General features: G+C 38.8%; 49 protein-coding genes (2 of these 49 only partly in view). 10 read left to right on the top strand and 39 right to left on the bottom strand.

The genetic code is table 11. The features are described 5' to 3' along the window. The 4 genes from ald to gltB form a co-directional block, all read right to left on the bottom strand. A protein-coding gene (gene ald, locus ACY3XC_RS10155) for an alanine dehydrogenase (RefSeq protein WP_464868408.1) crosses the window boundary here: on the bottom strand, positions 1-747 show its 5' portion. 390 nt of this gene lie to the left of the window's left edge; the window shows 747 of its 1,137 coding nt (coding positions 1-747); its start codon is at positions 745-747; its stop codon lies beyond the left edge, outside the window. A 210-nt stretch (positions 748-957) separates the two neighbouring features. Next, complete coding sequence (locus tag ACY3XC_RS10150) at positions 958-1,680, bottom strand: GntR family transcriptional regulator (protein WP_179157534.1); 723 nt, start codon at positions 1,678-1,680, stop codon at positions 958-960. 331 nt (positions 1,681-2,011) lie between these two features. Then, a complete protein-coding gene (gene gltD / locus ACY3XC_RS10145; protein WP_464868407.1) occupies positions 2,012-3,478 on the bottom strand; it encodes a glutamate synthase small subunit in 1,467 nt (488 codons plus the stop codon). A gap of 17 nt (positions 3,479-3,495) precedes the next feature. Beyond that, entirely contained in the window at positions 3,496-8,043 is a 4,548-nt protein-coding gene (gene gltB / locus ACY3XC_RS10140; RefSeq protein WP_464868406.1) for a glutamate synthase large subunit, read from the bottom strand. A gap of 133 nt (positions 8,044-8,176) precedes the next feature. On the opposite strand from gltB, the gene ACY3XC_RS10135 reads away from it, so the two are divergent. Next, complete coding sequence (locus tag ACY3XC_RS10135) at positions 8,177-9,082, top strand: LysR family transcriptional regulator (RefSeq protein ID WP_179157531.1); 906 nt, start codon at positions 8,177-8,179, stop codon at positions 9,080-9,082. A gap of 67 nt (positions 9,083-9,149) precedes the next feature. Here the strand turns inward: ACY3XC_RS10135 and ACY3XC_RS10130 are convergent, their stop codons facing one another. From ACY3XC_RS10130 to ACY3XC_RS10100, 7 genes are all read right to left on the bottom strand, one after another. Next, positions 9,150-10,682 carry an acyl-CoA carboxylase subunit beta gene (locus ACY3XC_RS10130; protein ID WP_464868451.1) on the bottom strand — a complete coding sequence of 511 codons (1,533 nt, stop codon included), beginning with the start codon at positions 10,680-10,682 and terminating at the stop codon, positions 9,150-9,152. Between the two features lie 38 nt (positions 10,683-10,720). Then, the gene (locus tag ACY3XC_RS10125) at positions 10,721-11,503 is read right to left on the bottom strand and encodes an enoyl-CoA hydratase (protein ID WP_464868405.1); all 783 of its coding nucleotides are present in this window, start codon (positions 11,501-11,503) and stop codon (positions 10,721-10,723) included. A gap of 13 nt (positions 11,504-11,516) precedes the next feature. Further along, entirely contained in the window at positions 11,517-12,443 is a 927-nt protein-coding gene (locus ACY3XC_RS10120; protein WP_464868403.1) for a hydroxymethylglutaryl-CoA lyase, read from the bottom strand. A 33-nt stretch (positions 12,444-12,476) separates the two neighbouring features. Next, positions 12,477-12,689 (bottom strand): acetyl-CoA carboxylase biotin carboxyl carrier protein subunit, encoded by a 213-nt coding sequence (locus ACY3XC_RS10115; RefSeq protein WP_179157528.1) that lies wholly within the window; start codon positions 12,687-12,689, stop codon positions 12,477-12,479. Positions 12,690-12,700: 11 nt separating this feature from the next. Beyond that, on the bottom strand, positions 12,701-14,062 hold the full coding sequence (gene accC / locus ACY3XC_RS10110; RefSeq protein WP_464868402.1) for an acetyl-CoA carboxylase biotin carboxylase subunit: 1,362 nt from the start codon (positions 14,060-14,062) through the stop codon (positions 12,701-12,703). Between the two features lie 210 nt (positions 14,063-14,272). Further along, positions 14,273-16,240, bottom strand: coding sequence for an acetate--CoA ligase (locus ACY3XC_RS10105; RefSeq protein ID WP_464868401.1), 1,968 nt, complete (start codon positions 16,238-16,240; stop codon positions 14,273-14,275). A gap of 41 nt (positions 16,241-16,281) precedes the next feature. Further along, on the bottom strand, positions 16,282-17,421 hold the full coding sequence (locus tag ACY3XC_RS10100; protein ID WP_464868400.1) for an acyl-CoA dehydrogenase: 1,140 nt from the start codon (positions 17,419-17,421) through the stop codon (positions 16,282-16,284). Positions 17,422-17,708: 287 nt separating this feature from the next. Between ACY3XC_RS10100 and ACY3XC_RS10095 the strand changes: the two genes are divergently transcribed. Next, on the top strand, positions 17,709-19,535 hold the full coding sequence (locus ACY3XC_RS10095) for a helix-turn-helix domain-containing protein (RefSeq protein ID WP_464868398.1): 1,827 nt from the start codon (positions 17,709-17,711) through the stop codon (positions 19,533-19,535). A gap of 154 nt (positions 19,536-19,689) precedes the next feature. Here ACY3XC_RS10095 and ACY3XC_RS10090 read toward each other — a convergent pair whose 3' ends face one another. The 5 genes from ACY3XC_RS10090 to ACY3XC_RS10070 form a co-directional block, all read right to left on the bottom strand. Beyond that, the gene (locus tag ACY3XC_RS10090; protein WP_464868397.1) at positions 19,690-21,135 is read right to left on the bottom strand and encodes a glycoside hydrolase family 1 protein; all 1,446 of its coding nucleotides are present in this window, start codon (positions 21,133-21,135) and stop codon (positions 19,690-19,692) included. 207 nt (positions 21,136-21,342) lie between these two features. Next, positions 21,343-23,334 (bottom strand): oxidoreductase, encoded by a 1,992-nt coding sequence (locus tag ACY3XC_RS10085; RefSeq protein ID WP_464868396.1) that lies wholly within the window; start codon positions 23,332-23,334, stop codon positions 21,343-21,345. A gap of 508 nt (positions 23,335-23,842) precedes the next feature. After that, complete coding sequence (katG, locus tag ACY3XC_RS10080; protein ID WP_464868395.1) at positions 23,843-26,053, bottom strand: catalase/peroxidase HPI; 2,211 nt, start codon at positions 26,051-26,053, stop codon at positions 23,843-23,845. A 350-nt stretch (positions 26,054-26,403) separates the two neighbouring features. Beyond that, a complete protein-coding gene (locus ACY3XC_RS10075) occupies positions 26,404-26,586 on the bottom strand; it encodes a Fur-regulated basic protein FbpA (protein WP_095251056.1) in 183 nt (60 codons plus the stop codon). 201 nt (positions 26,587-26,787) lie between these two features. Continuing rightward, positions 26,788-26,994, bottom strand: coding sequence for a hypothetical protein (locus ACY3XC_RS10070; protein WP_464868394.1), 207 nt, complete (start codon positions 26,992-26,994; stop codon positions 26,788-26,790). A 365-nt stretch (positions 26,995-27,359) separates the two neighbouring features. On the opposite strand from ACY3XC_RS10070, the gene ACY3XC_RS10065 reads away from it, so the two are divergent. Next, a complete protein-coding gene (locus ACY3XC_RS10065) occupies positions 27,360-27,563 on the top strand; it encodes a hypothetical protein (protein ID WP_464868393.1) in 204 nt (67 codons plus the stop codon). Between the two features lie 191 nt (positions 27,564-27,754). Here ACY3XC_RS10065 and ACY3XC_RS10060 read toward each other — a convergent pair whose 3' ends face one another. After that, entirely contained in the window at positions 27,755-27,955 is a 201-nt protein-coding gene (locus ACY3XC_RS10060; protein ID WP_179157517.1) for a hypothetical protein, read from the bottom strand. A 247-nt stretch (positions 27,956-28,202) separates the two neighbouring features. On the opposite strand from ACY3XC_RS10060, the gene ACY3XC_RS10055 reads away from it, so the two are divergent. Continuing rightward, the gene (locus tag ACY3XC_RS10055; protein WP_464868392.1) at positions 28,203-29,342 is read left to right on the top strand and encodes an MGDG synthase family glycosyltransferase; all 1,140 of its coding nucleotides are present in this window, start codon (positions 28,203-28,205) and stop codon (positions 29,340-29,342) included. Between the two features lie 105 nt (positions 29,343-29,447). Here ACY3XC_RS10055 and ACY3XC_RS10050 read toward each other — a convergent pair whose 3' ends face one another. Then, positions 29,448-30,275 carry an alpha/beta fold hydrolase gene (locus ACY3XC_RS10050; RefSeq protein ID WP_464868391.1) on the bottom strand — a complete coding sequence of 276 codons (828 nt, stop codon included), beginning with the start codon at positions 30,273-30,275 and terminating at the stop codon, positions 29,448-29,450. 316 nt (positions 30,276-30,591) lie between these two features. On the opposite strand from ACY3XC_RS10050, the gene ACY3XC_RS10045 reads away from it, so the two are divergent. Genes ACY3XC_RS10045 through ACY3XC_RS10030 form a run of 4 tightly spaced genes read left to right on the top strand, consistent with a single transcriptional unit; the run spans position 30,592 to position 33,035 of the window. Next, positions 30,592-31,461: a hypothetical protein gene (locus ACY3XC_RS10045; RefSeq protein WP_464868390.1), complete on the top strand. Its 870-nt coding sequence runs from the start codon at positions 30,592-30,594 to the stop codon at positions 31,459-31,461. Then, entirely contained in the window at positions 31,458-31,790 is a 333-nt protein-coding gene (locus ACY3XC_RS10040; protein WP_464868389.1) for a hypothetical protein, read from the top strand. The genes ACY3XC_RS10045 and ACY3XC_RS10040 overlap by 4 nt, the downstream gene beginning before the upstream one ends. After that, positions 31,759-32,289: a DnaB-like helicase N-terminal domain-containing protein gene (locus tag ACY3XC_RS10035; RefSeq protein ID WP_464868388.1), complete on the top strand. Its 531-nt coding sequence runs from the start codon at positions 31,759-31,761 to the stop codon at positions 32,287-32,289. Before ACY3XC_RS10040 ends, ACY3XC_RS10035 begins: the two co-directional genes overlap by 32 nt. Beyond that, complete coding sequence (locus tag ACY3XC_RS10030; protein WP_464868387.1) at positions 32,283-33,035, top strand: DnaB helicase C-terminal domain-containing protein; 753 nt, start codon at positions 32,283-32,285, stop codon at positions 33,033-33,035. Before ACY3XC_RS10035 ends, ACY3XC_RS10030 begins: the two co-directional genes overlap by 7 nt. 169 nt (positions 33,036-33,204) lie before the next feature. Here ACY3XC_RS10030 and ACY3XC_RS10025 read toward each other — a convergent pair whose 3' ends face one another. The 10 genes from ACY3XC_RS10025 to ACY3XC_RS09980 form a co-directional block, all read right to left on the bottom strand. Continuing rightward, on the bottom strand, positions 33,205-33,393 hold the full coding sequence (locus tag ACY3XC_RS10025) for a hypothetical protein (protein ID WP_464868386.1): 189 nt from the start codon (positions 33,391-33,393) through the stop codon (positions 33,205-33,207). Between the two features lie 291 nt (positions 33,394-33,684). Continuing rightward, the gene (locus ACY3XC_RS10020) at positions 33,685-35,337 is read right to left on the bottom strand and encodes a M20/M25/M40 family metallo-hydrolase (protein WP_464868385.1); all 1,653 of its coding nucleotides are present in this window, start codon (positions 35,335-35,337) and stop codon (positions 33,685-33,687) included. Positions 35,338-35,417: 80 nt separating this feature from the next. Then, the gene (locus tag ACY3XC_RS10015; protein WP_464868384.1) at positions 35,418-36,119 is read right to left on the bottom strand and encodes an amino acid ABC transporter permease; all 702 of its coding nucleotides are present in this window, start codon (positions 36,117-36,119) and stop codon (positions 35,418-35,420) included. A gap of 51 nt (positions 36,120-36,170) precedes the next feature. Further along, complete coding sequence (locus tag ACY3XC_RS10010; protein ID WP_464868383.1) at positions 36,171-37,007, bottom strand: transporter substrate-binding domain-containing protein; 837 nt, start codon at positions 37,005-37,007, stop codon at positions 36,171-36,173. Between the two features lie 60 nt (positions 37,008-37,067). Then, on the bottom strand, positions 37,068-37,790 hold the full coding sequence (locus tag ACY3XC_RS10005) for an amino acid ABC transporter ATP-binding protein (protein ID WP_464868382.1): 723 nt from the start codon (positions 37,788-37,790) through the stop codon (positions 37,068-37,070). Then, positions 37,787-38,443, bottom strand: coding sequence for an amino acid ABC transporter permease (locus ACY3XC_RS10000; RefSeq protein WP_464868381.1), 657 nt, complete (start codon positions 38,441-38,443; stop codon positions 37,787-37,789). Before ACY3XC_RS10000 ends, ACY3XC_RS10005 begins: the two co-directional genes overlap by 4 nt. Before the next feature lie 80 nt (positions 38,444-38,523). Continuing rightward, positions 38,524-39,351: a basic amino acid ABC transporter substrate-binding protein gene (locus tag ACY3XC_RS09995; protein ID WP_464868380.1), complete on the bottom strand. Its 828-nt coding sequence runs from the start codon at positions 39,349-39,351 to the stop codon at positions 38,524-38,526. Positions 39,352-39,422: 71 nt separating this feature from the next. Next, entirely contained in the window at positions 39,423-41,000 is a 1,578-nt protein-coding gene (gene gcvPB / locus ACY3XC_RS09990) for an aminomethyl-transferring glycine dehydrogenase subunit GcvPB (RefSeq protein WP_464868379.1), read from the bottom strand. Next, positions 40,987-42,423, bottom strand: a complete 1,437-nt coding sequence (gcvPA, locus tag ACY3XC_RS09985) for an aminomethyl-transferring glycine dehydrogenase subunit GcvPA (protein WP_464868378.1) — start codon at positions 42,421-42,423, stop codon at positions 40,987-40,989. Before gcvPA ends, gcvPB begins: the two co-directional genes overlap by 14 nt. A gap of 24 nt (positions 42,424-42,447) precedes the next feature. After that, on the bottom strand, positions 42,448-43,272 hold the full coding sequence (locus ACY3XC_RS09980; RefSeq protein ID WP_464868377.1) for an SDR family NAD(P)-dependent oxidoreductase: 825 nt from the start codon (positions 43,270-43,272) through the stop codon (positions 42,448-42,450). Positions 43,273-43,532: 260 nt separating this feature from the next. Between ACY3XC_RS09980 and ACY3XC_RS09975 the strand changes: the two genes are divergently transcribed. After that, positions 43,533-44,921 carry a sigma-54 interaction domain-containing protein gene (locus tag ACY3XC_RS09975; protein WP_464868376.1) on the top strand — a complete coding sequence of 463 codons (1,389 nt, stop codon included), beginning with the start codon at positions 43,533-43,535 and terminating at the stop codon, positions 44,919-44,921. Between the two features lie 938 nt (positions 44,922-45,859). On the opposite strand, the gene ACY3XC_RS09970 is transcribed toward ACY3XC_RS09975, so the two are convergent. Both ACY3XC_RS09970 and ACY3XC_RS09965 read right to left on the bottom strand, forming a co-directional pair. Beyond that, entirely contained in the window at positions 45,860-47,092 is a 1,233-nt protein-coding gene (locus ACY3XC_RS09970) for an SIR2 family protein (protein WP_464868375.1), read from the bottom strand. Next, positions 47,049-48,359, bottom strand: a complete 1,311-nt coding sequence (locus ACY3XC_RS09965; protein WP_464868374.1) for a hypothetical protein — start codon at positions 48,357-48,359, stop codon at positions 47,049-47,051. Before ACY3XC_RS09965 ends, ACY3XC_RS09970 begins: the two co-directional genes overlap by 44 nt. 727 nt (positions 48,360-49,086) lie before the next feature. Between ACY3XC_RS09965 and ACY3XC_RS09960 the strand changes: the two genes are divergently transcribed. Next, positions 49,087-49,374 carry a hypothetical protein gene (locus tag ACY3XC_RS09960; protein WP_464868373.1) on the top strand — a complete coding sequence of 96 codons (288 nt, stop codon included), beginning with the start codon at positions 49,087-49,089 and terminating at the stop codon, positions 49,372-49,374. A 200-nt stretch (positions 49,375-49,574) separates the two neighbouring features. Here ACY3XC_RS09960 and ACY3XC_RS09955 read toward each other — a convergent pair whose 3' ends face one another. The 9 genes from ACY3XC_RS09955 to ACY3XC_RS09915 form a co-directional block, all read right to left on the bottom strand. Next, a complete protein-coding gene (locus ACY3XC_RS09955; RefSeq protein ID WP_464868450.1) occupies positions 49,575-49,715 on the bottom strand; it encodes a DNA/RNA non-specific endonuclease in 141 nt (46 codons plus the stop codon). Between the two features lie 297 nt (positions 49,716-50,012). Then, entirely contained in the window at positions 50,013-50,837 is an 825-nt protein-coding gene (dat, locus tag ACY3XC_RS09950; protein ID WP_464868372.1) for a D-amino-acid transaminase, read from the bottom strand. After that, on the bottom strand, positions 50,834-51,916 hold the full coding sequence (locus tag ACY3XC_RS09945; RefSeq protein WP_464868449.1) for a DmpA family aminopeptidase: 1,083 nt from the start codon (positions 51,914-51,916) through the stop codon (positions 50,834-50,836). The genes dat and ACY3XC_RS09945 overlap by 4 nt, the downstream gene beginning before the upstream one ends. 32 nt (positions 51,917-51,948) lie before the next feature. After that, on the bottom strand, positions 51,949-53,697 hold the full coding sequence (locus ACY3XC_RS09940; protein WP_464868371.1) for a sigma 54-interacting transcriptional regulator: 1,749 nt from the start codon (positions 53,695-53,697) through the stop codon (positions 51,949-51,951). 44 nt (positions 53,698-53,741) lie between these two features. Continuing rightward, entirely contained in the window at positions 53,742-54,710 is a 969-nt protein-coding gene (locus tag ACY3XC_RS09935; protein ID WP_464868370.1) for an ABC transporter ATP-binding protein, read from the bottom strand. Between the two features lie 3 nt (positions 54,711-54,713). After that, the gene (locus ACY3XC_RS09930) at positions 54,714-55,703 is read right to left on the bottom strand and encodes an ABC transporter ATP-binding protein (RefSeq protein ID WP_464868369.1); all 990 of its coding nucleotides are present in this window, start codon (positions 55,701-55,703) and stop codon (positions 54,714-54,716) included. A gap of 18 nt (positions 55,704-55,721) precedes the next feature. Continuing rightward, positions 55,722-56,588, bottom strand: coding sequence for an ABC transporter permease subunit (locus ACY3XC_RS09925; RefSeq protein ID WP_464868448.1), 867 nt, complete (start codon positions 56,586-56,588; stop codon positions 55,722-55,724). Between the two features lie 57 nt (positions 56,589-56,645). Beyond that, positions 56,646-57,566, bottom strand: coding sequence for a glutathione ABC transporter permease GsiC (gene gsiC / locus ACY3XC_RS09920; protein ID WP_464868368.1), 921 nt, complete (start codon positions 57,564-57,566; stop codon positions 56,646-56,648). 77 nt (positions 57,567-57,643) lie between these two features. Further along, positions 57,644-57,671 carry the final stretch of a glutathione ABC transporter substrate-binding protein gene (locus tag ACY3XC_RS09915; protein ID WP_464868367.1) on the bottom strand. The gene runs 1,592 nt beyond the window's last position, so 28 of the gene's 1,620 nt are visible here — the last part of the coding sequence; its start codon lies off the right edge, out of view; the stop codon is at positions 57,644-57,646.

Here is a 57,671-nt window from a genome sequence, read left to right as displayed (position 1 = left end):
CACAAGCTGTGGTGCCTTTGCACCTGGGATAAGAACAGCACCTATTAATAGGTCGGCAGATTTTACTTCTTGAGCAATATTATAGCTGTTGGACATAATCGTTTTTACTCTGCCAGAGAATAAATCATCTAATTGGCGAAGACGCTCAGGATTGACATCCAAAATTGAAACTTCTGCCCCAAGACCTATCGCCATTTTTGCTGCATTCGTTCCTACAACCCCGCCGCCAATAATGACCACTTTAGCTGGTTTGACGCCAGGAACTCCTCCTAGTAAAAGACCTTTACCGCCATTAATTCTTTCTAGGATTTGGGCTCCTAATTGAACAGACATTCTACCTGCAACTTCGCTCATTGGAGTTAGGAGAGGAAGTGAGCCATTTTCTAGCTGAATGGTTTCATAAGCAATTGAAACCACCTCTTTTTCTAGTAAAGCCTTTGTTAACTCAGGTTCAGCTGCTAGGTGGAGATACGTAAATAAGATTAGTCCTTTACGGAAATACTTAAATTCATCTGTTTGAGGTTCCTTTACTTTGACCACCATATCTGCAGCCCATGCCTCTTGGGCAGTTGGGACAATCGTTGCTCCCGCCTTTTCATATTCTTCATTTGTAATCCCGCTTCCAATACCTGCGTCTTTTTCAATAAAAACACTGTGGCCAGATGAAACATAAGCAGCCACGCTGGCAGGAACCATGGAAACACGATTTTCATTATTTTTTATTTCCTTTGGTACACCAATTTTCATACGTTCACATCCAATCTTTTAATTATAAAGGTTTTCATCCTTAGGATTAGATTTTCACTAATCACAATGTCGTGACGTCCGTACCAGTTAGAGGATAAAAATCTCTTAATCCGATTAAAACACACATATTTGTAATTTTCAATATATTCAATAAAATAATTTTATTAAAAATCATAATAGTTTTTATTTATATAATTCATAAGTATTACTCTAGCTATTCTTTCTACTCAATTTGATGCGAAAAGAATACATATCTGAACGAAAAAATGCTAGGTAGTATTCAACTAAATCTCCTTGTTCATCGGTTAATAGTCTTTCAGTCAGCAATACGTGCTGGGACTCCTCAACACCTAATAAATCAGCATCCTCCTTTGAAAGTTGACTGCTGGTTATAATCTGTTCAGCCTCCGAAAGTTTTATATTGAGATTTTGTTCCAGCAAATCAAATAAGGTCCCTTTTTGAATATCATGCTGAGCAAGCCGCTTGCCAATTTCAACAGGGTAATATTGAATTTCAATAGCGATAGGGATCTGATTTGCATAACGAACTCGTTTAATATAATAAGCCTCTTCAAAGCCGGTTAATTTTTGAACTTCACTTGGCGGATTGACAACCCCATGCGTAACTAACCTGGCATCAGGCTTCATACCCATTCTATTAATGATTTCTGTTGTGCTGCTTAAACTTCCTAACCAATCCTGTATTGGTTTAACGGAAATAAAAGTACCTTTTCCATGAATTTTCTCAAGAATTCCATCATTGACTAAATGAGAAACCGCTTCTCTTACCGTACTTCTGCTTACTTTATATGCATCCATTAGTTCTCTTTCACTAGGAATCTTTTCTTGATAATGTCCTTCCTTTATATGTTTTTCAAGTTCAATTTTCAATTGAATATGAAGTGGGATCGGGTTTTTAGGATCTAGTTCCATTTTCAATTTAACTCCTTCCATTCTTATATTCTTTATATGAGTTGTAAACAGACTATTAACTTAATGTTATGCTGGATTGGTCACAAAGTAAATTATTTTTTTTATATTCTCATATTTAACAAGTTCCCCCTTGGGCTTTAGTACAAAATTCCTCACTTTCGTTAGAGACTGCGAGGAATTTGCAAACTTTATCATTATTTATCAAACCTGAGCTGCTTCTGTTCCCTGATAAATTCAAAATGCTGGCACAATGGTGTCTGAAACTATTTCTTTTCTTTTTTGCGCAAAATTCTCCTGACCTTTTTTGGCCAGGAGAATCCGTCTTGTTTTGCTATCCCATCAAATAGTTATGAACTTCCCGTGCAACTTCCCTGCCTTCGTTGATCGCCCAAACGATGAGGCTCTGACCTCTTCTGGCATCGCCAGCAGCGAACACTCCTTCAACGTTGGTTTTGAACTCACCGTACTTGGCAGCAACCTTTTGGTTGACTGCTTTCACACCGAATTGTCCTAACAATGGCTGTTCAGTACCTTCAAAGCCGATTGCGATAAACACAAACTGAGCTGGCCATACTTTTTCAGTTCCTGGGATTTCTTTAAAATAATACCGACCTTCTTCATCTTTTAGCTTCTCCATTTGGATGGTGTGAAGCTCTTTAAGATTCCCCTTCGCATCGGCAACGATTTTCTTTGTTTGAATCGAGTATTGGCGAGGATCTTCCCCAAATTTGGTTTCTGCTTCCTTATAAGCATAATCCATGGTAAAAACGTTCGGATATGCTGGCCATAAATTATCTGAAGTACGTGCACTAGGTAATTGCGGATGCTTGCCGAACTGAACGACACTCTTGGCTTTTTGGCGAAGCGCTGTGGCCACACAGTCAGCACCTGTGTCTCCGCCACCGATAACGATGACTTCTTTATCTTCTACATTAATAAATTGACCATCCTCAAAGTTTGAATCTAATAAACTTTTTGTTGCTAGCGTTAAATAATCCATCGCAAAGTGAATTCCCTTTGCTTCACGGCCTTCAATCACTAAATCCCGCTGCCTTTGGGCTCCTGTACAAAGGATGACCACATCGTACTTTGCTTGAAGTTCAGCGGTAGTGATATCTTTACCCACTTCTGTATTGGTAACAAAGTCAATGCCTTCCTGTGTCAATAAACGAATCCGGCGTTCTACAACTTCTTTCTCAAGCTTCATGTTCGGAATACCGTACATCAGCAAACCACCAGGACGGTCAGCACGCTCAAAAACCGTTACGGAATGGCCTGCTTGATTAAGCTGATCGGCTGCTGCCAATCCAGCAGGGCCGGAACCGATAACCGCCACTTTTTTTCCAGTTCGTGACTTTGGAATCCTTGGAGTAATCCATCCGTTTTCAAAGCCTTTATCGATGATCGCTTGTTCAATATTCTTAATTGTAACCGCTGGGTCGGAAATAGCTAACGTACATGATCCTTCACATGGTGCCGGACAAACCCTGCCTGTAAACTCAGGGAAATTATTTGTTTTCATCAGCCGGTCGAGTGCTTCTTTCCAACGGCCGCGGTACACTAAATCATTCCACTCTGGGATTAGGTTGTGAATCGGACAGCCTGATGTTGCTCCTTGAATCTCCATTCCGGTATGGCAGAAGGGGATGGAGCAATCCATGCACCGCGCCCCCTGTATACGTAACTTTTCATCAGAAAAAGGAACCGTATATTCGCTCCAATCATTTTGTCGTGTCAGCGGATTTCTTTCTCCCACTTTTTCGCGGGAATATTCCATAAATCCTGTTGGTTTCCCCATTGTTCCTCTCCCCTTTCTTAGCGATTTGCAGCTTCCTGCTGTTTAGATGCTTTTGGTTTTGCAGAGGAGTTCGCTAAAAAGGCACTCATGACTGCTTCTTCTTCCGTTAGTCCTGCTAATTTTTGCTCTTCAATCAAATGAATCATCCGTTTATAATCTTTCGGAATGACTTTGACAAATTTTCTCACACACTTTTTCCAGTTTTCGAGAACACAGCTAGCCTTTACACTTTGAGTGTAATGGAAATGGTTTTGGATTAACTGTTTTAGCTCATCCTGATCGGCATCGGTTGATACCGATTCAAATTCAATCAGTTCTTGATTACATAAATGTTTAAATGTATCCTTGTCTTCAGCTAAGACGTAGGCAATTCCTCCGGACATACCAGCTGCAAAGTTTTTGCCAACATCACCTAAAATAACAACACGTCCGCCCGTCATATACTCACAGCCATGGTCGCCAACTCCTTCAACAACCACATTAACGCCACTATTCCGAACCGCAAAACGTTCGCCTGCACGTCCGTTAATATAAGCTTCACCGCTTGTTGCCCCGATAAAGGCCACATTACCAGCAATGACGTTTTCTCCAGAAGCTATCTTCGTTTGCTCATCTGCTCTGACGATAATTTTTCCGCCAGATAGGCCTTTACCAACATAATCGTTCGCATCCCCGGTAAGATCTAGCGTCATTCCTTTTGGTACAAAGGCACCAAAGCTTTGTCCGGCAGAACCCGTAAATCGTAAGGTAATGGTATCCTCCGGAAGGCCCTCTTCACCATAGCGTTTGGATATTTCACTTCCAACGATGGTTCCTGCCACACGATTGATGTTTGAAATCGGGAAACTTAGATTTACAGGTGTCCCCTGCTGTAATGCTGGTTGAACGGCCGGAAGAATGTGTTTAATATCCAGTGATTCGTTAATTTTATGATTTTGTGGAGTTTTGAAGGTACGGTGTCCTTCAGGCTTATAAAGTAACGACGTTAAATCTAAATGCTGTGCCTTCCAATGTGTTTTTGCCCGCTCACTTACCGTTAACACATCTACGCGGCCGACCATTTCCTCAACACTTCTAAATCCAAGCTCAGCCATAAGCTCACGCACTTCCTGTGCAATAAAACGCATAAAATTAACAATATAATCAGCTTCACCTGAGAATTTTCTGCGAAGCTCAGGGTTTTGGGTGGCAATTCCCACCGGACATGTATCCAAATGACAAACACGCATCATGACACAGCCAAGCACTACTAGCGGTGCAGTTGCAAAGCCATATTCCTCGGCTCCGAGCAAGGCTGCCATCACAACGTCCTTACCTGTCATTAATTTCCCGTCTGTTTCCAGCACAACCCGGTCACGTAATCCATTCAGCATAAGTGTTTGGTGTGCCTCTGCTAACCCAAGCTCCCATGGTAATCCTGCATGCTGAATGCTCGTTTTTGGCGATGCACCCGTTCCACCATCGTAACCACTGATCACAATCACATCGGCTACTGCTTTTGCTACACCAGCAGCAATGGTTCCGACCCCGCCTTTTGAAACAAGTTTTACGCTAATTCGGGCTTCACGATTGGCATTTTTCAAATCATGAATAAGCTGCGCCAAATCCTCGATCGAGTAAATATCATGGTGCGGCGGCGGTGAAATTAAGCTAACTCCCGGCGTTGCTCCTCGAACATCGGCAACCCACGGATATACCTTTGTACCCATCAACTGCCCGCCTTCACCTGGCTTTGCACCTTGTGCCATTTTAATTTGCAGCTCTTCGGCATTGACGAGATAATGACTCTTAACCCCAAAACGCCCGGAAGCAACCTGTTTAATCGCACTTCCTCTGTTGTCACCATTTTCATCGACAACAAAACGGCTTGAATCTTCCCCGCCTTCACCTGAGTTGCTTTTTCCGCCTAATCGGTTCATGGCAATCGCTAATGTTTCATGTGCTTCTTTACTGATGGATCCAAACGACATCGCACCCGTTTTAAAGCGGCGGACAATCGAATCAACCGATTCTACTTCTTCAATCGGTATAGCTGTACGTTTTCCATTAAAGGAGAATAAGTTGCGTAAAAACCCAAGTCTTTCCTCATTTGCTTGTGCCGAGTATTTCTTAAATAATTCATAATCACCGTTGCGACAAGCCCATTGTAGAGTATGGATGGTTCCTGGATTAAAGGCATGGTGTTCCCCGTCATGTCTCCATTGAAAGTTACTGCCTGATTCTAAAGTCTTGTCAGTTGTTTCAGTAAAAGCTTCACCATGACGCAGCTTCGCTTCCTGAGCAATCGTGTCTAAACCAATTCCGCCAAGCTGGGAAACTGTTCCAGTAAAGTAGTTGTCGATGACATCTGAACTGATTCCAACTGCTTCAAAAATCTGTGCACCTCGGTAGCTTTGCACGGTTGAAATCCCCATCTTGGACATGACCTTTACAACACCCTCCGTCATGGCATCGATATACTTCTTCACTGCTTCTTGATAAGTGAATGGGATCGTTCCTTCCCGGGCAGCTTGCTGATAGGTAGTGAACACTAGATAAGGATTAATAGCATCAACACCATATCCGAGCAGCACCGCAAAATGATGAACTTCTCTCACTTCTCCTGTTTCAACAATAATGCTTGCCTTCGTTCTTAATCCTTCACGAATCATATGTTGATGAAGGGTACTCGCTGCCAATAAAGATGGAATGGCTACCTCTTTTGCATTCATATTTCGGTCAGAAAGGATTATCAAGCTTGCTCCGCCTGCAATGGCTTTGTCTGCTTGACGGCAAATTTCGTTAAGGCTATTTTCCAAATCCTCTGTAAACAGGATGTCGATTACATGGCTTTTAAATAATCCGTTCGTCTTTAGTTCTTCAAGCTGGCTGTTGGTTAGGATTGGTGTCTCCAACTGAATCCGACGGCAATTTTCTGCTGATGGATGAAGTAAATTTCCTTCTGCTCCTAAATAGGAAATGGTGGAAGTAACAATGGCTTCACGAATCGAGTCAATCGGTGGATTGGTTACTTGGGCAAATAATTGCTTAAAGTAGTTGAACAAGTTTTGCGGCCAGTCAGATAATACAGCAAGAGGCATATCATTTCCCATCGCACCAAGCGGATCCTTGCCTTCAGTCACTGCTGGAAGGATGTATTTTTGAATATCCTCATACGTATATCCAAACGCTTTTTGAAGGACAAGTAAATCAGCAGGAATCTCTTCCTCTGCCTCTTCTCTTTCCACCAATCGAACAAGCTGATCATTTAGCCATTGCTGATACGGCTGTTGACTCGCCAGCTGTGATTTGATCTCATCATCTGAAATGATTCTTCCTTCTTCTAAATCAATCAATAGCATTTTTCCTGGGCGCAGGCGCTCTTTGTACAATACCTTTTCTGGCTCTACATCAATAACGCCAACCTCTGAGGAAAAAATAATATAATCATCCTCAGTAACATAATAACGAGCCGGGCGCAGGCCGTTCCGGTCCAAAATCGCACCGATTTGTTTCCCATCCGTGAAAGAAATCGCGGACGGTCCATCCCATGGCTCCATTAGTGAACTGTGATATTCATAAAAAGCTCGCTTTTCCTCTGTGATATGAGGATTATCAGACCATGGCTCTGGTACAAGCATCATTGCTGCATGTGCTGGCTTTCGGCCGGCAAGAACCAAGAATTCAAGCGCATTGTCTAGAATCGAGGAATCACTTCCATCTGTATCGAGGATTGGCAGTACTTTTTCCAAATCCGCTCCAAACACCTCTGACACAAATTCACTTTCCCGTGCCTTCATCCATTGAATATTTCCCTGAAGTGTATTAATCTCTCCATTATGAATTAAATATCGGTTAGGATGTGCTCTTTCCCAGCTCGGAAAGGTATTTGTACTAAAGCGTGAGTGCACCAATGCAAACGCAGAGACAAAATTCTCATCCTGTAAATCTAAATAAAACTGATCCACCTGATCAGGCGTTAACAGTCCTTTGTAAACAATAGTCCTGCTCGAAAGACTAGCAAAGTAAAAACGATATTCTGATTCCTTTGCCCATTTTTCTGCTTGTTTACGAATGACGTATAATTTTCGTTCAAACGCTAATGAATCCGTACTATTTTCGTTGTCACCAACAAACAACTGGCGAATGACCGGACAGCTTTCCTGTGCCGTTACCCCTATCGGTTCTGCATTGACTGGGACTGTTCTCCAGCCAAGCACCCTTTGTCCCTCTTTTTCGACCATTTTATTAATATATGTTTCTATTTTCTCCCGTTCAGTATCATCCTTTGAGAAAAACAGCATCCCCACACCGTATTTTCCTTTTTCAGGTAAATCTATGGTTGAACATTCTTGGCGGAAAAATTGATCTGGTATTTGAACCATAAGTCCCGCGCCATCGCCTGTAAGCGGGTCACTCCCTTGTCCGCCGCGATGATCCAATTTACAAAGCATATTTAGTCCTTTTGCCACAATATCATGTGTGGCATTCCCTTTTATGTGAGCATACAAGCCGATTCCGCAGGCATCATGTTCAAATTCTGGACGGTAGAGACCTTGTGCTTTTGGTAGTTGATGATACGTCATTTCAAATCTCTCCCTATTGGTTAAATTGGTCAAATATTTATATGAACTATTTTAGGTTTTCTAATTGATACAAACAATATATAATTTATATCAAACCAATCTAATTTTTATATCAATGAAAGGTGGAATAGCATTGGAGCTTCGTCAATTACGTTATTTAATCGAAGTTGCAGAACGGCAGCATGTTACAGAGGCAGCTGAAAATCTAAACGTGGCACAATCAGCAGTAAGCTATCAAATTACCAAACTGGAAGAGGAGCTGGGGGTTAAGTTATTAGAAAGAGTCGGCAGGAATATTAAGATTACACAGGTCGGAAATATTTTTTTAGAATTTGCAAAAGGTGCTTTAAAAACATTAGAAGAGGGAAAGGAAAAAGTAGAAGAATATCTCAATCCACTTGGAGGAACGCTTCATATTGGGTATCCTTCGAGTCTCTCCATCTATTGGCTCCCAAATCTTATTTCGGCTTATAAGAAAGTTGCACCAAATGTTAATTTCCATTTGCGGCATGGTTCCTATGCCTACTTAATCAATGCGGTTAAAAATGGTGAAATTGATTTAGCTTTTCTGGGCCCTGTTCCGTTGAAGGAACCAGATCTTGAGACTAAGATTTTATTTATGGAAAATATCGTTGTCTTGCTTCCTGAGCATCACCCCTTGGCCGATCGAAAAAGTCTCTATTTAAGTGACTTGCGAACAGATCGATTCGTCTTATTTCCAGATGGCTATGTCCTTCGAAAGATTGCTGTAGATGCTTGTCATGCCGCAGGATTCGAGCCGAACATTGCGTCCGAAGGAGAGGATATGGATGCTTTAAAAGGACTTGTTTCCGCAGGAATCGGCGTTAGCCTGTTACCAGAGAGTACTTTCTATGACTCTGTCCCCCGGTTCACAGTCAAGGTACCCATAGAAATGCCAAAAGCCATGCGGACAGTTGGGGTCATTACTCCGAAACACCGAGACATTGCACCATCCGAAAAGAATTTCTATCAATTCCTTATCGAATATTTCAGCAGGCTGGAGCAGTATAAACAATAAAACCAAGGGAACGTTTCTCCCGGCCATTTGTGGCCATGAGAAACGTCCCCTCGGTTTTTGTTACTATTTAGACTGGATATACTGCGTGTTTTCGTTCTGAGAAGATGAGATATTTTGAAGAATAGGCCTCAAAACGATTGACAAGTTCCTTACGTAATGAGTTTGCCGGGATAATTCCGTCAATCACCATTTCGGAAGCCAAATTATAAATATCAATATCCTCTTTATATTCCTCACGTTTTTGTTCGATGAAGGCGGCACGCTCCTCTTCAGGCAGTGCTGCAATTTTATTCGCATAAACGGCATTAACTGCTGCTTCTGGTCCCATAACCGCAATGGATGCTGAAGGCAAAGCAAGACAAGCATCCGGTTCAAACGCAGGGCCAGCCATTGCATAAAGACCTGCGCCATATGCTTTACGTACGATAACCGAGATTTTAGGCACACTTGCTTCAGCCATTGCTGAAATCATTTTCGCACCATGGCGAATGATTCCTGCCCTTTCTACCTTTGTACCGATCATAAAACCAGGCACATCAACTAGAAACAAAAGTGGTATATGGAAGGCATCACAAAGGTTAATAAATTTTGCAGCCTTATCTGCTGAATCGTGGAATAATACCCCGCCTTTCACACGCGGCTGATTGGCAATAATTCCGACAGGTTTTCCATCCATGCGTGCAAGTCCTGTAATAAGCTCGCCCGCAAATAGTTTCTTTATCTCAAAGAAGGAACCTTCATCAATAATCCCACCAATTAGATCATGCATATTAAAAGGTGAATTTTGATTAACCGGAATCAGCTCTTCTAATGGTTTCTTCAATTCTTTAGGATCCACTGCCTCACGAACTGGCGGTTTCTCTGAAAAATTGGCAGGAAAATAAGAAAGATAGTTTCTAGCCATTGAAATGGCTTCTTCCTCATTTTTCGCAAGAACATCACCGCAGCCTGAAACCGAACAATGCATGCGAGCGCCGCCCATTTCCTCCAGGGTTACATTTTCACCAATAACCATTTCAGCCATTCTTGGTGAACCCAGGTACATCGATGAATTTTTATCAACCATAATGACAATGTCACAAAAAGCTGGTATATAGGCTCCACCCGCAGCAGATGGTCCAAACAGAATACAGATCTGAGGAATTTTACCTGAAAGTTTTACTTGATTGTAAAAGATTCTTCCTGCACCGCGACGCCCAGGGAACATTTCCACCTGGTCCGTTATCCGCGCTCCAGCCGAATCAACCAAGTATAATAATGGCACTCGAAGTTTTTCTGCTGTTTCTTGGATTCGAATGATTTTCTCAACCGTACGAGCACCCCAAGAACCGGCTTTGATTGTTGAATCATTGGCCATCACACAGACCGTCTGGCCATTAATCTTGCCCATCCCAGTCACAACTCCGTCTGCAGGAAGATCCCCCGCCATGAAGTTTGCAAATTGACCATCCTCTAGTTCAAGCTCAGAATCGAATAATAATGATAAACGATCGCGGACGAACAGTTTTCCCTGCTCTTGGTTTTTCTCATGATATTTGGGAGGTCCTCCCTTTTTAATTTGTTCGACTCTATCATTTAAAGTTTCTTGGAGAGGTTTCATATCCACAGTCATTTTTCCTCCTCGATTCATGTATATTCTTATTCTCCAATATAAGTTGGAGTACGTTTCTCTTTAAAAGCCTGTAATCCTTCTAAACGATCTTTTGTCGGAATCGTCACTTCATAAGCATTTTGCTCGATTGCTAGACCGGTATTTAGGTCAACATCATAGCCTTTATCGATTGCGAACTTTGCTTGTGTAACGGCAATTGGACCATTCCGTACAATTTGTTCTGCAATATCTAATGCTTTATCTATTAAGCTTGCAAAAGGGACCGTATATTCTACTAATCCAATCTCAAGGGCTTCGTTTGCATCAATTCTTCTAGCAGTGAAAATGAGCTCTTTGGCACGTCCCTTTCCTACTAATCTTGGTAATCGCTGTGTTCCACCGGCACCAGGTATAATACCCAGTGATGTTTCCGTAAGACCAAGTTTCGCAGTTTCAGAGGCAATACGGATATCACAAGCGAGCGCTAGTTCAGTTCCTCCGCCAAAAGCAACGCCGTTCACCGCTGCTATGACAGGTTGCGGTAATGATTCTAAAGAGTTGATATTTTCGCGGATTAAAGCAACCGTCTTCCTTACCTGTACACTATCCATTCCAGCTCTTTCTTTTAAATCAGCTCCTGCACAAAAAGCTTTCTCCCCAGCACCTGTAATGACGATACAGCGGACTGCTCGATCATATTTACATGTAAGAAGTGCGTCGCGAAGACACTCTAACATCTCTATTGATAAAGCATTGGCAGCTTCTGGCCTATTTAACGAAATCAGCACGATTCCGTTATCCATCTTATTGACTAATATGGAGTTACTCATGATTTCACCTTCCTCACACGCTTTTTCCAAGCTCTCCACTCCGTTGAGCACTTGCGGCTTGGAAACTTTTACTAGGTAATGTTCTGCCAATCTTCTCCTGAATGAATTGGGATGCATGAAGTAACTTTTGCTGATCAACCCCAGTGTGGATGCCCATCCCGTGAAGCATATAGAGTAAATCATCTGTCGCTACATTTCCTGCTGCTCCAGGTGCATACGGACATCCCCCCAATCCGCCAAGGGAAGAATCAAACGTGGTAATCCCCATTTCTAACGAAACTAAGATATTAGCCAATGCTGTTCCCCTTGTATCATGAAAATGCATGGCTAACTTATCTGCTGGAAATCTTTTTAATAAGACATCCAAAACTTCTTGGACTTGCTTTGGATTTGCGACACCTATTGTATCCCCGAGAGACAGCTCCGCAATCCCCATTTCAAATAATGCTTCGGAAACTCTTATGACCGCTTCTATATCAACATGACCCTCATATGGACAGCCAAAAACAGTGGAAACATAACCTCTGCTGAATTTCCCTGCTGAAATTGTTTCTCTGGCCAAATCTCTTAATACAGGGAAAGTCTGGTCAATACTTTTATTGATATTTTTTAGATTATGAGTCTCACTTGCTGACATAAACAATGCAACTTCATCAATGTTCGCTTGTAACGCCCGTTCCAAACCTTGAAGGTTTGGAACAAGTGCTGTATAGGTGACACCAGGCACTTTGTTAATGCCAGTTGCAACAGAAACTGCGTCTGAAAGTGCCGGAATCCATTTTGGATTAACAAAAGAGGTAATTTCAATATGTTTTAGTCCACTTTCAGATAATTGATTAATCCAAGTGATTTTATCCTCAGTTGAAATAAACGTTTTTTCGTTTTGCAGCCCATCACGAGGGCCAACTTCTTTAATCGTTACACCTTCTGGCCACTTCATTGTCTCATCTCCTTACCACCTTTTTTAAGGGCTTTATTCCACCTCTACAATGACGTCGCCTTCATTTACAAAATCGCCTTCATTCACTTTTACTTCTTTCACCGTTCCAGAGAATTCAGCTTCAATCGGAATTTCCATTTTCATCGATTCTAAAATCACAACATCTTGACCCTCTTCTACCTGATCTCCCGCTTTAACTAATACCTTCCATACACTTCCTGCCATACTTGCAATAATTTCACTCATGTTTATTCCTCCTATTTTTGCGATTTTGTTTTTGGGGTTTTAATATACTTGCTAACAAAGTCTGTTGTCGTATCACCTAAATGGAACGCCGAATGAGCAATAACCTCTTTCAGCATTGGGATATTTGTTTTAATCCCTTCAATATGATAATCAGCTAATGCAGCTTGCAGTCGATTTATTGCCTCTTCTCGATTGCTGCCTTTAACAACTAGCTTAGCAATCATTGGATCGTAAAAAGGAGTGACTACAGATTGACCGTGAATAGCTAATTCATGTCGAACTCCAGGTCCGTTCGGCAGCTCTAAATTTGTTATTTTTCCAGGTGAAGGGAAAAATGTTTTGGGATCCTCCGCATAAATTCTAACCTCAATTGCATGCCCCTCACGTTTTATCTCTTCTTGAGAAAAGTTTAGGACTTTACCTGCAGCAATTTGCAATTGTTGTTCAACTAAGTCTAAACCTGTAATCTCTTCCGTAACCGGATGTTCCACTTGCAAACGAGTATTCATTTCAAGAAAGTAGAAATTTTGCTCTTCATCCACTAAGAACTCAATGGTTCCTGCATTTTTATACCCAATTGATTTGGCCGCTTTTACTGCAGCCTCACCCATCTTGGTACGCGTTTTTTCAGTAATAAACGATGATGGGGCTTCCTCTACGACTTTTTGGTGACGGCGCTGGATCGAACATTCACGTTCCCAAAGGTATACTGTATTACCAAAACCGTCCGCTAAGATTTGAATCTCAATATGTCTTGGATTTTCAACGAATTTTTCGATATACATCGCTCCATCGCCAAAGAAGTCAGTAGCCCGCTTTTGGTTCCCCGAAAAAGCTTTTCGGATTTCATCCCCGTTATGGACCACCTGCATCCCAATACCGCCACCCCCTGCGGAGGCCTTCAGCATAACGGGGTAACCTATACGATCCGCCACTTCTACCGCTTCCTCTGCATCTGCCAGTGGATAGGTAATCCCTGGAACGACAGGTACACCTGCTTCCTCCATCACCTTTCGTGATTCAATCTTACTTCCCATTTTAGAAATAACCTCTGGAGAAGGCCCGATAAATACAAAGCCAGCTTCCTCACAACGGCGGGCAAATTCGGCATTTTCAGAAAGCAGGCCATATCCCGGGTGGATTGCCTCCGCTTCTGTCCCCTTAGCGACCTCTAGAATTTTATCGATATTTAAATAGCTTTCTGCAACCCGAGAGCCTCCAATTAAATAGGCTTCATCTGCCATTTTTACATGTGGAGCATCACTATCGGCTTCTGAGTAAACTGCAATCGTTGTAATCCCTAAGGCTTTGCATGTACGGATTACACGAACAGCAATTTCACCGCGATTAGCAATTAAAACTTTTTTGAACATGCCTTTCACCCTTTCTATCTATTATCATAATAGGTTCAATGGTCATTAGCTTCATTGGAAAACTTTAACCTTTTACTGTTGAGGAGATATGTAAAATTCTATACATTTATTTTGCAACACTTCTTTAAGATTATCTTTAACTTCTAGTCTAGTAAATGGAACCAGTCATTTGCCAATCATTTTCTGACAAATAACTGGCTCTATTACCAACTATTTAACGGATGCTTTATCAGCAAGTAGTTTTTGTATTTGTGCTACGGTAGCTGGATCTTCTAGTCCTGTAATGTCCCCTTGAACCTTTCCTGATACAACAATTTCCTTTAATAGACGGCGCATGATTTTTCCGCTGACTGTTTTCGGCAGCATATCAGTGAAAACAATGGATTTTGGAGCTGCAATCTTACCAATTTGTTGAATAATCTGGTCATTTATTTGTTGTCTTAATTCTTCTGATTCTTGATAGCCATCGGCGAGACGGACGAATACGAGCGGAACTTCTCCTTTAATTTCGTCAGGGATTCCTATGATTGCCGTTTCAGCTACACCCTGAATTTCTAGTACAGCGCTTTCCATCTCCATGGTACTTAAACGATGTCCTGCTACATTAAAGGCATCATCAGAACGTCCAACTACCCATAAATATCCATCATCATCTATTAATGCCAGGTCGCTGGCATAGTAGCTTCCTTCTACTTGGCTAAAATAAGATGCGTAATAGCGCTCAGGTTCTTTCCAAAGGGTTCGGCATAGCATTGGAAATGGTTTTTGAATAACCAGATTTCCTAACCTGCCAGGTATAACTGGATTGCCTTCTTCGTCAACTACATCCATAACAGCACCTAAAAAGGCAGTACCCGCGGCACCCGGTTTCATTGGCGTCAGCCAAGCTGCTCCAGCTATTGGCGATCCCGCTGTTTCGGTTTGACCCCACGTATTATTGATATATACCTTCTTCTTTCCTAAAACCTCATAGGTCCAATGCCAGGTTTCTGGATCGAAAGGTTCACCCACAAGGGAAATGACATCGAGACAAGATAAATCAAATTTCTCTAATGCCTTTTCTCCCATACTTTTTAACATTCTTAATGCCGTTGGAGCAGTAAACAGTTTATTTACCCTGTATTTTTCAATGATTTGATAAAAACGATCTTTTGTTGGATAATCAACTGCCCCTTCAAAGACAACGGTGGTGACACCATTCGCTAAGGCACCTGTAATCCCCCAAATATGCATGGTTAACCAGCCAATGTCCGCAGTACACCAGAAGACATCATCATTACGGTGATCCATATGATACTTCGCATATATGTAATTCTGAATGACAAAAGCCATACCGGAATGCACGACACCTTTTGGTTTACCAGTCGTACCGCTTGTATAAAACACGATACCACTCTCATTAGCTTCTATTCTCTCAGGTTCACAGACGATGCTTTGTGCATTTGTCTGCTCATGCCACCAGTAATCCCGGCCTTCTTTCATTTGAACCTCTGAACCTAATCGATCTACAACAATAACCGCTTCGATAGAAGCTATAGAGGGTACAACATTATCGACTTTTTCCTTTAAACGAATGCATTTACCCCGGCGTTCAGTTGCATCCGCCGTAATCAATACTTTGGGCTCGAAATTAATGAGTCTGTCCGTCAATGATTTTTCAGAATAACCTGAGAAAATCGTATTATAAATGGCACCAATTCGAAAACAGGCTAATACGGATATAATGGATTCAGCTAGATTTGGAAGAAAAATAGCTACACAATCACCCTTTTTTACACCAAATGATTTTAGAACATTCGCAAATCGATTTACTTCAGCAAGAAGCATATTATACGTGTAAAATTTCGTGTCCCCGTTTTCCCCCTCCCAAATGAGAGCGGTCCGGTTTCCGGCACCGTTTTTTATATGCCGATCAAGTAAATTTACACTCGGGTTACTAATACCGCCTGAAAAAAAGCGGAAATCGGGAAGCTGCCCGCTAATGGTTTCATTCCATGGTTCATACCAATCAAGTTCACGTGCTGCACGATCCCAAAAGGCCGCAGGATCTTCTTGGGATAAGGTAAGAAGTTCTTGGAAAGCATCGTTACTCCCAATGGAGGTTGAACGCACTTTTTCTTCTGAAGGATAAATGAGTTTGCTATTTGAAACCACTTGTAAAATTCCACTGATATCCATATCATGACCCCTTTACAATTTTTAGTTAATACCTACATATATTAACAACCAATTTGTTTCGCAATGACCATTCGTTGAACTTCAGATGTTCCTTCACCAATTTCCAAAAGTTTTGCATCTCGGAAGAATCGCTCAACTTGATATTCCTTCATATATCCATATCCGCCGTGAATTTGAACAGCCTGATCACAGGCACGCATGCATATTTCTGAAGCAAATAATTTCGCAAATGCTGCTTCTTTTTTAAATGATCGTCCTTGATCCTTTAACCATGCTGCTTTGTAAACCATATTCCGTGCTAATTCGATATTCATTGCCATGTCTGCTAATTTAAATTGGATTGCCTGGAAGTTGGATAAACTTTTTCCAAACTGTTTTCTTTCTTTTGCATATTGAAGAGCTTTATCATAAGCTCCTTGTGCAATTCCTACACCCATGGCACCAATTCCAATCCTTCCGCCATCAAGTGTAGCTAAAAACTGCTTGTAACCGTTTCCAATTGTTCCTAAGAGATTTTCTTTAGGAACTCTTACATTTTCTAGGATAAGTTCTGTGGTATTTGAGGCATGCAGACCCAATTTTTCGTAGTTGTCGATTACAGTGAATCCTGGAGCATTAGTAGGAACTATAAATGCGCTGATACCGTTGATTCCTTTTGAGCGATCGGTTACCGCTGTCACTGCAAGATGATTGGCATAGCTTGCATTTGTAATAAAACATTTGGAGCCGTTAATGATCCACTCATCGCCATCAAGAACTGCTGTTGTTTGCGTTCCTCCCGCATCGGAGCCTGCATTCGGTTCAGTCAATCCAAATGCTCCGAAAGACTCTCCCGTACAAATTGGTGTTAAGTATTTCTCTTTTTGCTCGTGGGTACCAAATAAATTAAGTGGAGCCCCACCTAATGAAATATGTGCTGAATATGTAATTCCTGTTGATGCACACACACGACTAAGTTCTTCCACAACAATGGCAAAGCTGATGGTGTCTGCTTCTCCACCCCCATATTGTTCAGGGAAAGGAAGCCCCATGATTCCTAAATCCGCTAATTTTGAAAAAATTTCCTTAGGGAAATCCCCCGTTCGATCACGTTCATCTGCTCCCGGAGCAACTTCTGCATCAGCAAAATCTCGAATTAATTTGCGGATCATCTCTTGTTCTTTCGTTAAATCAAAATTCATTTATCTACAACCCCTTTCCAAATATTCTGTTTTTTTAGTAAAAAAATCTTTAAAATCAAAATTACTCTTAATGACCGTTTTTTGTAGTAAATCTCACTCTCTCCTAAAACTCTTTGGCTGACCCCCTATCAATACTTTCGAAATTTTCATATAATCAGAATATAACTAATAGGAGTATAATGCTATGTTCATTTCCATGAATATTTGTATGGAAAATTTGTGACTTTTACACAAAAAACTAAAAATGGAGCAAAATGTAAAAATTATTTGCGTAGGGAAGGATGATGATGATGCAAGATACATTAACTCATAGGCAGCTAAAGTCCTTAATCCATGTGTCCAACGTTATCAATTCCAAATTAGATATTGATACCATTTTTGAATCCATCATGAATGAAACAATATCTGTCGTTGAAGCCGCTGGAGGAGGCTCTATATGGATTTTTGACAAAAGCCAGGATCGACTCATCGCAAAATCAGCTCAAGGATTATTTTATCCACATATTTTTAGGCAAATTAAACTAGTTAGCGGTGAATCCATGACGGGGATGGCTTTTGCAGCAAAAAAGTGCCTGATTTTTTGGGATGAGGTAGAGGTTAAACAGGCACTTTCTACATTAACTTCATATAACCGAGATTTATTAGATCGGGCTATTCCGAGTAACTTTCATTTTACTTCTGTCATTTCTTCACCTATTTTACAAAATGGAAAGTGTATCGGGGTAATTACACTTGACTCTTTTGAACAATCTTTGCAGTTTAAGCAAGAGGACATTCATCTTTTAGAAGCGATTGGTCATCAGGCCGCGGTTGCCTTGGAAAAATCGAGTCTTTATAACGAAAAGGAACTAATGGTTCGAAAACTCTCCCATTCCATTGAAATACATAGAAACCTATCCAATCTTGTTGTAAATGGAGAAGGAATTCAATCGATTATGAACTTAATACATAAAACAATTGGACAGCATCTGCTGCTCTTTGACGAGATAGGAGAACTTAAGGCCTCTGCCTGTCATCCGTCATTTTCTGTTGAAATGACCGAATATATGAAAGCGTATGCAAAGCAAATTATTCTAACACTAGAAAACTCACATACCGTTTCCGAAATAACGATAAATGATGACACCTATCACCTAGTTGTATTATCGCTTGGGTCCAAACTAAAGTCTTTAGGCGGGCTGATTATCCTTTCTAAACAAAAAATGAATGAAGTGGATATCGCTGCTCTTGAACATGCGTGTACGGTCATTTCGCTTGAACTGGTAAAGGAGCAAGCTGTTTTTGAAACACAGCAGCGTTTAAGAGGGGAATTCGTGACGAAGCTTTTTACAGGACAGATGGATGAAGTACTCATTCAGAAAGCAAAGAATTTAAACTTTGACCCAAACTGGAACTATGTTGCCCTTATTATTAATTTTGAAGATAAGTTAAACGAGCAAAAGGTTTTTGGAGATTATGTAATAAGAAATTTACTCCATATGGTCAATATGTCCATACTTGGGGGGAACTCTCAAGTAACGGCAGTAAGGGATGAAAATCAAATAGTTGCTCTTCTATCCATGCATTCAAAAGTTTCTTCGAATATTGTTGCTGAAATAAAAGAACTTACAAAAAAATTACAGGTGCAGATTAAAAATAAATATAGGGAGATAGATGTATCAATTGGTATTGGAAGAATGAAGCAAGGGCTTACTCTAGTCCATGAGTCATTTGTTGAAGCGACCAAATGCATAAAGTTTCTCAAAAACTATCAATTTGATCATAGAATTCTTAGTTACACAGACCTTGGCGTTCAGAGGTTTATTTTACAAAATTCAAAGGAAGAATTGCTTGATTTTATCCAAGAAGTATTAGGCCCTCTTATTCAATATGAACAATCTAGAAAAGGAGAATTGTTAAGCACTCTGATAGTCTATTTAGACCAAAATCAAAACATCAAGAAAACAGCTGATACTTTACATATTCATACAAACACCTTAAGCTACCGTTTAAAGCGAATTGAAGAAATTCTATTAACGGACTTAAATGATAGTCAACCATTATTTAATATTCATTTAGCAACAAATATCTATCAATCTATAAAAGATAAAGACACCTTACAGAAAATCGATTAATAATTTTAAAAGGATTAAAGCCAATATATACAAGTAAAATCACGTATATATTGGCTAAATATTTTCCTGTGTACATTGAAAAAAACTAAACCAAACCACACATTTATGAATGTGTTTGATTTAGTTTTCTCAATGTATTTTTAGTGGCGGAATGTTATAGGATTCCTCCATTACTTTCAATCACTTTTTTATACCAATGGAATGAATTTTTCCTTCTGCGTTCTAGTGTTCCACTTCCGTCATCGTTCTTATCGACGTAGATGAATCCATAGCGCTTGGACATTTCACCGGTTGACATACTGACTAAATCTATACATCCCCAGCTTGTATAACCCATCAGTTCCACGCCATCCTCTATTGCCTCTCCCATCGCCATCACATGGTCGCGGAGGTACTCAATTCGGTAGTCATCGTTGATTGAACCATCTTCCTCCATTTGGTCGTACGCCCCTAAGCCATTTTCTACTACATATAGCGGAACCTGGTATCTTCCATAAAGCTTGTTTAAGCTGATTCGTAAACCAACCGGATCAATCTCCCAGCCCCAGTCACTAGCCTTTAGGAATGGGTTTTTCACTCCGCCAACAATATTTCCTTGTGCTTTTTCCCCTTCAGACTTTTCTTGTTTATCCGTACGGGACATGTAATAACTCAACCCAATATAATCAACGGTACCTTCTTTGATAATGTCCAAATCACCTTCTTGAATCGCTAATTCGATATTTTTCTCCTTAAAAAAGCGCTTAATGAAGGCTGGGTACTCACCGCGCACATGAACATCAGCACAGAAATAATTAAACAATTCCTCTTCTTTTAAGGCATAGATAATGTTATCCGGATTACAATCGTAAGAATACACAGGTGCAAAAAGAATCATGCAGCCGATTTTTGCATTAGGGATGATTTCCTTGCAGGACTTTACTGCTATAGCACTAGCAACAAACTGGTGATGAAATGCCTGGAAAGTCTCCTGGTAACGATTTTCTTCATTTTGAGGTGAAAAGCCCATGCTCATAATTGGCATCTTCAATGCACCGTTGATTTCGTTAAAGGTCATCCAATATTTCACCTTTTCCTTGTAACGCGTAAGAATAACCTTGGCATACTTTTCAAATAAAGTAACAACCTGTCGATTCCTCCAGCCCCCATATTCTTTTACAAGGTGCAGCGGCATTTCATAGTGAGAAATCGTTACTACCGGTTCAATTTCATACTTTAGTAACTCATCAAAAACTCCATCGTAAAAAGCCAAACCCTCTTCATTTGGCTGCGGCTCGTCACCATTTGGAAAAATCCTTGTCCAAGCTATCGACATTCGAAAGACTTTAAAGCCCATTTCGGCAAACAAAGCGATATCTTCTTTGTAACGATGATAAAAATCAATGGCTTCATGATTTGGGTACGTGTATTTTTCATGGTTGATTTCAAAGTTAAAACCAGCGGACATTAAAATATTAAGGCGCTCTTTCCCGCCTGGCAGAACATCGGCAATATTTAAGCCCTTGTTCCCTTCGTTATATCCACCCTCTATCTGGTTCGCTGCCGTTGCACCGCCCCATAAAAATCCTTCAGGAAATACTATCTTTTGCGAATCATTCATTCTTTTAATTCCTCCTGGCTGATTATATGGTGAAACCGTCCCCTTGGTCATTCAATAAAAGCATTCCCCATAATTACAAAAAAGAAGCAAGGGTCACCTTATCTGACCTTTGCTTCTTTTTTTATGCCCCTGCCAAGGTATATAATTATACCATGTCTAAAGCACTCCAATCATACTTGTTAAAAAAGATTGGTGCTTTTTTCTAATTCAAACTGTTTGCGATATCTCTTCTTGCCTGCTGTTTGTAATGATGGATTCAAGGAAATATGCTTTTTCAAAGCCGTCACGTGTAGCGTCACCAAGGGAACTATAACCTGCTGCATCTCCTAATACAAACACATTTTCCATCTGATTTCTTAATGTTTCCTCTAATGGATTATATGCCTCTACACCCATAGCTACAATGACATACTCTGATTCCAATTCTGAGCGTTCCCCTGAAATTAGGTCCTCCACGATAATACTATTTGGAAGTATTCTTTCTACCTTGTGGTCCGTAACAATGTTCACATTTACTTGTTTAAGCTTCTCAAGAAGTCTTAATCTCGTTTCAGGTCCAATTCTTTTGCTGGCTTTTGTAGGAATTTCAACATATGTGACATCATTACCAGCCTCTGCAAGGCGACGAGTCGTTCCATGACAGATCATACCACTTCCTACAACTGTAACTTTATTATTAGTAAACTCTATTCCCTGTAGTTTTACGTCTTCATAAGTATATACATGATCTAATTCATTGCCCTCGACCTGAGGGAGCTTTGGTCTTCCGCCTGTTGCCAATAAAACAGCATAAGGATTGAAAGATGTGATTTCTTCAACAGTGGCCTCTATATTCATACGGACATCAATATTTAAACGAGTCATTTCATTGCTAAGGTAGTTAATGTGCCATGTCATTTTCTCTCTATAATTTAAGTCAGTGACAAGGTGCAATTGACCGCCAAGCTTGTTATCCTTTTCAAAAAGAGTAACATCATATCCTTTTAATGATAGATTTCGTGCTGCTTCCATTCCACCTGGCCCGCCGCCAACGATTACAACGTGGCGGTTTTCATCAGAAGGAAGGTGCTGCAGTTCCTTAAACTCCAGCTCTCGGCCTGCTCTAGCATTGATGGAACAAAGAACGTGTGAGTTGCCCATAGCGGAATGGATACAATGGAGACAGTTAATACATTTTCTAATTTCTGCTTCACGTCCTTCCATTGTTTTGTTTACCCACTCGGGATCAGCGATTAATCCCCTTCCTATAGCCACAAAATCTACCCTTCCCTCAGATAAAATGTTTTCAACAAATTGTGGTTCACGAATGGATCCAACTGTGATTACTGGAATATTTACTACTTTTTTAATCTCTTCTGCTAGGTAGACTCTCCAGCCTTGTTCAAATAACGGAGATTCAATGATTTTGTCCATAGAGTCATAGGTTCCACAACTAATATGCAACCCATCTACTCCTAGTTTTTCTAAGTATCGAGAAATATCCTTACCTAACTCTAAATTGATTCCTCCTTGGATAAATTCATCGACACTGAGACGAACAGTAACAGGGTAATCTTTACCGCACTTTTCTTTAATACCAACTATGATTTCTTCGATAAATCTCATTCTATTTTCAAAGCTTCCCCCGTATTCATCCGTTCGTAAATTTGCCTCAGGGCTTAAGAATTGGTTAATTAAATAACCATGGGCTCCGTGAACTTCCACTCCATCAATGCCAGCCAGCTTACACCTTATGGCGGTCTGAACAAACTTATTTACTAGCTCTTTCACTTCTGCTGTTGTTAATTCCCGAGGGACTTCCCCTACAGCAGCGCTAGCAACACTGCTAGGTGCAACGATTTGTTTACCATTAATTAACGAAGAGTTAGACTGTCTGCCTGCATGATGAATTTGTACAAAAACCTTCGCCCCATAATTATGTACAGCATTGGCGAGCTCGTTTATTCCTGGAATGAAACGATCATCGTCCAGCCTTAATTGCCTAATAAATCCTTTCCCGTATTCATAATCGATACAGGTAAATTCAACAATTATTAACCCAGTGCCCCCCTTTGCCCTTTCTTCATAATACGCAATTAGTTGATCAGTAACTTCCCCTTCAGGACCAGCTAGATTCGTTCCCATGGGCGGCATGACAATTCTGTTTTTCAATGTTAGATTGCCTATTTTACCTTGTTTAAATATGTTTTGGTAATGCATTTTGAACCTCCCTTTTATGTTTTTTGTGAAACAATTCACAAACACCATTAAAATATTGAGCACACTTTTATTTTAATGGAAGTTGACTGAAGTTTTGGTCCCTTCATTTGATCGTTTAGTGACAATTGAATGTAAAAATTTTAAAAATATAGACTCTGTTAAAGACAGATGTTGATTTTCCTCATGGAAATCCTTATGAAGGACTAAACTCAATGAGTAATCTTCTGATTTGTCTTTCATTACGCTTATGAAGGACTAATCTCATTGGGAGCTCTTCTGATTTGTCTTTCATCATGCCTATGAAGGACTAATCTCATTGGGAACTCTCCTGATTTGTCTTTCATTACGCTTATGAAGGACTAATCTCTTTGGGAATTCACCTAGCTTGTCTTTCATCGACCTTTATACTGTTGTCAACAATGAAATTTAACAAAGCAAAAATATAAAAAAAGTACCTGTCACCACACAACGGGTAGCGACAGGCAAAGAATTTCCGAGTTTGCTAGCTTTAAATGCCTATTTTTTGAGCTTTCTTCAACTTAAGGTCGAAGCGATCTGCATTCATTACCTTGACCCAAGCAGCTATAAAGTCACGAACAAACTTCTCTTTGTTATCATCCTGGGCATAAACTTCTGCAAGAGCACGTAGAACGGAGTTAGAACCGAACACGAGGTCCACTCTAGTTGCGCTGCGCACTACTTTACCTGTTTTACGATCACGTCCTACATAAACGTTCTCCTCAACAGGCTTCCACTCTACTCCCATGTCAAGCAAGTTCACAAAGAAGTCATTAGTGAGTGTGCCGACACGATCCGTGAATACACCGTGTTCTGCGCCACGATGGTTTGTACCTAAAACACGCATACCGCCGACTAGTACTGTCATTTCTGGTGCAGTAAGGTTTAAAAGTTGTGCCTTGTCTACTAGGAGTTCCTCTGGGCTTACACTATACTGCTTTTTCTGATAGTTGCGGAAACCATCTGCGACAGGCTCTAGTACTGCAAAGCTCTCTGCATCAGTTTGCTCTTCTGTTGCATCTCCGCGTCCAGGAGCAAAAGGAACTGTTACCTCATAGCCTGCATCTTGTGCAGCTTTCTCTATTGCAGCACTACCACCTAATACAATCAAATCAGCTATGCTGACCTTCTTTTTTAATCCGTTTTGAATATCTTCTAGTACATTAAGCACTTTTGAAAGCAGCTCCGGTTGATTCACTTCCCAATCCTTCTGTGGAGCAAGACGAATGCGGGCACCATTAGCGCCGCCACGCATATCTGAGCCACGGAAGGTACTAGCGGAAGCCCAGGCAGTTGTTACTAACTCCCCGACTGTAAGTCCTGATTCTAAGATCTTTCCTTTCAGCTCTGCTACTTCTCCATCTGTTAATTCATAATCAACAGTTGGTACCGGATCTTGCCAGATAAGATCTTCTTTAGGAACCTCTGGGCCTAGATATCTTGCTTTAGGCCCCATGTCACGGTGAAGAAGTTTGAACCATGCACGGGCAAATACATCGGCAAATTCTTCTGGATTCTGATGGAAACGCCGAGATATCTTTTCGTATTCGGGATCATAACGTAGTGCCATATCCGCAGTGGTCATCATCGTTGGAACTTTAACGGATGGATTTTCTGCATCCGGGGCAAGATCCTTCTCAGCAGGATCTACAGCAAGCCACTGATAGGCACCTGCAGGACTCTTTGTAAGCCACCATTGATATCCAAACAAAAGATCAAAGTAACCATTGTCCCACTGTGTTGGATTAGCAGTCCAAGCACCTTCAATACCGCTGGTGATGGTATCATGACCTTTACCGCTGCCGTGAGTGCTTAACCAGCCTAAACCCATTGCTTCAATAGGAGCCGCTTCTGGTTCTGGACCAACATGCGCAGCATCTCCTGCACCGTGTGCCTTACCAAAAGTATGACCGCCGGCTATTAGTGCTACTGTATCTTCATCGTTCATTCCCATACGTGCAAAGGTTTCACGTATGTCCCGAGCACTTGCAATCGGATCTGGTTTACCGTTCGGACCTTCTGGGTTAACATAAATGAGACCCATCTGAACGGCAGCAAGTGGATTTTCTAAATCACGATCTCCTGAGTAACGATTATCATCCAGCCATTCTGTTTCAGTACCCCAGTAGATGTCTTCTTCTGGATGCCAGATGTCTTCGCGTCCTCCTCCAAAACCAAAGGTCTTACCCCCCATGGATTCAATTGCAACATTACCAGCTAGAAGGAGCAAGTCAGCCCATGAGATCTTGTTACCATACTTTTGCTTAACCGGCCATAATAGCCTGCGGGCTTTATCAAGGTTACCGTTATCAGGCCAGCTGTTAAGTGGAGCAAAACGCTGTGCACCAGCTCCCCCGCCGCCTCGGCCGTCAGTATTACGATAAGTACCAGCAGCGTGCCAAGACATACGGATAAATAATGGACCATAATGTCCATAGTCAGCAGGCCACCAATCTTGGCTAGTTGTCATTAGCTCCTGAAGATCCTGTTTAAGTTCATAGTAGTCTATTTTTTTAAATTCTTCAGCATAAACAAAGTCTTCTCCCATAGGATTAGATTTTCTGTCATGCTGATGGAGAATATTCAAGTTTAACTGGTTTGGCCACCAGTCTCGATTGGATGTACCGCTAGATTTGTTACTAGTAGCGCCTCCGTGATTAAACGGGCAGCCGCCTGTTTTAGGATTGTTATTAACGTCCATATTTCTTCCCCTCTCTTTGTAAAAAAAGTAACAAATAATTATTCTTCTAATGGTAGGAAAACAAACTGGATGACAATAATTATTCTATATTCTATTCTACTAATCTATTACTAAAAATTGAAAAAATAACTATCATCATCACAAATTTGTAACATTTGGGAATTCTTATGATGTCTTCAATATAAAAATTCTGCAGAATTATTATAAAGTAATAGAATGTAAGCAATATACTTATTATGACTGACCGCTGCTACTTCTTTTAGCAATCTCCGGGCTCGCAACGGTAAACAATAAAAAAGACCGCAGGTGTGCAAGCACCATACAGTCTTATATCTCGTAACATCTTTATATTATACCCACTGAATAGACCCAAACTCTCCATGCGGATGGTTTTGTAATTTAAATCTTTTGTACTCAGATTCTAATTTCGAAAGTGGCAAATTATTAAGTTGTTGATCTTCTTTGTTGTATACGTTTAAGAAAATTAATTTATTGATAAGTTTTTGTCGCTTCTTTTCATCATTTTTTCTCATCAGTAACACTCCTTTATTTTTCAAAAACTCCGATTGAATATAACAACTTAAAATTAGATTAACTTAATTATAAACCCATAATTCCTACCTGTAAAGTATGAATTAGAATTAAAAAACAGTGCTGCATAAAAGGGCAACCAAATAATTTCGTTTTGGCTGCCCTTCTAGTTAACTTTTTTATGTCTTGTCCTTGAAAACACTTTACCCATTTAAACTGCTAGAAAAATAAATATAAGAATCATCAGTAATTACTTCACCTTCATCTTCTACTTCTCCTTCCACTTCCACTTCTTGAAAAGGTTCAAATGACGTTAATTCACCACAATTCCAGCAATAGCTCCTCGGTCTTTCCCATTTAGAAAGTGATTTACCACAATAAATGCACACATCCTTTTCGTACAATTCCATAAAGAATACCTCCTTTTTTAGATGGTTATCAATCGATCAACTTTAGTATTGGCACTCAGTATTAGTGATGTCTTCTTAATTTAATTATAGAATATGGGATCGATGTTTTTATGTTTAAATATTGAAAATATTATGAATTTTTAAAAATAAACTTGTCTGCATGCCTATTGCATATTTCTGTCTGCTCCTCGCTGTTAGTGAAAATGAATTAGGGTGGACCCAAGGACAGGACCTTTCTGAATTATTATAAAATTCAAAATAAATTCACTTTTGCTTCCTTCCTAGTGAATTTTTAGCCTTATAATGAAGCTAAAGGGAATATGGATATTTCTATCCCTTAATTTTTTAGAAAGGAGGTCCTTAGAATGTCATTCGCTGATTTTAACGATATTTACCTAATTTGTTCTACTTATGAAGAAAATGATCAATCGGTGGATATGGTTAAATTAGGAAAAGGTATGACATCTAGTCCTTCGGTTACAGAAGTACCTTTAACCAGTTCAACTCGCTGGTGGGAGGTTGCAGAAAAAGAAATTCAACGTGAAAAAAGAGAAAAAGTCACTATCTAACTATTCCTTTGTGAATAGCAGGTATATAGACTAATTTCGAATTTAATCCAAGATTTGGCATCCCTTGTTTATTTATGGCTACAGTAGACAGGGGATGGATAAATTATCCTAGCTGTGTTAATAAAAAATAAATCCTCCTAGTAATCTCAACTAGGAGGTATTTTTATAGGGAGCTTATAAATGTGTGATTCTTACTCTTTTTCCGTTATGTACCATCCCTCAGGCTTTTTCTCTAAATGAAATTGATCCTCATCGAATTTTTTTCGGAGCATTTTATATTCTTCATTTTCTACTTTAACTTTGGTTACTTTTATTTTTTTTAGCGATATTTCAGGTTTCTTAACTTCGATTACCAAATCATTAATCATAAAAAACGTTCTTTGATATCTCATTTCATACTCCACTTCCCTTCCCTATTTATATTACTTATGTATTTAATTTGCCAAACATTAATAAAATCCTTGAGGTCTAAACGCAATATACAAAAGACTTACATACTCTTAACATGAAATTAATAATGAAATAACCAACTCCTAATATAATTTAGGTATTGGCGGCTGACACAAAACCCCAATTAGCTATGTACTGGATATATGGAGGAAATATTCCAATAACAATATGTTCAAAGGGGCTGATCTTATGGAAAAGAAATTACTAATTATTTCTTCCGACCATACTGGACATGGACATAAAAGCATAACAGAATCTCTGTGTGAAAGTGTCAACACTCAAAATGAAGTAAAAATCCATGTAGTAGATGGATTTTCACTTGGCAAACAGCTGCTGATCAAAATAGGAAAAACCTATGGCCCCCTAACAAGAAATTCCGAAAATCTATGGAAAATGATTTGGAAACTTTCAGCTTTAAAACCCTCTATAATAGACAATTTTTTTGAAACACTAATTAGGGATAATTTTATAAAATTACTGGACGATGTTAAACCAGATTTGATTTTATCCGTTCATCCAAATTTTAATGGCTCTATCTTGAACATATTAGAAAAGCAAAATATCAATATCCCTTTCATTACACTAATTGCCGATCTTGTAAACATTTATCCCCTTTGGGCTGATACTAGGGCAAATTACATTATCAGTCCAACTTTTGAAGCCCAAAATAGGTGTATTGAATTTGGGATTCCTAATGAAAAAATTAAGGTTTCAGGATTTCCAGTCCGTTCCAGATTTTTCCTGAATCACTCTAATCCACGAAAATTTTATAAAAAGGGACTATCTTTAACATGCTTGATCATGAGCGGTGGTGAAGGTGTAGGAAATATGAAGAAAATAGCTGAAATCATGCTTAATAATTTTGATTGTACAATAAAAATTGTTGCTGGTAAAAATGAAAAACTTAAAACGAAGCTGGAAAGATCACTTTTGGACAAATATGGTGATAGAGTGGAAATTTATGGGTTTACCAAAAATATCCAAGATTTAATGCTAGCTTCTGATATCGCTTTTACCAGAGGAAGCCCAAATGTCATGTTTGAGGCAATTGCATCCAACACTCCACTTATCATTACTGGCGCTTTGCCAGGGCAGGAAGAGGATAATCCAACCTTTGCAGAAAAGTTCAATTTGGGAATGGTATGTAAAAACCCAAAGGAAATTACGCAAACATTAAACCAATTACTTGAAAATGATGGAGAAAAACTTAATAAAATTATAAATAGTCAAAGGAAATTTATTAATGCAAACGCAGCTGGAGATATTCTACAATTCATCCTAAAGGCCGGCGAACCTTACTATGAAGAAACAAATGTAAGACTTCCCTAAATCCTATTATTTTACTATAAATAAGTAAACTCAAAAGGCCGGGAAGTAATACCTTTTTTGAGTCTGCAATTCTTCTACACTTAAAGAACGAATCGAAATTCGCTACTATTGATAGATCGTATGCATCAATATGTTCTTAAAGACAAGCTCTGGTCTTTCCTCTGTAATTAAATGTCCTGTTTTTTCATATGTAATTAACTTGGCAACGGGTAGATCTTGAACTAACTGTTGACCTACCTTCACAGGAACCACTCGATCTTCCTCTCCCCATATTAATAATGTTGGGACTTGTATATCCTGAAGTTGTTGTGGTAATAAATCACCTTCCCGATGACGCAGCAGTCGAATTAAAGCTTTATAAAATCCTTTTTCGGATAGCGGTCTACCGAATTCATGAATCAATTCATCATTGATCAAGGCTTGATTAAAAAAAACATTCCTCAAGTGATCTTTGACTTCTTTTCTACGAATATAATAATGAATGAATTTTTCAAAGAAAGGTAAATATGAACTGTAAATGAGAATTTTTTTTGCAGGCTTTAAATATCCTGAACTACATAACAAAATGATTTTGTTTATTTTCTCAGGAGCGATTAGTGCCATATTTAGCGCAATTTGACCTCCCATTGAATGAGCAGCAACATAAGAGTTAGAAAATCCAAACTTGTCGATACATTCAATCATTAACTTCGCATAGTTTTGAAAACTATAAATAAAAGAAGTTGACTTCTCACTTTTCCCAAAGCCGGGAAGGTCAACGGCAATGATTGAAAACTCCTTTTGTAATAAAGGAATGATACGACGAAACGTATAGGTAGATGATGCGAAACCATGGATTAAAAGAATTGGAGGTTTATCATTCAATAAGTATTCACAGTACAAATTGATATTTCCTACCTTAATATATGATTGATTCAATTGATTTATCGACAACGTGTTCCACTCCCCAACGAATTTATTATTTAGCTTTATTATTTATCAATAAAAACATGAGAATGCAGAAAATCGGAATTCCATCACCATAGAAAAATGCATTCAAACCTTTTTCAAAGAAAAAAATTAAATGATCAAGGAAATACAATAGTTTTAAAAGGAATAATAAAAACGGTGACCTTGGATGATTTCCAGGTCACCATTTTTATTTTTACGGACCTTCCATTCTTATAAGAAAAAAATTTTTTATGACCCTGTCCTTTTTCGCGATTTTTCTATATATAAAGGGTGAGAAGAATTTTTAGGAGATGGTTTGATGTCTGGTTGGGTAAAATTGACGAAGCAATTTACAAATGATGAGTTATGGTTTAACGTTACAGCGTTCCGGCTTTATGCATGGATCTTATTGAAATCTTCGTATGCTGATGGCATCGTTTTGAACGGGATGAGGTTAAAAAAAGGACAATACATAAGGGCATACTCCCAGTTAAGTGAAGATTTGATGTACATAGAAGGAAGATCCAAAAAGGCGCTGGCTAAGAGTACCATAAAACGCGCTGTCGATAAACTTGTTCAAAAAGGACTGCTGATGGTCGAAGAAACGCCTTTGGGAACTCTTTTTACCGTGGTCAATTCCGAAGATTTTAAATGTATGGACGGTACTGATGATTTTTTTTGCCCTCCGTTTCGCGAAACGGAAGTGGAACAGTCGCAGAACGATAACAAAACGGAGCTGGAACAAAATAATAGAAATCAAGAACGTAAGAATGTAAAAGATAATGATGATCACTCAAACTTGAACCTTCCTTCACAAGAAGTCAAGGAAGCTGACATGACAAAGAAAAATCGGATCGAAAGAATTTCGAACAAATTTATCGCTTTACGAAATCAAGGAGTCTTTTTAAGCCCTAAAGATGAATTAGCGATTGAGAGAATCTCTAGATTATCGATGAAAACCGACCAACTAGAAGCTTTGTTAGTGGAAATTTTTGATGAATACCAGTTAAAAAATCCAAACGGAAAAATTAGCAGTGTATCGTATTGTGAGAAGGTTATTGGGACAAAACTAGAAACTGAGAAGAGCGCAAAGCTTCTGCAGAAAAAACCAAAGAAAGAAGCAATGGCAGATCGGATTGAACGATTGATTCAAGAAGGGAAAATTTCATTACAGGAGGAAGGCCAATGACCAAAGATGAAGTATTCAAACTTTTAGTACTCATTGAATCGGCATATCCCAACTGCATCGTTAAGGACGAGACGGTTCAGCTATGGTTTCAATCTTGCCCTGAAATGGATTTAGAGAAAGTGATGATGAAACTGAAAAACTATATTAGAAAAAGCCCTTTTCCCCCTACTATTTCAGATATTGCGGTATTTTCCTATGAAGAAAGTGATTTTCCAAACATCGTACAGGAATGGATGAAGAAAGGACGTGAGAGAGTTGAATGTGACTCTTCAAAACGAAGACTAATACCTTCCTGGCTTGCCGAATATTCACCAAGAAAATCTGTTTGATCCAGAAGGGATCCTGTTAGGAGCAGTCTTTCAGGAACCTAATCTCATTCATGAAATCAAATTAGAGCCATTTCATTTTTCACAGAAGCGAAATCAGCTTCTGTTTCAGACGTTCCGTGAGCTGCAAAGGGAGGACAGACCCATTGATTTAGTCCTCGTTATAGAAAAATTAGCAGGGAAAGAAATGCTCAGCACTAGTTATATACTGGACATTACTACCCGCTGCCCCTCCCCTGACAACTTTGAACACTATCAATCTATTATTCTGAACCGATACAAACTTAGAAGGTTTACTCAGGCCGCATACAGTTTTCTCAGCGAGCAAACAATGGAAGCGGCAGATGATTTTTATAAACTCTATACCGATATGGCGGATGTTGGAAACGTAGAAGGGAAATCGAAACGTGATCTCTTAGCCGAAGTATATGATGAGATGATCGAGGACCAAGGAGACATTTTGGGGATCGATACGGGGTTTTCAATGCTCATGGAATGTTGAATGGCTTACAGCATGGGGATTTGATCATAATCGCGGCACGACCCTCGGTAGGAAAAACCGCCCTGTCTCTGAATCTAGCAAAAAACTGCTGCAAGACTGGCGGTGTGGTTGATTTCTTTTCGTTAGAAATGCCCGGAAAACAGCTCATGAAATGGATGTTAAGTGATATTTCCTATGTAGACGGCGCTAAATGGAAAAACGCTTACAGCTATTTTAGTGACAATGATTATGATCGAGGTGTTGAGGCGATAGGGATGTTAGATCAATGGAATCTTCAGATACACGATGAGCCGAGGCAAACCATTGCGGACATTCGCTCGGCCATCCAGAAAACGAAACGGGAGCACCCAAATGAAGGTCACTTGGTCATCATTGATTATTTACAGCTAATCACCCAATCAAAAACGTTTGAACGTCAGGATTTAGCTGTTGGCCATATGACAAGGGAGTTAAAGCAAATGGCCAGACAATACGAAGTGCCAATCGTCCTTTTGTCTCAGTTGTCCAGAGGTGTGGAGCAGCGGGCAGACAAACGTCCAGTAATGTCTGATTTACGGGATTCGGGAAGTATTGAGCAGGATGCAGATGTGATTATCCTGTTAAGCCGGGATGATCATGAACCTGTAAGTCCAAATCAGAATGAACTGATAAACGTAAATATTGCCAAGCACCGAAATGGTCCGGTTGGCGTTATTAAACTCGCATTTGAGAAGAACTATAGCCGATTTCGGGATTATCAAATGTAGACAAATTCCGTTTTCAATCATTACTTAACCATGGTTACCGTAATGAACCATCATGTTTGGTACAATCGTAACAAGGGCAAGCAGTTTATCCCCCACTGCTTGCCCAAAAAATTATAAAATAAATGAAGATTTGAGCATCTAAACGTTTACGGTGATGATTGAGATATTTCTAAGTAACTCGAATTCTACCAATTCTTCTATTTCGATTACGCTCTTTACTATTCAGTGCTTTTTGTGATTTGTTGATACCTGGAAATGATATGAGGCCTGCCTTATACAGGACATATCCAATAAAGGTCGCAAAGATCGTACTTCTGAACAGAAACCAGATGAATTTAATGCCAATATTGCGTAACATGTTTTCACCTCTTTAACCTTTCATTGATGATAAATATGATGAAAACAACTTTTTTATGTCGTCTTAATCAATTTGTCACCCTTCCTGCGCGAGAATCCTAGAGTTTTGCCGTAGACTCCTTGTTGGACCTTTTGGATGAATTTTCCTAATAGACTACATAAAAAATCCACCTTTCTTAAGAATTTGGTGGATTTGAAACACCTTTCCTTCATCAACAGCAGGCACATCTGAAGGGACCACAATAAGAATTTTGAAATGAAATGGGGAAGAGAAATTTCCTCCCCAACGACATTATCCAATTAAATGACGAATAACTTCATTTGTTATTTTTGGCACTACTTCCGTTGAATATTTGATTTCTATTCGTTCAAATTTCTTATGCGCATCATATCCATATGGTCCAATATTGATGGCTGGAACATTGATATCACGAATATCTTGATAATTGACATAATGTTTCGTTCCCCAGCCTGGATTATTATCCATAACTGCACGAACAGCGTTGTCGTCATCACTTATCGCAACACAACTCATATCGCATATATATGGAAAGAAATTTTTAGTAACAATCGGATGAGCATACTCTGGTTGAATCGCTTCAACCGCTTTGTCTAGTGCTTCAGATAAATTGACTTCTCTATCATCCTTACCAGTTAAAGCTAGACACGGTGAATAGAGGGATGAATAAAATAAGATAATGGCTGGACTTTTATCTTTCATCCAATTCCACTCTTCCTCAACTACTCTTGCAGCAAACATTCGAGTATCTAAACTTTCATCTAATAATAGATTTGATTTGAAGCCTTCCATATGTCTTTTAAATTTTTCCCCATGCTCTTCCTCTAACTCTTTCGTCATATCTTCATAAATGAGCACCCTTGTCTTCCAAGGTAATTTCCTGGAAGGTTGATCCGTTATCTTATTAAATTTTTCATAGCGCTCATTTAAAGTATTAAGAGCATTTTCAAAAGCAATTTCAGCTTGTTCCGATAACTTATTTAATACATCCCTTGGAGACCAGGAATGAATAAAGAAGTTAAAATAAACGTAAGCTGAAAGGGCCGTCTGTACGGTATAATTCGGCTTTAAGTCTATTTGCTTTAATGAAACAGGCGGAGCTGGAGTTTCACCCAAAAAACTGTCACATAATTGCGGATTGTAACTAATTTGTCTTGTTAGCTCCGCTGCAATGTAATTAGGGTCTAACCCTTCAAAGGCAGAGCCGACATGAGTTTCGGCTCCTGTAATAAAGAAGGATGGTAATAGCTTTCCGACCGTTCCCTTGTATATATATCTATTTTCATCCCCCTCATATAAAGGAGCAACAAAATCAGAATTTATCAACCCAATATAATTAAATCCATATTCTTGCTTCCATTTTTTAAGATCCTTTAGTCCAGACAATACACCTTTTGAGCTAACCTCTTCGTCACATTCTGCGAAGAACACAAGATTTCCGGATAACTCTTCTGGATGTTCAGCGTAATATTTTAATAGGGAAAGATGGCTTGCAACACCGCTTTTCATATCTAAAACACCGCGGCCAAAATACCATTCTCCGGAATTCAGCTGGTCTTTTACAAGGTTAGCAAGGGGTTCCTCCTTTAGCCTTTCCATAAGTTCAGATGGTGAGCAAGCAACATCTTTTAAATTTGTGTAGTCTTCTATCCCTACCGTATCTATGTGTCCCATTAAGATAACTGTTTTATTATTAGTTATATCTTTACTTCCTTCTACGAAAGCCAAAACATTATATCTTTCATATTCATCATCTAATGTTCTTGATTTATTTAGTTGGTTAGGATTTTCTTTAAAATAAGGCAGGGCAGAAATTAATTCATACAGCTTATCAGCTATTGCTATTTCACCAGTTGTATTGACAATGCTTTCAATACGAACAAATTCATCGGTAAAACGTAATACTTCATTTTTTGTAGAAATCATAAAACCATACATCCCCTCTACTGCAGCCTATTTACGTTTGTGAAAACTAATTGTTCAAACTTGTTTATGTTGAATAAAGATTATTTTTGGATGACACTCCCCTTACGTACACTTGTCTTAACAGTTCCAATATCCAACCTTTTTTCAATTTTGTTTAAAATCAAAGTGAAAATTAGGACAAGTGCAAGATAATACAAACCTACGACAAGATATGTCTCAAATGGCATATAATTTTCAGCGGATGCATAGAGTGCTCGACTAAACAATTCGGTAACAGCAATATAAGCTACGAGTGAGGAGTCTTTCAAACCAATAATAAATTGATTTCCTAATGCAGGAATCGCCCGTTTGAACGCTTGTGGAAGGATAATGCTCCTCATTGTTAATGAGGATGACATTCCTAATGATCGAGCTGCTTCTGTCTGTCCTTTATCTATTGATTGGATAGCTCCCCTAAAAATCTCTGCCAAATAGGCTCCTGAATGAATTCCCAATGCAATCGCACCCGCTGTATAATCATTAAGGACAATTACACTTGAAATTCCGTAATACAAGAACATGATTAGCACGATTAGAGGTAATCCCCGTACGATAAATATATAAAAGTCTGCAACTTTTTTTAGTAAAGTAATATTTGATACTTTAAAAAAGGCAAACACTAATCCTATAACTGTAGCGATTGCCAATGAAATGGCGGTAATAGTTATGGTAGTAACCGAGGCCTGCAAAAATGTACTCCCATGCTTTTGGATAATGGATATAATACTCTCAAAAAAATTCATAGTAAGTTAGCCCCTTTAAAAGAGTAAGCTTAATAACTTTCTAGTCTAGTTCTACTTCTTTTCCATAATGTTTAATCCAAACCATTTCTTGCTTATTTCTTCATATGTGCCGTCCTCTATAATTTCAGTTATCGCTAGATTAATCTTATCCAGCAGCACTTGATGATCTTTATTTATAGCAACTGCAATATTTTCCTGATTTAGTACATTATCAATGGTTTTTATTTTTAATCCTTGCTCTTTCATTGCTGATACCCCGACAATTTTATCTGTAATAACTGCATCAATACGACCTGGTCCTAAATCTTGTAAAGCAAACACTTCACTTGGATACGCTTTCACTTTATCCGTATAGCTTTCTGCCACTTCTTTATGTGTACTTGCTTGAACGACACCAATAATTTTATCCCTCACATCATCTTTACTTTGAATGGTATTGTTTTCTTCGGCTACGAAAATTTGTGCTCCAGAGATATAATACGGGATGGAAAAGTCCACTTGTTTTAAACGTTCTTCAGTGGCTGTCATACTTCCAATAATGACATCATATTTTTTCCCTTTTAATCCTTGAAGAATTGTTTCCCATGGATTTGTCACCGGATTCGGCTCCAATCCGATTCGCTTTGCAATTTCAGCTCCAATTTCCACATCAAAGCCCACTAGCTTGTCATTTTCTATATAGTTTAATGGTTTAAGTAATCCACTCATGGCAAAGGTGAGTTTCCCTTCGTGAACGAGTTTCATATCTTCTTCAGTTTCAGTCTCTTTTGCATCAGTTTCTGGCTTTTCAACTTGGTTAGAAGTCGAATTAATTCCACAACCAGCTAATAAAAATAAAAAGGTTATTGAGAAGATAGATCCTAAAAGTAGTTTCTTTTTACCTATCATGTTAAAACACCCTCCTCTTATTTCTGAAAATTCAGATTACATAATGCATATTTCTTCTTTTTATAAAACTTTCGAAAGAAACGCAGTCGTCCGTTCATGTTTAGGAGAAGTAAATAAAGTTACAGGAGAGGCTTCCTCAATGATATAGCCTTCATCCATGAAAACTACTCGATCACCAACTTCTCTTGCAAAACCCATTTCATGTGTAACGACGACCATCGTCATTCCTTCATTTGCTAAGTCCTTCATAACTGATAAAACTTCGCCAACCATTTCAGGGTCTAAGGCTGAGGTCGGTTCATCGAACAACATGATTTTCGGATCCATTGCTAATGCTCTGGCAATCGCAATTCTTTGTTTTTGCCCTCCCGACAATGAATCTGGGTAAGCATCTGCTTTATTTACAAGCCCTACTTTTTCAAGTAATTTATATGCCTTTTCTTCAGCCTCTTGTTTCGTTTTCTTACGAACCTTCATAGGGGCTAAAGTGATATTTTCTAAAACGGTTTTATGAGGGAATAAATTAAATTGCTGGAAAACCATGCCTACGTTTGCTCGAATCTCATTAATATTTACCTTATGATCAGAAAGGTTTATATCATTAATAAAAACATCTCCTGATGTTATTTCTTCCAAATTGTTTAAACAGCGTAAGAAAGTTGATTTTCCAGAACCAGAAGGGCCAATCACAACAACAACTTCTTTTTCGTTAATTTGAATATTGATTTCCTTTAAAACTTCTAAATTACCAAATTTTTTCTTTAGATTTTTCACTTTAATCATGTGTTAGACAGCCTCCTTTCAACATTATTTAATAAATACGTTATAGAAAGCGTTAATAACAAGTACGTAAACGCTACAGTCAAATAAGGTTCCCATACGCGGAAATATTGCCCTGATGCAGCTCTGCCCCAATACATTAATTCAGGTGCGGCAATAATCGCTGCTAGTGATGAGTCTTTTAACAAAGTAATAAATTCATTTCCTAATGGAGGGATCATCCGTTTAAAAGCTTGGGGAAAAATAACATACCCCATAGACTGGGATTTACTCATTCCAAGAGAACGAGCAGCTTCTACTTGTCCTTTATCAATGGATTGAATGCCGGCGCGAAAGATTTCAGCAACATATGCCGCAGCGTTTAACGCTAAAGCGGTTAACGCAGATACTATGGTACTTGCTGGGGACATGAAAAGTGGTGTTACCCCAAAGTGAATAAGAAAGAGTTGAACTAATAGCGGAGTTCCACGAAAAAAATTAATATACCAAATAAATGGGAGCCGTACCAATTTAACATTTGACATTTTTCCAAGTGCAATGAAAAAACCTAACACACTCCCAATGATAATCCCGCCTATTGATAAGCCAATGGTTAAAATTAGCCCTTTCATTAAAAAAGGTAAATAGTCGATAATAATATCGATGCGAAAATCCATATCACCCACTCCATCCTAATGCTTTTTCAATGTATTTCTACACAGGTTATTAGTTAGTCACTGATTTCCCTCTTCCTGAACTACTGTTCTACTGTTGATAGTCCTTTTATTACTTCTAAATCAGGAGAAACACCAAACCATTTTTCGTAAATTTTGGTGTATGTCCCATTATTAATGACTATTTTTAAAGCCACATTAAAATCATCAACAAACTTATTACCTTTTTTAAATAAAACTCCATAGTATTCTGGCTCAAAGTTCACTTCGTCAGAAATAGCTACAAATTTATCCTTCGGATTATTTTTTATATATTCATTTGCTACCGTATTGTCGGTAATCACTGCTTCAATATCCCCGTTTTTTAATGCCATGAAGGCTACCCCAAGTGTTTCATACTTAAATATGGAAGGATCATTCTCACCCACTATCTTTTCGATTGCAAATTGGCCTGTTGTTGCATTTTGTACGCCTACTTTCTTCCCTTTTATATCCAATGCACTTTTAATATCAGTGCCTTCTTTTGCTAAAATCATCAGTTTTGATTCGAAATACGGATCAGCAAAATCATATGTCTGTTTTCTGTCATCAGTAATCGTAATTGAGGTCATCCCGATATCTATTTCCCCTTTTTTAACTAAGGTAAATAATGGGTCCCAACCGACATTTTCAACTTTACTTTTATAGCCTGCTTCATCTACTATTGCACGTATAAGATCTACATCAAACCCGACAATTTCTCCCTTATCCATAAACACGAATGGAGGAGTGACCGCATCTGTTCCTACTAGCAATTCCTTTTCTTTTGGTTCATTTGTAGTTCCCGCAGATTCTTTTCCACATGCAGATACAAAAATAAAGAGACATACTGATAGAATAAGGAGGGTTATTCTTCTAAACCTTTTCTTCATTTCGTCACTTCCCACGGATTTATATATTCAAATGCCATCAGTGAGAAATTCTCCTCACTGATGGGCTTATTTTAAGAATTTATCTCTTGTGTTTTCATTGTTTTTTTCAAATAGGAACGCCATGTAATTGCCCATTTTTCTGGATTCTCAAAGTAATCTTGTTCATCGACGCGATGTATCGAACTATTATGCGGGGCATTTTTCACAATTTCAGGATTTGTATAAGCTTCGTTTGATATTTGCGTTAATGAAGCAATGTATTCATCTAAATCAGATTTAGAGTATGACTCAGTTGGTTCTAGTGTAAATGGTTCAGGTACTATAAATGGATGATGGCTAGACCAATAATGATGGGCAAAGTCAGCCATACGACGGGAGACATCATCTGTCGTCACACCGGTATCTTTCGTTAGCTGCTCCCAGCTATACCGAACTTGCTCAAGCCTTTTTCCATTAATATATGGAGCGCCAGCACCGCGAATATTTAATATTTTGTGGTATAAATAGTTGTTATTTAACACAGCAACTTTTGCTACATCTTTTAGACCTTCAGCACCGAGGGCTCTTACCCATGCGTAGGCACGCAGCACTGTTTGAGGGACGCCTTGGAATGACCGTACTTTTCCGACACTATGTTTCAATGTATCATTCAATATATATTTCTCATTAAGTTTTTCAACGATCGGACCCGGCATGAACTCCTTTAGTTTATTTAAGACGCCCAGGGCTCCAGTTGCAGGACCGCCGCATGCATGTGGTGTTGAAAATGTTTTATGAAGGTTAAAGAAGCACATATCAAACCCTGCCTCTTTCGCTCTTGTAATCCCTAGTAACCCGTTTGCATTCGCTTGGTCATAATAGCAAATCCCGCCTGCATCGTGGATGATTTTTGTAAACTCTTTAATACGTGGGTTATAGATTCCTGTATCTTCAGGATTAGCCACAACAAACCCTGCTGTTTTTTCGGAAACGACCGCCTTTAACTCCTCAATATCCGGGAAGCCATTTTCATCCGGCTGTAATGTAATAATTTTATACCCTTTAACTGCTGCAGTTGCCGCTGCCGAAGGATGTGAAAAGCTAGTTGTAATGATTTCATCCCTTTGTTCTCCCTCACCGTTCGCTTCATGGTACGCACGAACAATGGAAGCCATCGTAAATAATGATTGTGTTCCGCTGCCTGGCTGAAATGTAAAGTAGTCCATACCTGAAATTTCTCTCATGCACAAATCTAATTTGTACATAACTTCAAGTATTCCTTGTACTGTACTTTCATCCTGCAACGGGTGAAGCTCTGCCATTTTCGGCGAAGAGGCAAATGCTTCGTTAATTTTCGGCGAATATTTCATCGTACAAGTCCCTTGGCCAATTTCAACGTTAAAGGCTGCGCCTAATGTTTCTTGCGATAGTCGTAAATAATGACGGAGCACTCTATTTTGAGAAATTTCAGGTAAATTAGGCGCCTTTTTTCTAACCATTTCTAATGGAATTGCGGAGATACCATCACCTACATGATTTGCAATTTCTTCTTCCACACTTGGGAGAGTTACTCCTCGTTCACCGCTGTTATGGAGTTCAAAAATAATCGGCTCATCCCATTTAGCTTGATGATAATTCCTTACTCTATGATCTCGATTAATTTTTTGCATGTACACCATTCCCTTCTTCACTACCGATTGAATCCAAGCATTGCTGAATCGTACTGACTAATCGATCGATATCTTCCTTTGAATGAATTTCTGTTATGCAAAATAATGAACATTGGCCTAATTCAGGGAACTCTTCAGATAAATCCTTCCCTCCAAAAATTCCGTTGTCTAATAAATATTTATTAATTTCCTTGACTGTTCTGCCTGTATGCGAAAAGTCTACTACGAACTCTTTAAAGTTGGTTGATTCAAACCGAGATGCCACTACGTTTGGAAGGTTACCTAGCTGCCCCATCGCATATTGCGACTTTTGCATGATGGACTTACCTAGCTCGTACATCCCATTTGGACCTAACAAGGATAAATATACTCCTGCTGTAATCCCCCATAGAGCGGTTTGTGTTCCTACAGATTCTTTTCCTTTCTCCCTTTGAGCAAATGATGTTCGGTCATAGAATACATCTCCGAAACCGTACTCTCCCTCAACAACCGTAGGTGCAATCCCAAATAATCGAGAAGGATATTCTTGTATAAAAGTTAAATCATCATTAGTTGCGATAAATCCTGACTGACCACCGCCATAATTCATATGCATGCCAAGCGGCTGCAAATCTCCACAGACGATTTCAGCACCATATTGGCTTGGAGGAGCAAATACACCCAAGGAACTTGGATCAACTCCGACAATTGTAATCGCATCATAACTTTTTGCTAGTTTAGTAATCTTTTGGCCTTGCGTTTCAATAAAACCTAAATAGGATGGATTTTCAAAATAAACAGCAGCAGTATTCGCTGATATCTTATCTTCTAGATCTCTCATATTTATTTGTCCAGAATCCTCTTCATAGTCAACCAGAATGCATTCGATATATGGTGAGCAATAATTTTTGATTACTTTCAACCGATCAGGTGAGATTGTTTTCGGCAATAGCACCTCTTTTCGACCAGTAATGCGGCTTGCCATCCGTATCGAGGTTGCAGCTGCCTGTGCCCAATCAAATGTTGGAACATTGACAACATCCATATCTACCAATTCTGCCATCAAGCTTTGATACTCAAACAGTGCTTGATATCTGCCATGGTCTTCATAGGGGTCACCAGCATAGGCAGTTAAAAATTCTGCACGCTGGTTAATTTCATCGCAAGCTGCCGGGACATAATGATTCCAACAACCCGCTCCCAAAAAGTTTAAATATTCTTTCGTATTTATGTTTTTCTCTAAAATCCCTTCAATATATCTTCTAAGCTCGTACTCTGATAATGCCCCTGGTATATTCATCTCTTTCTTATAATGCAATTCTTCCGGTATTCCATCAAAAAGTTCATCAATCGTTTGTGCACCAATTTCTCTTAACATTTCCGCTTGTACTTCTGGAACTGTATTCGGTATATATGGATGTGCTGCTTTATTTTGTTTATTCATCACTTTTTCTCCTCCAATCTAGTATTAAGCTAATCCGCCGCCATCCACTGTTAAAACGGTACCTGTAACCCAAGATGACATATCACTTGCAAGAAACAACACACTTTTTGCAATATCTTGAGGCGTTCCAATCCTTTCTAGCGGTCTCCCTACTGCTGAAGAAGCAAGGAATGACTCTTCCTCATGCTGCAATTGCTTTGCTTCATCTCTTAATAAAGGTGTATCTGTGTCACCAGGGCAGATGCAATTGACACGAATATTATGTTTTCCATGATCGATTGCCATTGCTTTCGTTAAATTGACTACACCCGCTTTCGCAGCGCAGTATGAGGCTGCTGCATCTCCTCCTTTTAATCCCCAGCCAGAGCCAGTGTTGATAATATTTCCTCCACCATTTTTAGCCATTATCGGAATTACATACTTTGATAATAGAAAGGCTCCTTTTAAAGAAACATTAAGAACTAAATCCCAATCTTCTTCTGTGTGGTCAACAACTGTTTTCCTGCGAATAACACCTGCATTATTAAATAAAACATCGATTTTCCCAAAGTCTTTTTCGATTTGATTTGCTGCTGATTCACATTCAATTGATGAAGTGACATCACATTTGAAAAATCCGGCTTCCCAACCTTTGTCATTCATCGAATTTGCGACAGCTGTTCCTTTCTCTTCATTTATGTCTATCATCGCTACTTTAGCTCCTGCCTCAGCAAACAATTCAGCAGTTGCTAAGCCAATTCCGGAAGCAGCACCTGTAATGGCAACGACTTTATCTTTTATTCCTAATAATTTTTGGTAGTTCAATTCGATGCCTACATTGATACTATCTTTGCTATTTAAATCTAACATGAATACTTTCCCTCCTTTTTTATCTTACAATCTATTAAATGCAATTATTGTGCCAATATTGCGATTTAACAGAAAACACAGAAATTAAAGTTCTCCTGCATTTAATTGTTCTAACTCTCTCTCAATCATGTGACATAAATGACACAAATTTGCCATAGATGACAAATATTGCAATATTAATGATTGACTATTCGGAATTATACAATAAAATTAAAGTGACTCATTCAAATATAAAGGTCTATAGTGGGAGTGATTCTGAATTGGTATTAATAAATTCGATTGCAAAAGTTATCCAATCTTTTTCCAAGCTCCTTCATATCGATATCGCTTATTTCAATCCCGATGGAAAACTAATTGCCGCAACAGAGGAATATGTTCGTCGAAAAGGTAGGAAGGCGCATGCTCTGTTCTTCAATACATTGTACGGGCACCATATTACTTTTCTACATCAACCCGGGAAGATGCAAATGTGTGAGGGATGTCATTTTATCAATAATTGCCCATCAAAAGCCGAGCTTTTACAGGACATGATTATCAATGGGAAAAAATACGGCTATTTATCATTTGTAAGTTTCACTGAAGGAAACGAGAAAATATTGATTGAAAATAAAGAATATTACATCGAATGGCTCTCTCGCTTGAAAGAAATTATTATATCTATCCTACGAGATATTGATGATTTCACAGTAAAGGATGTAACCGGCCAAATAAATCCAACCTATATATTTGGCAATAGCAAGTCATTTTTACAAATACATAGCTTAATTAAGAGTATAAAAAATAGTTCTTCCTCCGTATTAATTACAGGGGAAACGGGTACTGGAAAAAGTTTGTTGGCAGAATATATTCATAGTACAAGTGCGGTAAATAAGGGGCCATTCATCGAATTAAACTGTGCTTCCATTCCGGAAAGTTTATTTGAAAGTGAATTATTCGGCTATGAAGAGGGAGCTTTTACGAATGCGAGAAGAAAAGGAAAACCTGGATACTTCGAACTAGCGGATAATGGAACATTATTTTTAGATGAGATTGCTGATCTACCAATTAATTTACAACCAAAATTATTAAAAGTACTGCAAGACGGAATTATCCAGCGAGTTGGGGGTACAACTTCGAGAAAAGTGAAGGTTCGTCTTATTGCCGCAACGAATCAGTCTTTCGAAGAATTAATGAATGACAAATTATTTCGTCCCGACCTTTTTTACCGTCTGAATGTCATTCCAATCACTATTCCATCATTAAGAGATCGAATGGAGGATTTAGATTTATTAGTAGAACACTTTATCGAAAAATTACAAGAACGAACAGGGAAGTATATCTCAACCTGTACTGAAGAGTACATGAAGCTGCTATCTTTATATAACTGGCCGGGAAATTTACGCGAGCTTGAAAATGTGATTGAGTATAGTATGAATATAGAAATTGAAACCAAATTGACCGAAAATTCACTCCCCTCATATCTTTTGACTAAGCAACTTAGCAATCTTAAAGTCGAAACTGGACTTTGTGAAGCCGAAAAAGAAGTAATTATTCGAAAACTTAAGCACTACGGTAATAGCTATATCGGAAAGCAAATGGCAGCAAAGGACTTAGGGATAAGCATTCGAACATTATATAGAAAGATAGATAAACTTCATATTCGTTCTTAACTTGTGGTAATGGTAAATTCAAATTCTTGTTCCTTCTAAATGTTCCACAAGCAAAGAGCATTTTTAATCAGTAAATGTAAAAACCGCACGAGTAAAAAATTCACCGTGCGGTTCAATATGTATTATTAGCATCAAATTGGCGGGACTGTGTGGGAATCGAACCCACCAGACCTGGCACGCAGGTCTCAAGCAGTTTTGAAGTTCTATACCCTATGTAATATCTAGTATCACAAAGTCCCATAAAGTGCTTTAGACTAAGGTTTCTTTAATTTAGAGTATCGTGTAGTATCATTAAATTTTTTCAAATGGGCACCAAACTCGGCACCGAATTTTTCCCATGTTAAAATGATGAGATTTAATGATTGAACTTAGAAAACGGAATATCTTGATAAACGCCTCTTAATTAAATTAATGACTAGTACAAATTAAATAAATATAATATTTTCTAATTAATTCCTACAAGTATGTATCTCCACAAAAAAAATATTACCTTAAGATTGTACTTTCTCAGATTAACCCCTACCCTACTTTAAAAACTATATGCATTATATTTCTCTTCGATTAAATAACATACTTCATACTAGCTCAGGTGACATACAATCAGATGTTCCCTATTCCACATGTGGAACTGTAATTGACAAAACAATGGATGTTGGTGGGTTTATCAACATACATGAGGCATTTCTCTTAGAAAATCACACTTGTTAACTTAGAGCCACCATTATTTTACGCTTTTTCAAACATTTTTGATGAAAGTAAATACTGACCCCACTGGAAAACTGATTGAGTGGTTGTTTTCAGGTAATATACCACTTTATTCCTGACTAAATTGGAGATGAAATACCAATATCCCATCCTGGCGAGCGAAATAAAAAAAGTGTCCCTTAACTTTTAGGACACCTTTATTACCATAATCTTACTATTTTTTTACTGCATTATTATTCTTGAATTATTAATCTATTGATGATAGTTCTTACACCTCTTACATAGTCCTGCACAATATATTTACCTTTTTCATCTTTTTGTACATTTATTCCTATAATTCTTAAACCTGGAGCTTCAGCACTAATTTTTTTAGCATTTTCTAGTGATATATTTGGAAGAATAACGTAATGGATACCTTTAATAGAAGATATTATATCCATATACAACTTTTTAAAGAATTCATCGTTAAAAGAAAATCCAATAAATAATAAATGATTTGACCCCATAATTCCTAATAACTTATCCTTAAGATTTGTTTGATCATACAACTCAATATAGTCTTCATCCGTTACAATCATTGTATCTTGTTTTTGAATATGACCATGAATATGAAACACTCTTTTTTTATTTTCGGATATTAAATTTTGTGTATTAATAATATCTTTCCAGGTGTAAGGTACAGTTACACTTTTTTCCACCTTGCTTATATAATCAGTTAGAAAATTATCATAGTTTGTTGTTATATAGAATGGTGGTTCTAATTTATATAAATCCGGATAGTTGCTGTCCTCTCTGTACAAAATGTCTTTTGGTGTTTTTTCAAATTCCTCATAAATTTTTTCTTTAATTTGGTTTGTATCCAAGAGCGAATTCTCTTTGAGGTATGTAAGAGCCTTTAAATAATTTCCTGTGTCAATATATCTTAAAAAAGCAGGTCGAAACATTTCTTCCATATTATCTTTAAGGTCTCTTATCATTGAACCCCAAGAAGGTAAGTCTAATGGAATAGAAACCCCAGACCCAATAAAAGGTACTATAGACTCCTTTCTCTTAATTAAATCAGTAAGATTACCCATTGTAAAACCGATAACATATTCCTTTAATGATAAATCATTTAATAATTTTTCTATCTTTGATTTTTCCTTTATTGCATAATAGTCTATTAATTCGTGATTGTTATCTAATACAGACTTACTACAGATTGGGCAGGACTTATCCTCGTGACTAATATAAGCACTAATATCATTAGTTGTGCATTCACAGAGTAGACTTTTTATTAATATCTCGTGTTTTATTAGTTCATTAATAATAAATAAATCCAAATCGCCTTTAATAACTTCTTTAAATTTATTTTCGTTAAATCTATCACCAGTTTGCTGGATAATATTTAATACCTTCTCTAAAACTCTGTATTCTGTTATATTAAGTTTCTTGGTTGCGATATCTAAGAATGTAATTAACGACATGTTTTATCAATCCCTTACTTAAATAGTTTCTATTTTTAAAAGTGAGTAAAAGGTAGTTTTTGGTTGACCTAATTGTTGTAGGTATAACTTCTATATCTGTAGGATTTGTTTGTTCGTAATCCGCGAACCAAGAGACAGACCATTGTGGGAGCTCTAAGGAATCGTTAAAGTCTGTGTATAAGCTATGGAACATTATTTCACCTGCAATAGGTTTATCCTTTATTGAGGTACCTGTTGCTCCTTTAGATGCGTTACCAGATCTAAAAGATATATTTGTGGCAAACCCTACCAGACCTCTTTCTTTAGCAATTTCTATTAAACCATCATCATCCGTAACAGTATTTATGTATGTTCCTAGAAGTAGCGCTTGAAACCTTTTAATTAACTTGTCACGTTGCTCTCTATCAGGTACTACTGAACTTGGGAGCAATTTTAAAAGTAATGTATCCACAGAAGCTGGTACATCACCTTCATCATCTCCAAGTCTTCGGGACATTTCATCTCTAGACTCTATTAGTAAATCTGCCTCTAACTCTTTACACATTTTAAACATTGCTTTTCTATCATTTTTATAACTAATGGAAGTTCTTACGCCAAGTATTGGATATACTAAGCTTCTAACCTTGTTAAAAAATTTTATAATTGATTTTTCCCATTTGGCTTCCTCATCTTCCTCTACCTCATCGTCTATATCACTAGATATATTCTTAAGCAAAACCAGACCTACTTTATTTTCTAAATCAATCTCAAGACCAGCTAGAAAATATCCTACATTAGGGGAACTTGTTAAAGGAACAACATTAGCAAATAACATACGGATTGATTTTACTTTACCATCTTCATTTGCTACATAATCAAAGCCAGCTAGAAAGAAAGTGCCTAACTTAGAAGTTGATATACTTTCCATTAGTAAGAACCCATCCGGACTCATGAATCTTTCTAGGTTATTAGTTAACTTTCCAAAGTTGACACGCTCAATAAATGATTCCATTCTACTTCTAAAAACGGCAGCGTCAAGACTAGGATTAAAATCAAAATTCTCTATAAAAACATTTTTTAAGTCACTATACAAAATATTTTCAAAGAGAATCTTATCGAGCTTAAGCTTATCACTAATAGCGTTTCCAGATATATCCTCATAAGCTTTTTCGACACTAAATTCTGGAGGATTATAATTAAGTTCATTATTAACTTTATTTTTAAACGAATCAGTATCTACGTACTTTAAAAAAAATCTACCTAGAAATTGGTATGTTTGATTATCCATAAATTTTTCCCCTTATATTCGCTTTGTATAATTTTATCAATTAATGAAAGATATTGGAATAATAAGAGATTATTATTTATATTAATATGTTATATAAGCTCTAAATAGAGGATTACATCGTAGATAAAATAGTTAGTCTAAAATTACAGATCAAGTATTAATTATTGATATATTGCAATATTGCATTCATCTGTATTTTGCAAATATAAAGTACAAAATCATACAATAATAAGTACATTGGTCTCTATCCTATATTATTTTATATTTGCCACGATGCTGCATGGAGAACCCTATAACTATCTACAAAAAGGATAAATAAATTATTGAGAAAAATACCCTTTTAGTAACCTGCTTTGTTACTTCACTAAGATTCAACTAAAAGAAGTCCTAATCCTGCTTGGATCAACGCACCCATTAGTTTAAGTGAAACTCTTCACAATGTTAACAAAAAATTCACCTTATTTGGAAGGAAGTTTTGCAATAATCTTTTCAACTAGGAAAATTCATTTACCCCCACAACCCTGCTTCTGGTTGATGTTCCGACAATTACGGGTTATTTTATTATAGCCAAGATTACGGCAAAGCTTTAATGTTTTTTCATGGAGTATCACTCCTTATCAAAGAAGATGAGTGAAAACAAATTGATTATTTTAATTTCTTTTTCAGTTGGTATCTTGTAAAATTATGGTTGAATAGATTGATTTATGTAATAAGGAGCGTTAACCCAATGCCAATCAACTGGACAACTACGTTTTCTATCATTGGGGCATTCGGAGCTGCATCAACAGCACAAGTGGTTTCACACCGATTAACCCAAAAAAGGGAAGAAGAGAAATACTTGAAGGAATGTCTTCAAAAATTATATTCGCCATTAATTTTTAGAATAATATATTATTTAGACTCAGAGAGTAATAATAATATTTTGAAGGACGAATTCAATAATGAAGATGATGATGAAATAAAAAATCATATCGTGATACAGATAAAATCTTTAATGAAATATTGGACAAAATAGGTCAAAATTTAATGTATGCCAGCAATGATTTAATCATGGAATATGAAGATTATAAAAGTACCACCGCTAATTTTGGGGACGGAGATAAAGAATTTTTCTTGGATGATAGGATAATGATTTGTAACGTTTTTATTGCTCAGTACATCGAGATAAGTAAAAAATTAAAAACATTGTCTGGACATCGGGGTCAGTCCCCCGGATCATTGACGCGTTAATTTGTCGGGGGACTGACCCCGTTTTATACATCTCCATGTATTCTCTAATTTCTTATAAGAACCTTGGTTTACTTGCTTTCCGTTCATTGGCACAATATTGTCAACTAAACTGGATCCTCCAAATATGTGGGCAATTAATGTCCACCATGACTTCAGAATTTATAGGCCACCGATTCACTGATCGAGCAGTAGAGACGGCAAATTAGGGAACATTGATTTAAGTGGGGGAAATATTAAACTAAATGAAGGTGTTTTTATTAAATCTTGGTAGACTTTGACCCAAAGGCCTTATAGCAATTACCTTAATCTAACCTTACATACCAGATGATAAAAAGGTGAATGGACAGTTTAGTAAATGACGGTTCAATTACCTACTGTCCATTCTTTTGATATTTTTAATTTCCCTTGTAGAAATTAAGCTATTTATATAATCTTCTTAAATTGTTCCTTCAATGCCTTTGTAACTGAACCTGGTGTACCATCATTGATTTGATTGTTGTCTACACAAATGATTGGTGTGATTTCTAATGTTGTACTTGTAATAAATACCTCATCAGCTCGGATCATTTCATCCGGCGTAAACTGTTTTTCTACAAATGGAATACTGAGATGCTCAGCCAAGTTTTTCACTGCCATTCTTGTAATACCGGACAAAATATGTTTGGAGAGTGGAGTTGTGATGATAGAGGAATCTTTTACGATATATACGTTTGAACTTGTTCCTTCAGTCACTTTGCCATCTCGCACAAGAATTGCTTCCAAGTAGCCTTTTTCATACGCAGATTGCTTGGCCAGAATGTTAGGCAGCAGGTTCAATGATTTAATGTAGCAGTTTTCCCAACGCTCATCAGGATGCAAAAGAACACTCGCCCCTTTATCCCCAACTTGAATGCTTCGAAATGGCTTAGCAGTCATCGAAACTGATACAGGGCATTCCGGGAATAGATGATTTCTCGGTGCCATTCCTCTCGTCACCTGCACATATAGGTCGAGGCTCGTTAAACCACTTCTTTGAATCATCTCTATCATGGCGTTTTTGAAATGCTCCCGATTAGGTTCAATCCTTAATTTGATGGCTTCAGCGCTTTGATACAATCGTTCCAGATGCTCATCCATCATGAAGGGTTTGCCCTCATAAATTCGAATAACCTCATACACACCATCACCAAACTGATGACCTCTTTCATCGATAGGGATAACCGACTCATTTGGTTCAACAAATTTCCCATTAAAATAAGCCGAAATCATGTCAAAATGCCTCCTTTACGAGTGGATTCCAACAAAATATCATAAGGAATCGCCTCTCTAACTCTTCCCTTATTTCCTTCAGTAGTGGTCGCCATGCAAATTGAATTCCAAATCGCTTCTTCCACAGCCTCAACAGTCATCTCAAACAGTTGGGAAATCCATTTTCCGTCTTCCCTCATAAATGAATAAGGGATAGTTCCTCGATCCGGTTCATGAGGGACCCGATGCGCCGTAGAGAACGAGATGACGATATCACCACTTCCGTGTGCTGCGTAAGAACCAGTTCGGCTAAGTCCGAATGTAGCTCGTTTAGCTAACCGGCCTAGTTGTCTCTCATTGAGTGGTGCATCTGTTGCAAGAATAATCATGATTGATCCATCGGGCATTTTTTCTTCTTCTCCTACACGGTGTAACCTGCCGCCCGCAGGAATGCGTAAATCCTTCTCCTCGCCAAAATTACTAACCACCAGCGCACCAATGGTATAGGACTGTTCCCCAAAGGGAGCAATTCTCGAGCTTGTTCCAATGCCTCCCTTGAAACCTAGACAAGACATTCCGGTTCCTGCCCCGACACAACCTTCCTCCACTTTTCCGGATTTGGCAAATTGAATCGCTTGATAGGCATGTTCCGGTTTGACATGTAATCCCCGAATATCGTTGAGATAGCCATCATTGCATTCCCCAACGATTACATTTACAGTACCAGTTGTATCACCAATTTGGGGATTTTGGTCGAGGAGATAGCGAATGGTACCCTCCATGACCGCAGGAACTGAAAGTGTATTGGTTAAAAGAATGGGACTTTCTATTACTCCAAGTTCCTTCAGTTGAATGGTCCCCACAGTCTTGCCAAATCCATTGATTACATGAGAACTTCCCATTACCTTTTCTTGAAACAAACTACCCGAATGCGGAAGTATGGCTGTTACTCCGGTTTGAATCATTCGGTCCCCCGCACTCTTATAGGAAAGGGTGGTATGCCCAACCATAACTCCAGAAATATCCGTAATCGCATTATACGTTCCAGTTTCATATCTTCCAATGCTTATACCAAGGTCGCGAATCCGTTCTCTATTCATCATTTACACCACCAATAATTCTTTCTCGCTTGTTAAGCTTTGGACAATTTATTTTTCATTCGAAGCGTTTGAAGGAACAACTCTCCTTTTCTCGAAATAGTTGTTCCTGAACGTCCTTGACGTACATTCAACAACTCTAATTGGTTGAGGGCATCCAATCGTGTTCTTAACTGCTGTTCGGAAAGGCTAATATCTTTTTCCTCAAGCCTTTTCTGTACCATAGCACGTCCATAAGAGGTATGCTGTTTCTTCCCTTCATCATAAACTTCTAGAATCGCCAGACTTTCTTCTAAGAAACCGTGCTCTTCAATACTCATAAACAATTCATTTAGTTCACTTTCATCCATTTCTTGCGGTATAGAATATACAGCTGCTTTTTGAAGCCTACCCTTCATATAGAAGGGCAATAATTCTAAAGTTATCTCTTTTTCGTCCAAGCAGGCCATATACGAGAGCGCATTAAACAACTCTATTACATTCCCTGGCCAAGAATATTGCCGGAGAAGCTTAATCATGTCAGACGGAATAACCAAATCACCTCTATGCAAATGGGTCTGTAGATACGTTTGTATAAGGAGCTCAAAATCTTCCTTACGCTCTGATAAAGACGGAACTTTGCATGTTAAGGCAGCTAGATAATAAAATAAATCCCTGCGGAATTTCCCTTCATCCACCAACAACGAGAGATCGGTATCGCTAGTCGAAATAATTCTTGCCTGAATAGGAATAGGCGTTTGCCCATTTATCCTAATAACTTGACCTTCTTCAAGCACTTGCAGGAGTCTCCCTTGCAAGGAAACAGGTAACTCATCAATCTCTTCAATACACAAGGTTCCTCCATTAGCCAATTCGAACAATCCTGGAAAAGTCTGTCCACCCGATTCTGTTCCAAACAATTCCCTTTCCAGCATGTCTGAAGATCGCGCGGCGCAATTGATATTGAGATAGGGCCCCATCTTTACGGAAGAATCGTTATGCATCGCCTGTGCAAGCATCCTCTTGCCCGTCCCCGTTTCTCCAAATATATGGACAGGATCACCTGTCTTAGCAAGTTTTCTGGCAATCTTTAAAACATCGTTCATTGCTTGACTATGAGCAATAATGTCATCAAAGAAATACTTTGCAGTTTTTCCACCCTTATACTCCATCCATTTACTTATAGTAGAGCCCATTTTATGAGCATGATTTCCTATAGATAATGCAACAAGGGATTTCATATAGCGATTGGCCAGGAAGAATAGCTGACAATCTAATTCCAACGCCTCAAATATTTCGAAAACGGTTTCAAGAGCAAGAACACGATAGCCAATATTGATTACTTTCATGTTCCCCTCCGGAACGATCTGCATCTCTCCCGGGGTAATGATGTAATCGATCTGCTCGGGGATCGGGGTATCTGGAGCATATGCGTAATAATTATGCTCAAATACAGTTTCCCGAAGCGCTTGGATTGTTTCCTCCGTAGTATGCTTTGTATCATTTACAACTAAAATATTCTGTCCTTGAGGAGCAAAAAGCAGCTTTTTTATGTTTACAAAATTCAACCCACGTTTAGCTTCAATGCACCTTACCCCTGTTGGCAAGAAAGGGCGAACAAGCGGTAGAATGAAGTTGGCACTTAATAAAACGATATCACCTTCCGATATCGTCTCCCTCGCTAAGTTTTTTATGGAAATGGGACGAACCTTTATTAAATCACCGGCAATCTCTGTCATCTGTTTTGAGACCGTCGACAAATATTCATCCTGAATTGAAATAATCGTTACTACCTTATCAACCATTGAGTCTTTCACTCCTTACTTTAAAGAAACCAACCATCATTATATTATACATACAAATGACATGCGGCATAATGACCCGGTTCAATCTCTTTTAGTTCAGGAACTGTTGTTTTACAAATCTCCATACAAGACCGGCAACGGGGATGAAACGTACACCCTGTTGGAGGATTCGAAGGGCTCGGAATGTCTCCTTCTAGAATAATTCGTTCTCTCTTCATACGCGGATTGGCTATAGGAACGGCGGACATTAATGCCTGCGTGTAGGGATGTAAGGGATTTTCATACAGAGATTCCTTCTGGGATATTTCCACAATTTTACCTAAATACATAACACCTACACGATCACTAATATGCTCCACCACACTCAAATCGTGTGAAATAAACAGATAAGTCAGCCCTAGTTCTTTTTGTAAATCCTGCATGAGATTTAATACCTGAGATTGTATCGAAACGTCTAAGGCAGAAACAGGTTCATCCGCTACAATCAGCTTTGGATTTACCGAAAGCGCCCTTGCAATGCCGATTCGTTGTCGCTGCCCTCCGCTAAATTCATGGGCATAACGGTTTGCGTGATAATGGGTAAGGCCGACACATTCTAATAATTCGTGAACCCGTTTTTCCCGCTCTTTTTTTCCCATCATGTTATGCACAATTAAAGGCTCTGCAATAATTTCGCCAACCGTCATCCGAGGATTGAGGGAGGCATATGGATCCTGAAAAATCATCTGGAAGTCTTTCCTAACTTCACGCAACTGTTTGTCGTTTAACTTGCTGATATCTTGGCCGTTAAACCAAATTTCCCCTTCTGTGGGTGCCAACAGTCGCATCATCATGCGCCCTGTTGTAGACTTCCCGCACCCGCTTTCCCCAACTAACCCTAGCGTTTCTCCTTTTCGAATGGATAGAGAAACCCCGTCAACAGCCCGGACATATGATTTATTTTGGCCGAACAATCCTTTGTTAATTGGAAAGTATTTCTTTAACCCTTTAGATTCTACTAATAACTCTGCCATTTATTACGCCTCCCTTGCCAATTCGCTTTGATATAGGAAGCACCGACATTGATGCCCGTCCGCGATTTGTAGAAGATTGGGATCTTGTACCTTACAAATGTCCATTACTTGTGAACAGCGCGGAGCAAATTTACACCCCTGCGGCATATTCGCGGGTGTAGGAACGTTGCCGGGAATGGATTCAAGCCGATTTGTTTTCCGGCCCAGCTTTGGAACGGAGTTAAGCAACCCTTTGGTATAAGGATGTTTTGGGTTTTCGAAAATTTCCAACACTTCGGCTTCCTCTACAACCTTTCCGGCATACATAACCACAACACGATCGCACATTTCTGCCACAACCCCCAAATCATGCGTAATTAACATAATAGCCGTCCCTTTCTCCTCTTTTAGTTTCTTCATTAATTCTAGGATTTGGGCCTGAATGGTCACATCAAGAGCTGTAGTCGGTTCATCTGCGATTAATAGTGTCGGGTCACAGGACATCGCCATAGCAATCATAATTCTTTGCCTCATACCACCCGACAATTGATAAGGAAATTCGTCAATAATCTCTTCGGCTCGAGGGATTCCCACTAGTTTCAGCATCTTGATTACGTGTTCCCTAGCCTGTTTCTTGTCATACTTTAAATGAAGCTGTACAGCCTCGCCAATCTGCTGACCGATTTTATATACCGGGTTCAAGGAGGTCATCGGTTCTTGGAAGATCATCGCAATTTCGTTCCCGCGTACCTCTCTAATCTCATTTTCCGAAAGAGATAACAGATCTCTTCCTTCGAATAAAATCGAGCCGTCAACTACTTTTCCAGGGGTATCTGTGAGTAGACGCATGATGGAAAGAGACGTGACACTCTTTCCGCAGCCTGATTCACCTACGACTCCGAGTGTCTCACCTTTGTTAATATACAGATCAACCCCATTAACAGCAGGTACATGACCTTTGTCTGAGAAAAAATAGGTTTTTAAATTGGATATTTCCAATAGTTTGTTGTTCATATGATCGCTCCCTGTCTATTAATCTTTTATCTTCGGATCGAGGGCATCCCGCAAACCGTCACCCAGCAGATTGAAGGCAAGTACAGTAATGAAAATGGCGAGTCCAGGAAAGATGGTGACATGCGGAGCTGTATTCAAAAAGTCCCGGCCGGAGCTGAGCATCGCCCCCCACTCGGGTGAAGGAGGCTGGGCACCCAATCCTAGAAAGCTAAGGCTTGCCGCCGTTAAAATTGAAGTTCCAATCCGCATCGTAAAATAAACAATGATGCTAGACACCGTTCCGGGAAAAATATGCTTCCAAATGATACGTCGAGGAGCTGCTCCAATGGACTGTGCTGCTTCAACAAACACGGTAGCTTTGATTGAGAGGGTGCTGCTTCGTACAATTCGTGCAAAAATCGGAATACTAAAAATCGCTACGGCAATAATCACATTTCCCAGTCCCGGCCCTAAAATTGCAATAATGCCAATCGCTAACAGAATTCCCGGGAAGGCGAATAATACATCACAAAATCGCATGATGAGGCTGTCTATCCATTTTCCATAGTAACCGCTGATAAGACCAAGTATGGTTCCGGCAATAGCACCTACTAAAACGGAAGTTAAGCCAACAAAGAGGGAAATCCTCGTTCCTTCGAGAATCCTGCTGAAAATATCTCTGCCGAAAGCATCCGTACCTGCCAAGTGTTCCATCGAGGGGGGACTTAAAATATTATCGTAGTCCGGTTCTATTGAAGAATAAGGAGCAATAGCTGGACCTATAAGGGCAATTAGAAACAATAAAACAATAACCCCCCCTGCAACCATGGCCAAACGCTGTTTTTTAAACTTCCTGCAAAACTCCAAAAACGGGGTGCGTACCTTATCTACATCCCGCTGCGGCACTTGTTCATTTTGTTGAATAACTACACCGCTATTTGCCAATTTCCATTCCCCCTTTCACTACTTATAACGAATTTGCGGATTCATAACCCCATACAGGATATCCACAAGTAAATTTATCAAAATGAATTCTAAAGCAAAGAGTAACATTTCTGCCTGGATCAATGGGTAGTCGCGGAATGATACAGAATCAATCAGTAACCGTCCCAATCCAGGCCAACTAAATACCGTCTCTACCACGATGGATCCTCCTAATAGAAATCCAAACTGCAATCCTGTCATGGTAATGACGGGAATCATTGCGTTTTTTAAGGCGTGTCTCCACACCACTACATTCTCCTTCAAACCTTTGGCTCTTCCCGTTCGAATATAGTCTTCCTTTAAAATTTCCATCAAGGAAGAACGCGCAAAGCGAGCAATGACGGCAGCTACTCCAGCTCCTAAGGTGATGGACGGCAATATATACGATTTCCAAGTATCACTGCCACCTGTTGGGAACCAGCCCAGCTTAACGGAAAATAGTTGTATTAGCATTAAACCCAGCCAAAAGGACGGTAAAGAAATACCTGATACAGCACCAAACATACCCGCGTAATCCTGCCATTTATTCCGTTTTGTTGCCGAGATAACGCCAATTAAAAGCCCGAAAACGACTGCCCAGGCCATACTCCAAACCGTCAGCCAAAAAGTTGGCATAAATCTTTCGGCAATCTCATCATATACAGGTCTTTTGGTTTTCATCGATATGCCCAAATCACCTTGTAATAGATTGCCTATGTAAGTGAAATACTGCGTCGTGAGCGGTTTATCCAGACCAAGCTGTTGACGGACAAGCTCTACATCCTTTTGACCTGCATCCGGACCAGCTACAAGCCGTGCAGGGTCCCCGGGAATCATATGGACAAACATGAAAATAAAAATAGAAACAATTAATAGAATAGGAACGATGCCCAATAAACGCTTTAAGATATAACGAAACATATCCACCCTCCTTATCCTGCCTGTATTCAAGATAGGGCGATCACTAACAAATTAATTAGCGACCGCCCACTATTTCCCTACTTTTTTATTTCTGCTTCTTTCGCA

The organism is Bacillus sp. CZDM1 (assembly GCF_055502545.1).
Note: the sequence above shows the minus strand (reverse complement) of the source record. Positions and strands in the feature narration are given on the sequence as shown.

Bases quoted from the DNA above. Each gene is read 5' to 3' on its own strand.
- ACY3XC_RS10065 (WP_464868393.1), top strand. From the start codon at position 27,360: ATGTCATTCGCTGATTTTAACGATATTTACCTAATTTGTTCTACTTAT.
- ACY3XC_RS10040 (WP_464868389.1), top strand. From the start codon at position 31,458: ATGACCAAAGATGAAGTATTCAAACTTTTAGTACTCATTGAATCGGCA.
- ACY3XC_RS09945 (WP_464868449.1), bottom strand. From the start codon at position 51,916: ATGAATAGAGAACGGATTCGCGACCTTGGTATAAGCATTGGAAGATAT.
- ACY3XC_RS10015 (WP_464868384.1), bottom strand. From the start codon at position 36,119: ATGAATTTTTTTGAGAGTATTATATCCATTATCCAAAAGCATGGGAGT.
- ACY3XC_RS10070 (WP_464868394.1), bottom strand. From the start codon at position 26,994: ATGGAATTGTACGAAAAGGATGTGTGCATTTATTGTGGTAAATCACTT.
- katG (WP_464868395.1), bottom strand. From the start codon at position 26,053: ATGGACGTTAATAACAATCCTAAAACAGGCGGCTGCCCGTTTAATCAC.
- ACY3XC_RS10120 (WP_464868403.1), bottom strand. From the start codon at position 12,443: ATGAAGTGGCCAGAAGGTGTAACGATTAAAGAAGTTGGCCCTCGTGAT.
- ACY3XC_RS09965 (WP_464868374.1), bottom strand. From the start codon at position 48,359: ATGGATAATCAAACATACCAATTTCTAGGTAGATTTTTTTTAAAGTAC.
- ACY3XC_RS10125 (WP_464868405.1), bottom strand. From the start codon at position 11,503: ATGAGTAACTCCATATTAGTCAATAAGATGGATAACGGAATCGTGCTG.
- dat (WP_464868372.1), bottom strand. From the start codon at position 50,837: ATGATTTCGGCTTATTTTAATGGGAAATTTGTTGAACCAAATGAGTCG.
- ACY3XC_RS10030 (WP_464868387.1), top strand. From the start codon at position 32,283: ATGTTGAATGGCTTACAGCATGGGGATTTGATCATAATCGCGGCACGA.
- ACY3XC_RS10010 (WP_464868383.1), bottom strand. From the start codon at position 37,007: ATGATAGGTAAAAAGAAACTACTTTTAGGATCTATCTTCTCAATAACC.
- ACY3XC_RS09930 (WP_464868369.1), bottom strand. From the start codon at position 55,703: ATGAACAACAAACTATTGGAAATATCCAATTTAAAAACCTATTTTTTC.
- ACY3XC_RS09995 (WP_464868380.1), bottom strand. From the start codon at position 39,351: ATGAAGAAAAGGTTTAGAAGAATAACCCTCCTTATTCTATCAGTATGT.
- ACY3XC_RS10150 (WP_179157534.1), bottom strand. From the start codon at position 1,680: ATGGAACTAGATCCTAAAAACCCGATCCCACTTCATATTCAATTGAAA.
- ACY3XC_RS09970 (WP_464868375.1), bottom strand. From the start codon at position 47,092: ATGTCGTTAATTACATTCTTAGATATCGCAACCAAGAAACTTAATATA.
- ACY3XC_RS10060 (WP_179157517.1), bottom strand. From the start codon at position 27,955: ATGAGATATCAAAGAACGTTTTTTATGATTAATGATTTGGTAATCGAA.
- ACY3XC_RS10005 (WP_464868382.1), bottom strand. From the start codon at position 37,790: ATGATTAAAGTGAAAAATCTAAAGAAAAAATTTGGTAATTTAGAAGTT.
- gltB (WP_464868406.1), bottom strand. From the start codon at position 8,043: ATGACGTATCATCAACTACCAAAAGCACAAGGTCTCTACCGTCCAGAA.
- ACY3XC_RS10130 (WP_464868451.1), bottom strand. From the start codon at position 10,682: ATGAAACCTCTCCAAGAAACTTTAAATGATAGAGTCGAACAAATTAAA.
- ACY3XC_RS10100 (WP_464868400.1), bottom strand. From the start codon at position 17,421: ATGAATTTTGATTTAACGAAAGAACAAGAGATGATCCGCAAATTAATT.
- ACY3XC_RS10000 (WP_464868381.1), bottom strand. From the start codon at position 38,443: ATGGATTTTCGCATCGATATTATTATCGACTATTTACCTTTTTTAATG.
- ACY3XC_RS10045 (WP_464868390.1), top strand. From the start codon at position 30,592: ATGTCTGGTTGGGTAAAATTGACGAAGCAATTTACAAATGATGAGTTA.
- ACY3XC_RS10020 (WP_464868385.1), bottom strand. From the start codon at position 35,337: ATGATTTCTACAAAAAATGAAGTATTACGTTTTACCGATGAATTTGTT.
- gcvPB (WP_464868379.1), bottom strand. From the start codon at position 41,000: ATGCAAAAAATTAATCGAGATCATAGAGTAAGGAATTATCATCAAGCT.
- accC (WP_464868402.1), bottom strand. From the start codon at position 14,062: ATGTTCAAAAAAGTTTTAATTGCTAATCGCGGTGAAATTGCTGTTCGT.
- ACY3XC_RS09960 (WP_464868373.1), top strand. From the start codon at position 49,087: ATGCCAATCAACTGGACAACTACGTTTTCTATCATTGGGGCATTCGGA.
- gltD (WP_464868407.1), bottom strand. From the start codon at position 3,478: ATGGGGAAACCAACAGGATTTATGGAATATTCCCGCGAAAAAGTGGGA.
- ACY3XC_RS10025 (WP_464868386.1), bottom strand. From the start codon at position 33,393: ATGTTACGCAATATTGGCATTAAATTCATCTGGTTTCTGTTCAGAAGT.
- ACY3XC_RS09935 (WP_464868370.1), bottom strand. From the start codon at position 54,710: ATGGCAGAGTTATTAGTAGAATCTAAAGGGTTAAAGAAATACTTTCCA.
- ACY3XC_RS10075 (WP_095251056.1), bottom strand. From the start codon at position 26,586: ATGAGAAAAAATGATGAAAAGAAGCGACAAAAACTTATCAATAAATTA.
- gcvPA (WP_464868378.1), bottom strand. From the start codon at position 42,423: ATGAATAAACAAAATAAAGCAGCACATCCATATATACCGAATACAGTT.
- gsiC (WP_464868368.1), bottom strand. From the start codon at position 57,566: ATGTTTCGTTATATCTTAAAGCGTTTATTGGGCATCGTTCCTATTCTA.
- ACY3XC_RS10085 (WP_464868396.1), bottom strand. From the start codon at position 23,334: ATGCATTACCAAAACATATTTAAACAAGGTAAAATAGGCAATCTAACA.
- ACY3XC_RS10055 (WP_464868392.1), top strand. From the start codon at position 28,203: ATGGAAAAGAAATTACTAATTATTTCTTCCGACCATACTGGACATGGA.
- ACY3XC_RS09940 (WP_464868371.1), bottom strand. From the start codon at position 53,697: ATGGTTGATAAGGTAGTAACGATTATTTCAATTCAGGATGAATATTTG.
- ACY3XC_RS10115 (WP_179157528.1), bottom strand. From the start codon at position 12,689: ATGAGTGAAATTATTGCAAGTATGGCAGGAAGTGTATGGAAGGTATTA.
- ACY3XC_RS10105 (WP_464868401.1), bottom strand. From the start codon at position 16,240: ATGGATATCAGTGGAATTTTACAAGTGGTTTCAAATAGCAAACTCATT.
- ACY3XC_RS09980 (WP_464868377.1), bottom strand. From the start codon at position 43,272: ATGTTAGATTTAAATAGCAAAGATAGTATCAATGTAGGCATCGAATTG.
- ACY3XC_RS10090 (WP_464868397.1), bottom strand. From the start codon at position 21,135: ATGAATGATTCGCAAAAGATAGTATTTCCTGAAGGATTTTTATGGGGC.
- ACY3XC_RS10095 (WP_464868398.1), top strand. From the start codon at position 17,709: ATGATGCAAGATACATTAACTCATAGGCAGCTAAAGTCCTTAATCCAT.